Here is a 53,254-nt window from a genome sequence, read left to right as displayed (position 1 = left end):
ACTCTTCAAAATCAAATGCTACAAGATTCCTCCACGGTTTTTTTTCACCATCATCAATCACATCTTTGGGTGGAATGGGTTTTGGATGATATTTCGGTTTTGGGGCATCAGGCATTTTGATGATTGTTTTTTCTGTGCAGGTTGATTGTTCAAGCGTTGGTGGGATCGCTTTTTCCTCATAGCCCTTTTTGATTTTCGATTTGATCAGTTTGTTGGCTTCTTTTTCCGCATCGTAAGGCGAAGAAAACGTTTTAACTTGTGTTTGTCCTTTTGTCCCTATCTTACCAAATACGATTGTTAGTGATTCGTCTTGTTGGGTGATATACCAAAATTTATTCGACAAGGTATCTTTAAACTCTAAATAATGCTTCATTTCCCATATTCCTTAATTATAATTTTTGTTTAGTTCTTATAGATATATAAATAGTCATTAATACAACTTTTTGAGTGTATAAAATTTTGATTATAAAAACGACCATTATTTTCGAGGTCTCCTGGAAACACTTAGAAGAAATGAGATGAGTTTTTGGATTAATTACACATCATGTCTCTTTCTAGTATTTTAGGGGTGTGTAAGCCTTTCTGAATAGTGATTATAAAAATGATAGTTGAATTAATTTTATCTATTAATTTTCAATATATGAACATTCGAAACTGGTTTTTTTGATGGAAGTTTCTATAATAACTTTTCGGATGAGTAAAGTTATAAAAAATTACTTTGCACTTTCTACAAGCAATATTGCACCAAAATTTAAATAATGATATTTATTACCGCTTTTCATGGATACAATTAAACTGTTTTGTAGGCTTTCATTGAGTGTTTGGAATGTTTTTTAGCTAATAAATGCTGTTAATTCCTTCAATGTGGTTAATAATTTATATCAATACTCATTGTTAACCATTTTCATAGTTATTGGCGATAACTATGGTATGGTAATTGCAATTATTTGTTAACAAGCAAAGCAACTATAGAAGGAACAGGCATATGGAAAATCAAAATAGCCATAGTGCAGCCGCTTTTGTAAAAAATCGTCGGGCTTCTTTAATCAGTGCTATTTTTTTAATGGCAACCTCGGCTATAGGCCCTGGTTTTATCACGCAAACCGCCACTTTTACCGTAACATTAGGTAGTGCTTTTGGATTCGGAATTTTGGCATCAATTATTATTGATTTTGTTGTGCAACAAAATATTTGGCGAGTCGTATCGTTAACTAAAATGTACTCTTCAGATATTGCTAACGCGACAATTCCCGGTAGTGGTTACCTATTGGCTGTGTTGGTGATATTTGGTGGCTTGGTTTTTAATATTGGTAACATCGCTGGAGCAGGTCTTGGCTTAAATGCACTGGTTGGTCTTGATCCTAAATGGGGTGGGGCAATAAGTGCTTTATTGGCTGTTTATATCTTTTCATCAAGTAAGGCCAGTCATTTTATTGATCGATTAATGATAGGTTTAGGATTATTAATGATTGGCTTAACATTATTTGTGCTCTTTGCAGCGCATCCGCCAATCGGGCAAGCTTTAACGCAAACAGTCTTTCCTAGTAATATTGATTTTGCATCGATTACAACCATTGTAGGTGGTACTGTCGGGGGTTATATTTCTTATGCCGGCGCACATCGTTTGTTGGATAAAAATATGGGTGGTGTGCATAATATTAAGCCAGTATCGACGGCGGCAACCCGAGGTATAATTGTTGTTGGCATTATGCGTTACATTTTGTTTTTAGCAATTTTAGGCGTTGTGGCAAGTGGGGTGACAATCGATATTTCAAGTTACGCTGCCAATCCTGCATCGCAGGCTTTTCAAGCTGCTTTAGGTGAGCTTGGTTTGCGTATTTTTGGTTTAATACTATGGGCTGCGGCATTAACCAGTATTATTGGAGCAGCTTATACTTCAATGACATTTATCACACCGTTTAAACGTAACATTACGAAAAAACAACGTCAAATGGCTACCATTGTATTTATTATCAGCTCTTTGGCTGTTTATTTAATAATGGGCACTGCACCTGTTGCACTATTGGTTTTTGCCGGTGGTTTTAATGGTTTAGTCTTACCACTAGGCTTAACAATATTTATTTATATTGGTTGGAAACGATCCGATCTTATGTCTGGCTATCATTATCCTAGATGGTTATTATGGTCTGGTTTAATTGTTTGTATTATGACTTGGTATATGGGCGCAATGTCAGTTGTAACTATCTTTAATTATTTAAAATAAAGGATCAGCATGCCAGTTAATAAATTGATAGATTTAAATAGTGATCTTGGTGAGAGTTTTGGTCAATGGAAAATGGGTAATGATGAAGCGATACTCAAAATTGTCAGTAGTGCCAATGTAGCATGTGGTTTTCATGCAGGATCCCCGGAAGGAATTTTGAAGACGCTTAAAGCTGCTAAAGCCAATAATGTTAAGATCGGTGCACATGTCGCTTATCCTGATTTAGTCGGGTTTGGTCGGCGTAATATGGATATCGCATCAGACGAATTAACCGCTGATGTGATTTATCAAATTGGTGCGCTTAAAGGATTAGCAACTTCAATTGGTGCCAGCGTTGACTATGTAAAACCCCATGGGGCATTGTATAATACTATGGCGCATGATAAGCGTCAGGCAATGGCTGTCATTGATGCTATTTGTTCACTTGATGCTAATCTTGTTCTGGTGGCTCTGGCTGGATCTCCACTTATTAATTGGGCAAAGGAAAAAGGTTTAAATGTTGTAGCAGAAGCGTTTGCTGATCGTGCATATCATGCTAATGGAACTTTAGTTTCTCGCCATGAAGAAAATGCAGTATTGCATAACCCTCAATTAGTAGCCGAACGTATGTTACAATTGGTGAATGAAGGCAGTCTGATGTCAATTGAGGGAAAATTTGTTTCGATTGATGCCAGTTCGATTTGTGTTCATGGCGATAGTCCTGCTGCGTTAGCGATAGCGCAAAGTGTTCGTGATAAATTTCAACAAAATGGTATAACTGTTTCTTCGTTTGTTTAGATTATTTATGGTTAGATTCCTTAAGGTATCTCAACTGCGACCTTATATATTTTGGCTTTTAATTATTGATGGATTTTCAGTTTTAGGCACTAGGAGTGTATGATGCGTTTTTTACCGGTTAATTTAGATGCACTAATGGTAGAACTAAATAGCCTTGAACAAACAATGGCGTTAACTGATCTATTGCATAATATGTTCAAACAATGGCATATCGAAGAAATTGTGCCAGCAGCGAGAACGATATTGATTCGTTTCAATCCTGTTCTTACAAATGCCTCTACAATTGCCAAACATGTTGCAAAACTTGATATTTCAGCGGGAGTCATGCCTTCAGGTGAGTTAATTACTATACCTGTACAGTATCAAGGCGAGGATTTAGCGGACGTTGCTAATTATTTAGGTATCACGATTAGTGACGTTATTGAGCGACACACTGAGCATGAATATCAAGTCGCTTTTTGTGGCTTTGCGCCTGGTTTTGCTTATATGGTATCAAAAGGTGCTAATCTTAATGTGCCACGTCGCCAATCGCCACGTATCCGCATTCCAGCTGGTTCGGTAGCCTTAGCGGGAGAATTTAGCAGTATTTATCCAAAGACTAGTCCTGGTGGGTGGCAATTAATTGGAATTACTCATGTTGCGGTATGGGATCTACATCGAAAAGAACCTGCATTACTAAAGCCCGGTAGTCGAGTTAATTTTATTGATGCCAGTAAATCTGGGAAAATATACTCATTACCGATATCTAAAAAAGTCGAAGAAACCGATCATCTACAACACGATATTAAAATTCTACAGACTGGCTTACAAACATTATGGCAAGATGATGGTCGAATTGGTCAAGCAGCATTAGGCATTTCCGAGTCCGGAGCTATGGATAAAAGTGCGCTACATTGCGTGAATCGAGTAGTCGGTAATTCAATCAACACTCCGGCTTTAGAAATCACTCAAGGTGGATTTAAGGCACAGATAAACAGCGCCATGCTAGTTGCTGTAACTGGTGCTACATGTGACATTACTATTACTACCGCTAAGCAAGAAAAATATCACACAAGAATGTATGAGCCGATTCAATTAGAAAAAGGGGATATTATTGAGCTAGGAAATTGTCAATGTGGGGTCCGTAGTTATTTTGCTGTACGTGGTGGATTTGAAATAGCCCCTGTTCTAACCAGTTGTTCATATGACACGTTGGCACAAGTGGGACCTTCACCACTGAAAAATAATCAATATTTAGCACTTAGACACAAAAAACGATTAAATGCTGTATCATTAACTCAATTACCTTTAGTTAATTATCCTAGTTCAGATGATGTGGTTGAATTAGATATTGTATTAGGCCCTCGTACTGACTGGTTTACTCAACAGGCGATAACAAAGCTTTGTTCACAGCTATGGCATGTTACGCCGGCATCTAATCGTATTGGGCTACGATTATTAGGTGAAGAGCCATTGAGTCGTAAAATCCAGCAAGAATTACCAAGCGAAGGGACTTGTATTGGCGCAATTCAGATTCCAGCTAATGGCCAGCCAGTTCTATTTTTGAATGATCATCCATTGACAGGAGGTTATCCCGTCATTGGTGCAGTTTGTAATTATCATTTAGACTTAGCAGGTCAAATTCCTGTTAATGCTAAAATAAAATTTAATCCTATTGGAATGTTTAAAGAATTTATTGGGAGTTGTTCTGATCATGTCTGATTACAAAAAAATCACACATAAAGTGTTAATTGCTAATCGTGGTGAAATCGCGACTCGTATTATTCGTGCGTGTCGAGATTTGGGCTTTAAGTCGATTGCTATTTATGCTGATAATGATATAGATTCATTACATGTCCAAATGGCAGATGAAGCTTATGGTTTATCCGGGACTTTACCCAGTGAAAGTTATTTAAACATTGACAAAATAATTACTATCGCTAAAAAATCCGGTGCAACTATGGTGCATCCCGGATATGGTTTTTTATCCGAACGAGCCGAATTTGCCAAAGCGGTACAAGCAGCTGGATTAATATGGATTGGGCCAAATCCTGAAACAATTGAAATGCTCGGTGATAAAGTTCAGGCAAGGCAAATAGCCCTATCTGTTGGTGCTCCGTTAGTTTCTGGCACCAAGCAACCAGTTAAAGATGTAAAAGAAGTATTAGCGTTTGCTCAAGAGTTTGGATTACCTATTGCGATCAAAGCTGCTTTTGGCGGTGGTGGTCGCGGGTTAAAAGTTGCATGGCAAATTGAAGAAGTTGAAGAGCTTTATCACTCAGCGGTACGTGAAGCGACAGCTGCATTTGGCCGAGGAGAGTGTTTTTTAGAACAATTTCTATATCACCCTCGACATATCGAAGCTCAGATACTTGCTGATACATTGGGTAATGTTGTTGTCGTTGGTACACGAGATTGTTCATTGCAAAGACGTAATCAAAAACTTATTGAAGAGTCTCCTGCACCTTTTATTACTGAACAACTTGAGCAACAAATTATTAAAGCTTCGAAAGACATTTGTGTCAAAGCTAATTATGTCGGAGCGGGTACTGTCGAATTTTTATTAAGCCAGTCAGGTAAATTATCATTTTTAGAAGTAAATACGCGCTTACAAGTTGAACACCCTGTAACTGAAGAAACGACAGGTGTTGATCTCGTTGTTGAGCAACTACGCATCGCACAAGGTTTACCGCTGAGTATAAATCAAACACCGAAGCCCCGGTCACACGCAATTGAATTCCGAATAAATGCTGAAGATGCGGGTAACGGTTTTTTACCTACTTCAGGTATGATAAGCCTATTTGAACCGCCATCTGGTCCTGGAGTACGTTTAGATAGTGGTGTTAAAACAGGTTCAACGATTCCTGCTACTTTCGACTCTTTAATGGCTAAACTTATTATTACTGGGAATGATCGTAAGCAAGCAATTGCGCGAGCACGTCGAGCTTTGACTGAGTTTAACATAGAGGGAGTGGCTTCAGTGTTGCCTTTTCATCAGGCGGTCATTGAACATCCAGATTTTTGCCAACAATTTAATGTACACACTCGTTGGATTGAAACTGAGTTTAATAATGAAATTCAACCGGCTAAAAGACAAATCCCGCAAAATGAAGAAAGTATAACGCATACCTTTATAGAAATTGATGGCAAACGCTGTAAACTGGGGTTACCATCAAAATTGCTAACAGGCTTATCATTTCAAACTAATGCAACTATTGCCAGTTCTGAGCATTTAGATGTAAAGTATAACAATATTATTGTGGTATCACCTGTTTCAGGAAACTTATTTAAATGGGTCGTTGAGGATGGGCAAATTGTTAATGAAGGCGAAGTTATTGCTATAATGGAAGCAATGAAAATGGAAGTAACCGTTATTGCTCATCGTTCAGGAACTTTAAAACAAGCAATCAAAGAAGGTGAGTATATTAACGCTGACTGTAAGATTGCTCAGATTGATTAATTTTTATTAATAGTTTGTTTAGCGACGACAATAATAATTATAATAATTTCTTGTTTTAATTATCGGCATGAGAGTTCATTTCATGCCAATTTTTCTCCCTTTTATTCTTAATAAAAAGTCACTAATTGTCTGTTTTAACCTTGGTATAGTGAAACATACAGGTTAGCTTATTTCAGCTCAACGATAAGTTAAATTAATCTTTATTTAATATTCTAGTTTAATTAAATATAGGATCTTTCACGTTTATTAAAACGAAATTTACACAATCATATGTAAATTTTTATAATTCTATTGCGGTTTTTATCGGTATATGGTACAAATATTAACCGATAGTTCATCTTTTAAAATGTTTAGTTCCCCCGTTATTTGCTGGACTGTCATTAGCTTTTCTTTTTTCCATCTTTAATGTTTATAAATGATTTTGAGCTTTGTTTATCAATAAAGTAATGATTGTTTTATCTATATACGTGTTATCCAAGTGACTTAAAAAATAAATCCAGTATTTATTTTGAAATTAAAGGGATCACATTATTCAAAAAATTCAATTAATTCAGTTTTTCATGTTTTTAAATTAAAAATTGGATCATAACCAATATAAGATTCAGTGAGAGGGAATATGAATAAAATAAATAAGTTAATTTGGAGCGCACGTTGTCAATGTGCTGTTGACAATTCAGGGAAGGCAAAATCTAAAAGCAAAGCTTTTTTACTTAATTTCATTACTACAACAAGCATTACATTAGCGATGACCAACCCAAGTTTTGCTCAATGTATAACTAATGATCCAAATAATCAGGCATGTACAGGTGATGTAAATAATACCAACGGCAATGGATATGAAAATACAGTCCCTTCTAATGTCACAAATTTTACTTTTATTCAATCTAATGGCTCTATTACAGGTAGTCAAAATGGAGTCGAGATTATTCACCAAGGCAATGGTATTTTGACTATCAATACGCTGGGGAAAATATTTGGTAACGGAGGGGATGGGATTAATGCCCAAAATAGTAGTAATTCACAAGATATCAAAATAACTCAATTAGTTAATGGTGAATCGAGAGGAAGTAAATCCGGTATAGCGGCAACTAATAACGGTAGAGGTTCAACAATCATTAATACTTCAGGTACAGTTGTGGGTAATCAAGATAATGGTATATCTGTACTCAATGGCAATCAAGCATCTGATGTGACGGTTAATCAGTCAAATGGTAATATTGAAGGTCATAATCGTGGGATAAGTGTTGAAAATCACAGCCAAGGCATATCCGAAATTATTGTTTCGGGTAAAGTAAATGGTTTAAGTAATGAAGGTATATTTGTAAAAAATAACACAGGCAGTAAAAATATTACAATCAATCAATATGACGATAGTAATGTAAGTGGTCAAAGTTATGGTTTAGCAACGTATAATAATGGTAATCAACAAACCGATATCACTATTGCCGGTAATGTTGAAGGACGTAATATGGATGCTATTTATTCAGAGTCGGCTAGTACAGCCTCAGATGTTTTTCTAACACAAATGGTTGATTCTGTAATTAAAGGTCATAATAACGGTATAAATATTATGAATAATGGCCTGGGAGCTAGCGATATAACAATTTCTGGTTCGGTAACAGGCGAGCAAATAGATGGTATTGTAGCGAAAAATCAGGCTAATACTACAACGGCTATGTCTTTAAAACAATTGAGTGGTAGTATTTTCGGTCATGTAAACGGACTTAATTTATTGAATAATGGTAATGGCGATATTGGCATTTTAACGAAAAATAGTATCCAAGGCGAGCAGCAAGACGGTATTATTGCTCAAAATGCGGCAAATTCCGGTAATATAAGATTAAATCAAACATCAGGCTCGATCAAAGGTCATAATAATGGCATAAATATCCTTAATAATGGAACAAAATCAACTTTTATCTCAACTTCAGGAACTGTTGAGGGAGAGCAAAACGACGGAATTAAAGTTATCAACAGTAGTCAAACCTTGAATGGTGTATCTATTATTCAGTCGAATGGTAAAATTCATGGTAACCTAAATGGTATAAATCTAGTCAATAATGGTCAAGGTAGTATCACTTCACTTGAGATTTCTAAGGAAGTTATTGGCGCTTCAAACGATGGTATCGTGGCAGTAAACGCTGACAAAACAGGGGATTTAAATTTTATTCAACCTTCCGGTAATATTACTGGTAGATTAAGAGGTGTTAACCTTCATAATAGTGGGACAGGTAATACTAATATTAACTTATTTGGTAATATCACTGGTCAAGTAAATGAAGGTTTAATAGTCCAAAATGGCATTGAAGCTAATAAATTAATCTTTATACAAGCGTCTGGTATTGTCACCGGTATGTTAAATGGTGTTTCACTTATAAATGGAGGCACTGGCTCAACCCAGATATCAACATCGGGTGTCATTGAAAGTATTCAGCAACATGGTATGTCTGTTGTAAATGCAGCCAACAGTCTTAATCTATCTTATGAGCAACAGTCTGGTACGATTTCTGGTTATTATAATGGACTAAATTTTACTAACAAGGGCATTTCTACTACTTCTCTGTCTCTGGCCGGTAATATTATAGGTAAAAATGCTGATGCGATTGTTGTGGAGAATGATATAACTACGGGTCAATTACATCTGGAGACCTTAAGTAATAGTTATATAAAAGGTCATAGCAAAGGTATTAATCTGATTAATAAAGGATCGGCTCAAACCGTAGTTGCCATTGCGAATAGAGTTGAAGGCGAGCAAGATGATGCAATTTATGTTTCAAATCAGAATAATACAACTGACTTGCTAGTTTCTCAAACAGGAACTGAGTTAATCAAAGGAAAAAAAAATGGTATAGAACTTGAAAACTCAGGATTAGGTCAAACTAAATTTATTGCACATAGCGGAGTCGTCATCGGTCAAGATGAGTCAGGTATCGTTATAACTCACAGTAACTTGAGTCATGATATCGAGGTTGATCAAAAAGCTGGTGTAATTTATGGTAAAAACAATGGCATTAAGATTAATAACAATGGGTTAGGTTCAACAAATATTAATATTAATGGTAATGTATATGCAAATGGGACAGATGCTGCCAATAATCTCGATGCGGGTATCTATACAACAGGTAAATCGGATACAACAACCAATATTAACCTTAACAATGGCGCTAATGTTTATTCAGTTCTTGGGACAGCGATAAAAAATGAAGTTACCAATTCTATAATTAATCTTAATAATGGTTCTAGAGTTAGCGGTAAAATTTTGCTAGGAACGGGTAATGATACGCTTAATATCAATGAAGGCTCAGATATCTCAGAATTAACCAAGATTGATGGTGGGCATCAATATATTCGAGCTGGTTCATCAAATGAAATAGATATACTTAACTTTAGCACTCATCTGACAGGATCTTCTGATTCAGCAGGTAGCCGTGGCGATATAGCGATTCTTGATTGGGAAAATATTAATGTTGGTACAAACGGCAGATTATCATTAACTGGTAATTTAAATACTGATAAACTTACACTAAGTTCGAACTCTATTTTAGATTTTGTCCCAACGTTACATCAAGCTACAGTAAGTGGCGATGTTTATAATAGTGGTACTATCGCGCTGAATAATAACTATACTGGCGATAATCTTACTATAACAGGTAATTATATTGGTAATAATGGACAGCTTTTGCTTGATACAGTGGTACAAGATAGTAATAGCTTAACCGATAAGCTAATAATTGGTGGAAATGCTTCAGGAAACACATTAGTTAAAATAACCAATATTGGTGGATTAGGTGCAGATACAGGCACAACTAATGGTATTGAAATTGTCAATGTAAATGGAGTGAGTTCGAACGATGCTTTTAATTTAGATGGGACACATTTAGATGTCGGCGCTTATGAATACTATTTACATAAAGGTGATATTAATCAAGAAAATAACAATTGGTATTTACGTTCTTACAAACCAACCAATCCAACCAATCCAACCAATCCAACTAATCCAGTAAATCCAGTAAATCCAGTAAATCCAGTTAACCCGGTAAATCCAGTTGACCCGGTGAATCCAGTTAACCCAGTAAACCCAGATAAACCAAACCCACCAGTAAATCCAGATAAACCAGAACCACCGGTTAATCCGGATAAACCAGAACCACCGATTAACCCGGTTTCACCGAGCAAGGTTGCTTATCGTAAGGAAGTGCCAATGTTTGCAGCTGTTGCTGCACAATTACGCCAAGCTGATTTGATTATGCAAGCGAACATGCATCAACGTATAGGTAATACCTTATTAGGGGATTCTCGTATTAGTTGGGGGCGAATTATCACTGAGAGAACTGATATAAAACAAAACGGCATAGCAAATTCGCATAGTAAAGGCAATTACGCCGGTTTACAAGTTGGTAGTGATATTTGGAAAGATGAAAATAGTTATTGGCGAGCTGGGGGATATTTCGGATTTTTACATGGTAGTTTAGATATAAATGGTTTTGCTAGTACTATTAACGGTCATGCAGGCAAGAATAAATTAAATTCCTATTTCTTAGGTGCGTATGGTAACTACATGGATGATGACGGAACATATTTAGATTTGGTCTTACAAGGCGGTCGTCATAAAGTTGACATCAAACCAAATAGCAACAAGAACAGCTCTGAAAAAGGTTACGGTATAAGTGTTTCTGCTGAAGCAGGTAAACCATTTGATTTGAATTATTATGATTGGCGAATTGAACCTCAATTACAAATTATTCATCAATGGCTAGATATTAATAATAGTCATATCAGTGGTAACACTACCGTTAAACAAAGTCATAACAATTCTTGGCTTTTTCGAGTGGGTGCGCGACTTGAAAATCATTTTCAGACAGAATCTGGAACGTTGCGTCCTTATGCTCGTATAAATTTATACTATTCACCCGATGGGGCTGATCGTGTAACGTTTGAAAGTCCAAGTGTTGCTACTAAGTTTAATAGTGGTGCCGGTTACACCAGTACAGAACTTGCTATAGGTGGAAGTTATGAGTTTAATCGTGATGTCAGTGCCTATACGGAAATTGGTCATATTTGGTCTAATAGTGGTGATGCAAATGTGAAAGCGCCAATTAATGGTTCAATAGGTATTAGAGCTAACTGGTAACATAACTAGCAAGCTAAGTTTTTAATCTAACTGACCGATACTTTATATAATTAAGGTATCGGTTTTTTTATTGATCCATATTTAAGGTAATTAATCTTAATAATTAACCAAAGTTATATATAAAAAAAGATTATGATAAATTTTTTTTCTACAAGTTTATATCTTATTTGTGTTAAGGTTTGAGCTTCATGTTAGAAAAATAGGGAAATACCATGACTCACTCAACCAATCCTTTGATACGTTTTTACTTTAAAGTAGGGTTGATTCCTCAAATCTTATTGGGCCTGATTTTAGGTATAACACTGGCTTTTTTTTCCAAAGATACTGCCTTAAACATGTCGTTACTCGGTGGGCTTTTCATTAATGCGTTACAATCAGTTGCGCCAATATTGGTATTGACTTTAGTTATCGCTTCAATATCAAACCATCAACATGGCAAAAAAGCGAATATGGGGATACTTTTATCACTCTATTTAGCCGGAATGATATTTGCTGCGCTATTAGCTACTTTAGCAAGCTTTTTATTTCCGTCTCAAATCACATTAGGTAATGACATTGAGCAAATTAAATTAAAGCCTCCTAGTGGCATCAAAGATGTTTTAATAACTTTGTTAGATAAAATGATAGATAATCCGGTTAATGCGCTTGCTAATGCAAATTATATTGGTTTAATCATTTGGGGCGTCGGTATTGGATTTGCATTAAGACATGCAAGTGAATCAACAAAAATCATGATGAATGATCTCTCATATGCCATTTCATTTATTGTCAGAATTATTATTCGTTTTGCACCTTTAGGTGTGTTTGGATTAATCTCTTCCACATTGGCAAAAGATGGTTTTGGTGAGTTATATAAATATGCGCATTTATTAATTGTGCTTTTATCATGTATGTTTATTGTTGCGTTGGTGATTAATCCACTTTTAGCATTCTTAGTCATGCGTAAAAACCCTTACCCATTGGTCTTTACATCATTAAAAGAAAGTGCAATACCTGCATTTTTTACCCGTAGCTCTGCGGCAAATATTCCGGTTAATATTGAAATTTGTAAACGTTTAAAAGTGGATGAAGATACCTATTCAGTAGCCGTGCCTTTGGGAGCTGCAATCAATATGTCAGGCGCTGCAATAACCATTACAGTTTTGACTTTAGCAACTGTTAATTCAATGCCTTACATTCATGTTGATACTTATTCAGCGGTATTGCTGTGTATTGTTGCTGCAATTTGTGCTTGTGGCGCATCTGGTGTAGCGGGTGGGTCATTATTGTTGATTCCGGTCGCTTGTAGTATGTTCGGTATACCAAACGATATATCTCTCAAAGTTATCACTATCGGTTTTGCAATTGGTGTTATTCAAGACTCGGTTGAAACCGCACTGAATTCTTCAAGCGATGTAGTTTTTATTGGTGCAGTATCAGAAGCATCAAAAAATAAAAAAGTCGCCGAAAAATAGTATCACAATTAATAAGATTGAATGATTTTGAAATGCATTTTTAGTATCATTCAATCTTTAATTTAAGAGTTTATCAACATTATCATTGTAATAACTTTACTCAAAATTCTTCTTCAATTTATGGTAATAAATAAACTCATTGCTTTTGCGAAAGTGACTATTTATTATTGAGCGCAAGATTATTATTGATAGTGGATCTTATTTGTCATGTCATTTCAATCAACCACAAAAAAAGAAAATGGAACAAAAGCGGCATTGATTCGAAGCGGTGTCGAGATGATGACAACTTACGGTTATGTTTCATCAAATATTGAAAGTATCTTAAAACAAGTCGGTGTTCCCAAAGGATCTTTCTATTATTACTTCAAAAGTAAAGAAGAATTTGGACGGACGATAATAGCCAGTTATGATAGCTTTTTTGTTCATAAATTAGATAAACATTTAACAAATATGTCAATTAACTCCCCATTAGCAAGAATTCATGCCTTTTATGAAGATGCTAAAAAGGGAATGGAAAAATATGATTTTAATCGAGGCTGTTTGATTGGTGAACTGATTCAAGAAGAATCATTACTTCCCGGTGGTTATGCTTTGCTGTTGGAGCAAATCTTACAAAGCTGGCAAACTAAGATTGAAAATTGTTTATTACTTGCCCAGCAATCAGGAGAAATTAATACTCATACTGATTGTAAAGCACTGGCCGCTTTTTTTTGGATTGGTTGGGAAGGGGCAGTAACGCGTAGTAAATTGGTCAAAAACTCAACACCACTCGATCTTTTTATAGAGCTTTTTCTAAATAAAATAATTTCTTAATACATCTTTTGAATGTTATGTTTATTTCTATCGCTATGTGAAATAAATTGTTTTTGCTGTATTGTCTTTTACTAGACGATCGGTCTATAATTCCTAGACCGATCGTCTATGAGGAAAATCATCAGGTTAGTTCAATATTTAACTTGATGAATTAAGCAAATGAACCAACTTTACATTTAGATATGTAATAAGGAGTAAGCATGTCATTTAAAGCTATTTTGTTAGATAAAAATGATACTACCGGTTTTTCGGCCTCTATAAAAACAATTGATAAACAACTGCTTGTTACTCAACAAGGCGATACCTTGATTAAGGTGCTATATTCAAGTATTAACTATAAAGATGCTTTGGCGTTAACCAATAAAAGTCCTGTTGTTAGGCAATGGCCTATGGTGCCGGGTATTGATGGTGTCGGTACAGTTATTGAATCTAGCAATGATCGTTATCATGCTGGTGATGCTGTTATTTTAAATGGTTGGGGATGTGGTGAAACCCATTGGGGGTGTCTGGCGCAATATGCTTACTTAAAATCAGATTGGTTAATTCCATTACCCCAAAATATCACACCCTATCAATCGATGATTATTGGCACCGCCGGATATACTGCTGCATTATGTGTAAAACGTATTGTTGATTTTGGGATAAAACCGCAAAGCGGAACGGTACTTGTGACAGGGGCGAGTGGCGGAGTTGGCTCAGTTGCGGTAGCTTTATTAAGCAAATTGGGTTATCAAGTTACTGCATCAACAGGTAAATTAACTGACAAAGAATATTTACACAAACTTGGTGCCAGCAATATTATTGATAGTAAACAGTTGAAAGAGGCGGGTAAACCTCTACAAAAAGAACAGTGGTCAGCTGTTGTCGATGTGGTTGGTTCTCATACCTTAGCTAATGTATGTGCCCAAACTCAATATGGTGGTATTGTAGCCTGTTGTGGGCTAGCACAAGGAATGGATTTCCCGGCAACTGTCGCACCTTTTATTTTGCGCGGGATAACATTGGCAGGTATCGACAGCGTAATGGCAAGTTATGATAATCGTATTGCCGCATGGAACTTATTAGCTCAGTATTTAGATGATAAAATTTTGGCTCATATAGGCAATACTATTCGTTTAGACGAGTGTGTTGATACTGCGCAGAACATGATAGCAGGACAAACCAAAGGTCGTTTTGTAGTAGATGTGAACAAATAAAATAACTTTATATTGAACTTCATACAGATTTTTGCTGTGTTATTGACCGCAATTTATTTTTTATTTAGATTTGTTGGCATTCAATGATTAGCAAAATCGTCACCCATGCAAAACAGGGTAGCTAAATTATTTACTGTCAAGTATTTAGCTACTTTGCATGTGTTGGACATTTTCAACTATTCAATTGGATAGTTTTGTTAATTACACTAATGGTTAGCTATTTGGATCTTATTTTTAGCCAAAATATCGCAATGGTGAGCTAGTTGATAAATGAAAAAGATAGGGTGATTAATCAAAGCAAATTAAAACTTGTATTCTTCCCAAAAAGAGACTAAATTTTAAACGTATTTTGATTTTGTAGCAGCTTTAACTTTTACCGTTTTTAAATTTTCATTCATGTATGACTAATTTATAGAGGAAATGTTATATGCCTTATCAAACACGAGATGATTTACCCGAATCTGTACGCCATGTTTTACCCGAACATGCTCAAGATATTTTTAAAGAAGCTTTTAACAATGCCATAAAAGAGTACCAAGATCCCAAGAAAAGACGAGATAAAAGTTCGCCAGAGCAAATCGCATTTAGAGTGGCGTGGTCAGCTGTAGAAAAGGTTTACCGCAAAAATGAAAATGGTCAATGGGAACGCAAGTAAAAACTCAATACTATAAATGCTATCAAGTCCACAACTAAGTTATTATAGATATGGGTTTATTAACAATATGAATAGTCAATAAAAACTAGCTATTAAGCTGGTTTTTTATATGGAGAATTATTATGTTTATATTCACCCTCACTTATATTAAACCCATTAATGAAGTTGAAAAATTTTTACAGCAGCATATCGATTACCTTGAAGAGAATTATCGATTGGGACATTTTATTGCTTCAGGCCGAAAAGTGCCACGTACTGGTGGTGTGATACTTTGTCGTGCTGAGAATAAAGAACAAGCGTTAACTATAATGCAAAAAGATCCGTTTTATATTCAGCAAATTGCCCAGTACGATATTATCGAATTTGTACCGTCCAAATATGCCACTGGTTTTGAACAATTTATTTAGTTAATAATTACGGTAAGCGCAATTTAATTTTTTTAAGCATCACGCTTTTACATCTATTTTCTTTGCTTATATTTTCCTGATCAATACGGAAAAAGTTGGTTAGTAATTCAAATTTTTTCCTTTTATACTGAATTTAATCTCTCATTTAATACAGGTATTTGATCATGAATAATAAAGGTTTACCAAAGGATTTTTTATGGGGTGGTGCGGTTGCTGCACATCAATTAGAAGGCGCATGGCAAGCCGGAGGAAAAGGTATCAGCGTTGCTGATGTCATGACTGTTGGTTCCCCAAAAAGTTATCGAAAAATTACCGAAGGGATAATAGAAGGTGAGTATTATCCCAATCATGAAGCTATCGATTTTTATCATCATTATAAAGAAGATATTAAGCTATTTGCTGAAATGGGTTTTAAATGTTTTAGAACTTCGATTGCATGGACTCGAATTTTTCCTAAAGGTGATGAACTGGCACCCAATGAAGAAGGCCTAAAATTTTATGATGATTTATTTGATGAATGTTTAAAATACAATATTGAACCAGTTGTTACCCTCTCACATTTTGAATTACCTTACTATTTAGTTACGGAGTATGGTGGTTTTCGTAATCGTAAATTAATTGATTTCTTTGTGCGCTTTGCAGAGGTCTGCTTTGATCGTTACAAAAATAAAGTCAAATATTGGATGACGTTTAATGAAATCAATAATCAAGCCAATTTTGATGAAGACTTTGCCCCGTTTACTAACTCTGGTATCTACTATAAAGCTGGCGATGATCGTGAACAAATAATGTATCAAGCAGCACATTATGAATTGGTCGCTAGTGCAAAAGCTGTCCAAATTGGTCATGCTATCAATCCTGATTTTCAAATTGGTTGTATGATTGCCGTTGTTCCAATCTATCCGGAAACCTGTAAACCAGGTGATATCTTAATGGCTCAAAAAGTCATGGAACGTAAGTATTTCTTTACTGATGTTCATGTTCATGGTCAATATCCTAATCATATTATCAAATACTGGCAACGCAAAGGCTTTAAATTAGACGTGACAAGCCAAGATCTCGAAGTATTAGAAAACGGTACAGTCGATTACATTGGTTTTAGTTATTACATGTCTAATGCGATTAGAAAAAAATCAGATAACTATGAATATAACGAAAAAACCGATTTAATTGGTAATCAATACGTTAAAAAATCTGATTGGGGTTGGCAGATCGATCCGGAAGGTTTGCGCTACACATTAAACTGGCTAACTGATATGTATCACTTGCCACTTTTCATCGTGGAAAATGGTTTTGGTGCTTATGATAAAGTCGAAGCCGACGGTAGTGTCCATGATACGTATCGAATTGAATATTTACGTGAACACATTAAACAAATGAAATTAGCGGTGGAAGAAGACGGCGTGGATCTAATGGGCTATACCCCATGGGGATGCATCGATTTAGTATCAGCCGGAACGGGCGAAATGGAAAAACGTTACGGATTTATCTATGTTGATAAAGATAATAAAGGTAATGGAACGTTAAAACGTAGCCGTAAAGATTCATTTGCATGGTACAAGAAAGTCATTGAATCAAACGGCGAAATCTTATAATGGATCACTCTTTTAGGAGAAACTATGAAAAAAGCGTTAATTATTTGTGCCGCAGGCATGTCTTCCTCATTAATGGCTAAAAAAGTAACAGAATATTTTGCCAGTCAAGGCAAAGAAATCGTATTGGACGCAGTATCTGCCACGGAAGGTGGAAATATGATTAAAGACAGTGATTTTTCGCTCTTTTTAATTAGCCCCCAAACGATGATGATGCTCGATAAATTTAAAAAAATGGGAGATGAAGCAGGTAAGCCGGTGGTAAGCATTCCTTTCCAAGCTTATATACCAATTCAATCAGGTATTGAGCAACTGGCTAAATTAACAGAGGAAAATCTTAAATAATTCTTTGTCACTATCCTATCAGTTTAATGATAGGATTTGGGCACTGTCTTGATGATGTTTAATAGCAGTGCCTGATTATCTTACTGGATGTGAGAACTTATCTTAACGATAAGAGTAATTGCAATATTATTGATAATATCGTTTTAGTGACTATAGGTATGGATGATAATGATCAAAAATAAACAACGTGATCTTATAAGTTTATTAGTTAGTTCTAAAAACCTTTTTAAGAGCAGTGCTACATTGGCAAGTGAATTATCATTATCCGATCGAACTGTACGTACTTATCTCAATGATCTTAAATCACTCATTGAAAAAAATGGTGGATTGATAATCAGTAAGCAAGGTTATGGTTACCAGCTGCAAATTAAAGATAGAACTGCATTTAATCAATTTTTAATTGAACACCATTTGTTAGATCGCAGTGAGGAACAATCAAATTACCGTGAATTGAGTCAAAGAAGACACTATATTCTTAATCTGCTTTTATTAGAATGCCAAAAAATTGATATCGAGACTTTATCCGAACAATTATTTATTAGTTCATCGCAGTTAAATAAAGATATCCAAGAAATTAAAAATCAACTCCAATCTTTTGAGCTTACCATAAAAAAGAGTAAATCTTTGCTTTCTGTTGAAGGCGACGAAAAAGCAAAAAGACACTTTATTATGAGCTATTTTTTTCATGAAGAGTCGATTAACTTTTTGCAACGCTTAACGTATTTCAATAAGTTTGGTGATGCAATTTGCTTTGATACCTTAACCATTATCATCTTAGATGAATGTCGTGAAGCGAATATCAAATTATCTGATGTTATGATGCAAAACATCGTACTTCATCTGTCACTGAGTATTAAACGTTTACAATCAGGACTTTCAATACAAAATCTTGATCTGCCAGATAAAGCTAAAGAGAGCTTAGAATATCAAGTTGCTAAAAAAATTATTGATAGGGTTGAAACGGTTATCGGTTTTCAATTTCCAAAAGAAGAGCAGATGTATTTGACTTTACATTTAATGAGTAAGTCAAATTTAATTCAGCAAGATTTAGATTCAGAACTCTATTTATCGCTTAGCAATTTACTTATTAAGATTCAACAAGAGACCGGTTATCTGTTTTATAAAGATGAACAGTTAAAAAAAGGGCTAATTCAACATTTAAAGCCAATGTTAGTCCGATTAGAGCAGAAAATTAAGTTAGAAAATCCATTGCTAAATGAAATTAAAGCCAGTTCGCCGGAGCTTTTTGAACTGGTAAAACACTACCTTAGCCAATTGAGTAATTTAGCTCGCTATACCATTCATGATGATGAATGGGGGTATTTAACACTGCACTTTTTAGCTTCCATTGAAAAACTCAAAAATGAACAAAAAGCAAAAGTATTGATTATTTGCGCTACCGGTTTAGGCAGTGCGCAATTACTCAAAAATCGGATTGAGAACGAGTTTGATGAACGTATTAAAATTGTTGCTACCCGCGGTTACTATGAAATAGAGCCAGAAATGCTTGATGAAATTGATTTTATTATTTCATCGGTAGATCTCTCATCAAAAGTTTTTAAAGTTCCGGTATTTCACGTTTCAGTCTTTTTAACCGAACAAGATGTACAACAAATTCGCCGCTATCTTGCATCACGCAGAGTGCAAATATCGGCACGTAAAGATCTAATTGCAACATCTAATCCAACCAGCACACCGGAACATTTAGTACATATAGAACAAATTGTCGATGATTTATTGGCAGATTACTTTATATGTTGTCATCAAGCTAAAAATAAAGAGCAGATACTTAATCGATTACTTGATCGGTTGGCGGTAAATGAAGCATGTGGCTACAGGCAAGAAATGATAAAGCAAATTGAAAATCGTATGACATTAGGTGATATATTTTTTAGTCCAACTATTGTCGTTCCGCATCCGGCAATTGCTGTAGGCCGGTTATCTAAAATTGGCATCGCCGTCTTACCAAATGGTCTAAGTTGGGATGAACATCATCCTAATATTCATTTCATATTTATGATTTCGCCTTCAATTTATCAAAATACCAATCTAGCTATGATGACTAAAGCCATCGTTAACTTGATTGATGATCAACAAATGCAAGAAAAATTATTAAAGACACAAAATTTTGACCAATTTAAACAACTTTTTATTCAACTCATTGAAAAAGGGGCATAGTTATGAACGAGGAAATGAGCACCGAGGAAATTCAACTTATCGCATTTAATATTATTTTGCACAGTGGTAATGCCAAAACAAAGATCCATGAAGCGTTTAAGGCGATGAGAAAAGCTGATTTCACAACCGCAAACCAATTACTTGAGCAAGCTAATGAGGAAATTTTGGAGGCACATAAATCGCAGACAGGATTGCTGCAAAATTATGCCAATGGCATGCAGATCAATATGGAAATTATTATGGTTCATGCTCAAGATCATTTAATGACAACAATGACAATGCGAGAAATCGCTATTGAGATGGCTAATCTATACCAGCAAAACCACGAGCTTGCTGAAAAACTAGCGAGGTGAACGCAATGACGTCGAAACAATTGAAAATGCAACAAAAAGTTAGTTTAACCAACCTTTACTATAATCGGTTTTTAGCTATTCGTTATAGTACTGCCTTTTTCTTATTTCTTAATCTGTATTGGTCTGTTTTTCTACTTGGTTCATTCTCAATTGCAGGTATTTTGCCGGTGGCGTTGTTTTTGCTGGGTGCTTTAACAGCTTTTGAACAAGTTAAGCTGTACCGTAATCATGATAATCGTCTTCCCTATGCAAACGTCTTTTTCTCTGCGGTTTTTATTGCCAGTGTTTTTTTGATGATTGTGGTTAATACCTCATTATTTCATTTCTTTTTTCCATTTTTCAAAAATACTCAGCAGGTTTTAAACACAATTATGTTAGTTCTATCGGCTTTCTTATTAATTAGCTTTTTGATTATCAGAAAGATTAAAAAAATTCAGCGTAATGAGGATCGACTTTATCAGAAAATTCAGGCTTACCAACAGGTTATTAATTAAATGAGGATAACAAAATGAATACAGGATTTGTAATATTGCAGAAATTTTTAATGGCGCCAATGGCAAAAATTTCGCAATTTAAAATTGTAAGAGCTGTCATGGCGGCAGGTATGGCTTCAGTTCCTTTTTCAATCGTCGGATCAATGTTTCTCGTATTCAATACATTACCATTAACATTTACCGGGTTAGAAGGCTTTTTTGAAAATACCTTTTTTAGAGTTAGTGACCTGTACATGATTGCGAATACTGCGACAATTGGTATTTTGGCGCTGTATTTTAATTTTGTTGTCGGTTATGAACTGACCAAAATTGAAGCTGAAGAGACTGGGCTAAAAGTCAATGCGCTTAATGGCGCTATGCTATCTGTTTTTGCTTTTTTTATGACAATACCCGAATTAGTCATGCAAAATGGCATTATTTCGCTACTCACAGATGAACCTAATTTAGTTTACAATGGTCTTCGCTTACAACCTTTTGTTTTTCGTTTAGGCACTTCTGGCATATTTATTGCGATTGTCATGGCGATTTTAGCGACTCATCTCTACTTTTTATGTGTTCGACGCAATTGGGTGGTTAAAATGCCTGAAACTGTGCCACTAGGCGTTTCGCGATCGTTTACCGCACTAATACCAACTTTTGTTATCGCTTTTACGGTAATCATTCTCAATGGTATTTTAATCTTTTTAGGTACGGATATTTTTAATATTGTTGGTGTTCCATTTACTTTTGTTACTAATTTAACCAAAAGCTGGTTGGGTGTAATGGTAATACTGTTTTTGATTCACGCTTTATGGGTTGTTGGGATCCATGGTGCAAGTATTATTGGTGCGTTTATTACCCCAATTATGTTAACCAATATGGATGAAAACGTATTAGGGGCACATATTCCGTTTGCCGGTGAGTTTAATAATTCACTGGTTATTTTAGGGGGATCGGGATCAACATTATTAATGACGTTCTTTATTGCCTTTTTTGCCAAATCCAGTCAACTAAAAATACTCGGCCGTGCTTCAGCTGTACCGGCAATCTTTAACATCAATGAGCCTATCATTTTTGGTATGCCAATTGTTTATAATCCTTATTTAGCAATCCCTTTCTTTTTAGCGCCTATGGCATGTGGTACTTTAGGTTATTTTGCCATTAATTCGGGGCTGATTAACCCAATTATCGCATTAGTTCCTTGGCCATCACCAATGGGACTTGGTGCCTTCATCGGAACTGGTGGGGATATTAAAGCGGCTTTTGTTGCAATTCTTTCGGCTATTTTAGCGCTATTAATTTATTTACCTTTTGTTAAGTTATATGACAACAAACTTTATAAAGATGAACAGGGTAAACCGATAGTAGAAGAACAAACCGCTTAACAATATCATTTACAATAGGAGTGTAGATCTTTGATTTAAAAGATTTACACTCTTTTTTATAATCATTGAATTTGCATCAAATATAGCAATTTTCATCTGATTGTTTATTATTTATCCACCCCCGCATTTCTATGCTATATTGATATTTCCTTCACGCTTTACATAATTTTTTTGCTCAAGTATTTAATTAATTTTCATATCGTGAAGGCGACGAGCAATTTAAGGAGGTGTAACATGTTTTATCTTAAATCATTAAAACATTGTTGGTTTTTATTGTTTTTAATCATAAGCCAGCATGTTAGTGCGACTTTACAAAAACCACCGTTATTTGAAGCTGGCGCAGTTGCCTCTCCCGATTATTACGGCGCTATAGCGGCTCAAGAGATGTTAGCTAAAGGTGGAAATGCGGTGGATGCAGCTGTTGCGACTGCATTTGCACTCGCCGTCACCTATCCTGAAGCTGGTAATATTGGTGGTGGAGGATTTATGACACTGTGGATGGACGGCAAACCTTATTTTATTGATTACCGGGAAGTAGCACCTGGCAAAGCGACTAAGGATATGTATCTTGATGCAGATAAAAATGTGATCCCTAATTTAAGCTTATATTCTCATCAAGCTTCCGGTGTTCCCGGCACTGTTGCCGGGATGTGGGCTGTACACCAACGTTTTGGTAAATTGGATTGGAAAGCGGTTATGGCACCGGCGATACGTTTTGCTCAAGAGGGTTTCACGGTAGACAAACAATTGGTCAAGCGCTATCAAGAAGCCGAAGCTTTGGCGCCTGCTAATGGTTATTTCAAACAGTACTTTGGAACGATGCGAACTGGTGAAACTTTTAAGCAGCCTGAACTAGCGAAAGTATTAGCTCGTATTGCAGATAAAGGAAGCGACGGTTTTTATAAAGGTGAAACAGCTCAATTAATTGCCAAACAGATGACAAAAAATGCCGGCTTAATTACCGAAGATGATTTAGCCAATTATCAAGCTAAATGGCGAACTCCGTTAATTGCAAATTGGCAAAATATGCAAATCATTACCGCACCACCGCCGAGCTCTGGAGGCGTGGGTTTAATTCAATTGCTGTTAATGAAGCAAGATTTAGCAAATGAATTTAAAGGTATAACGGTTAATTCTGCTCCATATATACATCTACTTGCTGAGATTGAAAAACGTGTATTTGCTGATCGGGCAGAATATATGGGCGATCCTGACTTTGTGACAGTGCCGGTTGAACGCTTAATGGATGCCAATTATCTCTCGCAACGAGCGAAACAAATTAATGCCAAAGCGATTACAGCAACAGACCAAGTTAGACCAGGGTTAGATAATGAGAATGAAAAGCTACAAACTACTCATTTTTCAATTGTTGATAAATGGGGAAATGCTGTTTCAAACACTTATACGCTAAATGGCTGGTTTGGATCGGCTGTGGTCATAGAAGGTACAGGGATTGTAATGAATAACGAAATGGATGATTTTAGTAGTAAGCAAGGCGTTGCGAATCAGTTTGGTGTTGTTGGAAAGGATGCGAATGCAATCGAGCCGAATAAGCGTCCATTATCATCGATGTCACCAAGCATTTTTACTCAAAATAATCAGGTTGTAATGGTCATTGGTACGCCCGGTGGTTCAAGAATATTTACTTCAATATTTCAAGTGGTTACTAATGTTTTTGATAATCACATGCCATTAAAAGAGGCTGTAGATGCACCACGTTATCATCATCAATTGCTGCCAAGCAATGTCATTTTTATCGAACCTTTTCAAAGTAAAGTTCCTCAGCCAATAAAGAGTAAACTTGAACAAATGGGATATCAATTTGAACAACAAGATTTTAATGGTGATATTCAAGTAATAAAAATTACTGATAATAAACCTCAAGCTGTGTCAGATGTACGGGGTAGAGGTAAAGCAATGATAGTAAAATAGATAATTAACTTATATCGCATTTTACACGCTAAATCCTATCTGATTGAAAAGGTTAAATGATAAGTATAAAAAAACCCGCCATATTGACGGGTTTTTAAAATTATTAATTGATAATTATTCTGGGATAATATCAACAATAAGTTTAGCAAAAGCTTCGCTGTGTACTTGGAAGAACACTTCGTGCTCACCAGTGGTACGCAATACACCATTTGGTAGGCGAACTTCGCTTTTTGATACTTGAACGCCACGAGCTTTAACTGCATCAGCGATATCACGAGTACCAATTGAACCAAATAATCTGCCTTCGTCACCTGCTTTAGAAGCAATAGTCACTTTAGCTAGAGCATTGATTTCAGCTACACGTTGTTCAGCTGCTTTTAATGTTTCAGCAAGTTTTGCTTCTAATTCAGCACGACGAGCTTCAAAGAATTCGATATTCTTTTTAGTTGCCGGTACTGCTTTACCTTGTGGAATTAAGAAGTTACGTGCGTAACCCGCTTTAACATTAACTTGATCACCTAAGCTGCCTAAATTAGCAACTTTATCGAGTAGAATAATTTGCATTATATGTTCCCTCTGTTGCTAATTACTGATGGTTGTCAGTGTATGGTAATAATGCCAAGTAACGAGCGCGTTTGATAGCGCGAGCTAATTGACGTTGATATTTTGCGCTAGTACCAGTGATACGGCTTGGTACAATTTTACCACTTTCTGTGATATAGCTTTTTAATAAAGAAACATCTTTATAATCAATTTCTTTAACGCCTTCTGCTGTAAAACGGCAGAATTTGCGACGACGGAAATAACGTGCCATTTGGCTATTCTCCTAATAGTTTAATTTGGTCAGCATGTAAAACAAGTTGGCTTGTTTTATTACGTTTAGTATGAGTGCTTATAAAACCACTAACTAAAACTTTGCTGCCTTTTTTTATGTAACTTAACTCTTGTTGTCCACTGGCAATGACGGGCATTATGCACCATGCTTGCCTTGTGAGTTCTGCTTCAATTTGCTCAGAAACGTGTTCTAAATAAAATTGGCAATGTGAAATCCCACTTGGACTCATTTTTCTTATCGGGGTTTTGGTAACAACGCCCGATAACACCAAACGATTATTCTTCCGAATCATCGTCCATGTTTACTTCACTAAAATCATCTTCAGCGTTACGACGCTCATCTTTAGCTTTTAACATTGGTGAAGTTTCAGTTACAGCATGTTTAGTACGCATAATTAAACTGCGAATGACTGCATCATTAAAACGGAAGTTATCTTCAAGTTCATTAACAGCTTCTTGAGTTGCTTCAACATTCATTAACACATAGTGTGCTTTGTGCAGTTTTTCGATAGGATAGGCTAATTGACGACGACCCCAATCTTCTAAACGATGGATTTTTCCACCATCAGTGGTTAATGTACCAGTATAACGTTCAATCATACCCGGTACTTGTTCACTTTGATCTGGGTGAACCATAAATACAATTTCGTAATGACGCATTATCGCTCCCTACGGATTAATCAGCTTTCTGTCGGGGCAACCGCAACCCATTGAAAGCAAGGAACATGAAAATTAGGCGGTTGAAATCGACGGGGCATTATATATCAACTTATTCTGATTGACAAATGAATATGAAAAGTTTAATTAGATAACGTAAATAATCGATTTTTATACTGAAACGTATACATTTTCTGAAACTTCTTGTCAAAAAATCATTCGCTAAATGTAAAATGTAACGATATCTATACATTATTGTTGTTAAAATATGGTATGCTTGCTCAATAATAATTGTCAGTTTGTAAATATTAGCCTTATAAAAAAGAAAGGAGAACTTTAATGACACAGGAAACTATATTTAGTAAGATCATTCGACGAGAAATCCCTGCTGATATCGTTTTTCAAGATGATAAAGTAACGGCATTTCGTGATATCTCTCCTCAAGCTCCCACACATATATTAATTATTCCTAATAAACTTATTCCAACCATTAACCATATAAAAGAAGAAGATGAAGCAACCCTAGGGCATATGATGCTTGTCGCTGCTAAAATTGCCAAACAAGAAGGCATTGACGAAACGGGCTATCGTTTAATCATGAATTGTAATAAAGATGCGGGGCAAGAAGTTTTCCATATTCATATGCATTTGTTAGGCGGAAAAAATTTAGGTCGATTAATAGGTTAATAATATGAATAAAATCAAACAGGTTTTCATTATTGGTCCAATAATTCTTTTATTAGCAGGTTGCCACCTTTTGGGGCAAAAAGATAACGTCAGAGTTAGCCCGCCAATTATTAATGGAACGCCAGATGGTACTGGTGTGGTTGATACACCACCGAAGATTATTAAAGAGACAAACTGGAATCAGATTTTATCTCCGTTTGTGGATAAGATATTACACTCATCAGAAGCCGGAGGCGCTAATAACTTGATCTTAATTAGTGATATCCAAAATCGTAGTGGTGATTATCTTGCTACTAATCAAATCGATAATGCTTTATATCAATTGATGAGCAAACAAAATACTTATACCGTTGTAGATAAAAAGGCTGTTAATCAAGCTAAACAAACATTGGGCATTTCAGCCGATGATAAACTTGTTTCACGTAGTAAAATGATTGGTTTGGCTAAATCATTAAGTGCTGGTTATGTCCTATTTACCACCATTTATAAATTACCGACTGATACCGATAATGCCAATGTTGCTATGGAACTTCTTTCAACCCAAAGTGGCGAGATTTTAACTCGTGCCACATCAAAAGATTTTCCTTCTCAGCCAAAAACTCAACCTGAAACGGATACAACAATTTCTGCCCCAACTACGTCCGATGCAACTACAACCGACGCAACTACAACCGACGCAACTACAACCAATACAACTACAGGGGTAAATCAATAATGGGACCGCTGTTGATAGATGTTGAAGGCACATCGTTAACCCAAGAGGAAAAAGAACTTTTGCAAAATCCGTTGCTTGCTGGAGTGATTTTATTTAGTCGCAATTATCAAGAACCTAATCAGTTAAAAGAATTGATAAAACAGATTCGTGATAATTCTTCGCAACGCCTTTTAATTTCTGTCGATCATGAAGGTGGTCGTGTTCAGCGTTTTAAACAGGGATTTACGCTGATTCCTCCGGCACAATCTTTTGCCGCTTTAAATGATTTACCACAAGCCAAATCACTGGCATTTGATGCGGGTTGGGTGCTTGCAATGGAGCTAATCGCTTTTGATATCGATCTTAGCTTTGCGCCTGTGCTAGATCTCGGGCACGAGTGTTTAGCCATTGGGACTCGCTCATTTCATCAAGATGCTGATATTGCCTATCAAGTTGCTTCTGCCATGATTGATGGTATGCATGCAGCGGGCATGAAAACAACCGGTAAGCATTTTCCCGGACATGGGCATGTAATTGCTGACTCACATAAAGAAACACCAATAGATAATCGTGATAAATCGCTTATTGAGCAAGATATGCAAATTTTTGCCAAACTTATTGCCGATGACAAACTCGACGCTATTATGCCAGCTCATGTTATCTACAGCGCCTTTGATAATAAACCTGCAAGTGGGTCATCTTACTGGCTTAAAACGGTATTACGACAGCAACTGCAGTTTAAAGGGATTATCTTTTCCGATGATTTATCAATGGAAGGCGCCTCTATTATGGGGAATCATGCTGAGCGAGCAAAGGCAGCATTAGAGGCCGGCTGTGATCTGCTGTTAGCTTGTAATAACCGGCAAGGTACTTTAGCTATATTACATCAGCTAGCTGAATTAAATAAAAAGCACAATTTGCAGTCAGAAAAAGCTAAACGCTTACTGACCGATACCAAAGTAACTTACGGTGAATTAATCCATAATCGTGATTGGCAACTTCGTCACAATAATTTAATGAAACTAAACGAAAAGTGGGCAGATCATGCAAGCGGCAATCATTGAAATTAATAATAACCAACTTTTAGTTGCCTATAATAGTGCAGCAAAAGCTTTATTTACGCACAATACGTTAGTATTGAATCAACCATTTAATTATAAAAAAGTATTCAATTTAGATGAATCGTCAAATTTAGATATCCAAGATGACACGATAATTGTTTTAAATTCTCAATACTTTCTGTTACAAAAAGTCGATGAACAATCTAAAACGATCTTTATTTTACAATCTATTGAATATTTGAAAAAAAGGTTATCTAAAATACAAGTTGTTGGGCGGCATGCATTTGATATTTTCGCAACAGAAAGTTTGGTAATGAAAAAACTCATTGCACAAGCTAAAGCTTTTTCAATGCAACGTGAACCACTTTTAATATCGGGCGAAACAGGGACGGGCAAAGATTTACTTGCTCATGCTTGTCATCAATATAGTCCACGAGGAGATCAAACCTTCTTAGCGCTAAATTGTGCAGCCATGCCCGATGATGTCGTTGAAAGTGAATTATATGGACACGCAGCCGGTGCTTATCCGGGGGTAACTGAAAGTAAAAAAGGCTTTTTTGAGCAGGCGAATGGTGGATCGGTATTACTTGATGGCATTGATGAAATGTCATTTCAAATGCAAACAAAATTATTACGATTCATCAATGACGGTTATTTTCGCCGAGTTGGGAATGATAACGAAGTTTATGTCGATGTAAGAATTATTTGTGCCACTAAAGTGGATTTGGCCGGTTTAGTTGAACAGGGCAAATTTAGAAAAGATCTTTATTATCGGCTTAATGTCTTATCGCTGAATCTACCTTCATTACAAGAACGCAAAGATGATATCGCACCTTTAACGAAAATCTTTGTCGATGAATTTGCCAACAAACAAGGGATCACCCCACCAACGATCGATGACAATGTGATAGAGTTTTTAACTCGTTACTCTTGGCCGGGCAATGTACGTCAGCTTAAAAATGTTCTTTATTCAGCGTTAGCTCAACTTACTTCATCTGTTTTAACAACAAAAGATATAGTGTTACCAATTCCAACCACTTCACAATTATCTTGGATCAATAATATTGAAAATAAAACACTTGATGAAATGACTAAGCAGTTTGAAAAAGAGATTTTATTAAGGCTGTATGATAAGTACCCTAGCTCAAGAAAACTGGCCAAAAGGTTAGGGGTATCACATACAGCGATTGCCAATAAGTTAAGAGATTATGGAATAGGGCGATAATTTTGTCTGACAGCAAAAAAATTTTGATAACAGGTGGTGCAGGATTCATTGGTTCAGCGGTTATTCGATATATCATCGAACAGACAGCGCATCAAGTTATTAATCTTGATAAACTGACTTATGCGGCCAATTTGCAAGCATTGCAATCAGTATCCACCAACAACAGATATTTTTTTGAAAAAGTGGATATTTGTCATCGACACGCACTCGACCATATTTTTGAGCAGTATCAACCAAATGCAATCATACATTTGGCGGCTGAAAGTCATGTAGATCGCTCAATTAATCATCCGGCTAAATTTATTGAAACCAATGTTATTGGAACCTTCACACTGCTAGAATCGTCTTACCATTATTGGAAAAACTTAGCTAAAGACTTGAAAAAGAATTTTCGTTTTATTCATGTTTCAACCGATGAAGTATATGGCGAACTGCAACAAAACGAGAGTAAATTTAATGAATCAACCCCTTATGCACCAAATAGCCCGTATTCAGCATCAAAGGCATCAAGCGATCATCTAGTCAGATCTTGGTATAAAACCTATGGTCTGCCAACAATTATCACGCACAGTACAAATAATTACGGCCCATTCCAACATCCTGAAAAGTTAATTCCATCAGTCATTTCAAATGCACTTGCCGGTAGACCGATACTTATCTATGGTGAAGGCTTGCAAATGCGTGATTGGATTTATGTGGAAGATAATGCTAAAGCTTTATATTCCGTTTTAATCAATGGTAAAATAGGCGAAACATACAATATTGGTGCTAATAACGAATCAACCAATATAGCATTAGCTGAAAAACTTTGTAAAATACTTGATGAACTCGCTCCCCAATATAAAAATTCAATAATAAAATATCGGGATTTAATTCAATTTGTATCTGACAGACCTGGCCATGATTATCGTTATGCTATCGATTCATCTAAAATAACGAAAGAATTAGGTTGGCAACCTCAAGAGGACTTCGAAAGTGGGTTGAGGAAGACGGTTATAGCATATTTAAATAGCAAACAAATAATAGGATGAATTTTAGATTACCTAATGTTTCAATTTCAATATGTGTGTATAATGTTAAAATTTATTCACGACACTGTTAAAAGTGAAGCTCTATTTTCTTAATAATAATGTGAGATAGGTTTGAAAAAATTTATCGTTTTTAAGTGAATTTGTAAGAGTATGATGAAAATAGTTTCAGCTCAAATTCTTACTTCATGCCTTTTTAAATAAATTGCCGTTTTTTAGAAACATTATTCTGTTAATTATAATTTATAGAAATTAGTTTAAGCATTACTTTATGTATTATTGTTTTTAAGTAATGTATTTTCATAAGATGACAGAGTAATTTTAAAAAGATATACTTACCAAAATCATATAAATTATTTACATTAAATATACAAATATATATTGCTTATTGTCATAAACAGAATATGTATGCATATCATTTTTATACATTTAAAAGGTTTTAAATACTTATGCTAGATAAAGTAAAAAAATTAATTGACACTCATGAAATAATTTCGTTTGATATTTTTGACACTCTATTATTAAGAATATATGCAAAACCTACAGATTTATTTTTGCATATGGAAAAGCTTTATAATATTCCTGGTTTTTTTAAAGCTCGAATAGCGGCTGAAACTAATGCTAGAGCCCACACTTCAGCAGAAGAAATAACATTAGATGAGATATATCAACAATTACCAGATTATTTCCGAACCTTTAAATGTAAAGAAATAGAGCATGAAATAGCGGCTTTAAAAGTCAATAAAGATATTTATCAAGTTTACAAATATGCCTTGAAGAAAAAAAAGAAAATAATTATCACTTCAGACATGTACTTGCCAAAAGATATATTAATAAATGTTTTACATAAAAATGGTTATAACAAATATGATCGTTTTTATTTATCTTCTGAAACTTTAGTTACAAAACACAATGGCACACTTTATACACTTATTTTAAATGATTTAAATATAACTGCTCCTAATACACTATTACATATTGGGGACAATTATTATTCAGATTATGAAAGAGCGATAGAGAAAGGAATTGATGCTTATCATTACAAAAAAGCAATAGATCAGTTATTTGAAAGCAATATACGTACTAAAATGTACTATGATCAAAATCCTAATGATGTTGGTGCTTCAATATTGCTTGGATTACTTGCTTATAATCATCTAAAATTTGATAAAAATTATTGGAAAAACTTTGGTTATAATTACGCCGGACCGACCGTATTTTCATATGTTTATTGGTTAAAAAAGTCATTCGAAAAAGATAATATAAATAATGCACTTTTCGTTGCTAGAGATGGATATTCATTAAAAAAAGTGTTTGATCTAATGAATGATGATGAAGTTAAATCGAGTTATATTTATGCACCGAGGGTATTGAGTACTCTGTTTTATCTAGATTTTAATCAAAATAAGTATATTGATCCCAATGAAAAATTTTCAGCAGTCAAAAATATATTATCTCACTATAAAGAACGAAATGATATTTTGAAAGAAAAAACACCTAATATCACTTCAACTGAAGAAGGTGTCGCTTTTATTGAGCAACATATTGATATATACAAGAAACTTGCTGAAGAGGAAACTAAATCTTATAAAGATTATATAGAAAATTTATCTTTAAAAGAAAATCTCGCTATTATCGATACCTGTTCAATTAATTTATCATCGCAAAGATTGATTGAAAAAATAATAGGGAAGCAACTTTATGGATACTACTTTTTGTTACAAGCTAATGAAAATACAAATATTAATCTAGATGATTATATATTAAGAGCTTATCGAGAAGATAAATTTTCGTGGATAAAAGATTGGGATGTCATGGAATTTTTTATGACATCACCTGAACCGCCAATCAAAGATTTTAGAAATGGAAACCCAATCTATAAAAAGCCAGATAATAATGACAAAATTCGTAGTGAAATTTATCCTGTTCTGTCTGAAGGTATAGTAGAATTTGCGAAGGATTTATTGTCTTCATTTCCAAATTGTAATCCATTCATTACGTGGAAAAATATTTTCGATTGGGTAAATATTTTTTGCTCTGTTTCCACTCCAAAAGATAAAAAGATGCTTGCTAATGTCAATCATGCTTTTGATTTTAATCATGAAAAATATGTTCCAATCTGTAAAGAATGGTATAATTTTGAATATGAGAATAAAATTCAGATCAAAAATAAATTCAAAATAGGTAATTTAGTCGTTTTAAAAAAATTATCTAAGAAGAATGTATCATCATATTTTTTCTTTAATCTGCCAATCTTAACAATTAATAAGGAAAATAAGCGTATCAATTATCATTTGTTCAAATATATTCCGGTTTATAAAAGGAAAGAAAAGAAGAACAAAATGAAATATTATGCTTTCAACCTACCTATTTTAACAATTACTAAGAAATATTATCGATAAAAATATCAATTTTTAGGAAAACATTAACGATGAAAAGTAGTTATATAAATTTTGTTTTAACTGGTGATAATAACTATGTAGCTCCATTAGGTGTTTGTATGACTTCTATTCTGCTTAACCTAGCCGAGAATAGACGAGCACGTTTTTTTGTATTTGTTCAAGGTTTTACTAAAGATGATAAGAAGCGGCTTGAAGATGTAAAAAAAGTGAGGCCGTGCGAAATCATTTTTGTCGAGATGGAAGATTATATTCATCTTTTTGACTGTATCGATACTAGTAAATTTGTTTTGCAATATGTAAATCTTGTTGTTTATTATAGATTGTTAATGCTAGATATATTACCAGATGATGTTGATAAATGTTTTTATATTGATGGTGATATGATTATTGATTCTGATCTTTCTTATTTATATGATAAGTTTGATGAAGAAAACGTTATGGGTGCTGTTGTTGAAATACTTGCTATGCAATATAGAGATAGTATTTTAAAACATTTTATGGAATGGAAAGATCTAAAAAATTTTCAGAATAATCCATTAAAATATCCTTATTTCAATGCTGGTTTCTTTTTATTAAATGTTAAAAAAGCAAAAGAATTAGAATTATTCAAAAAAGCTTTTGAATTTTTAGATAATCACCCAAATCCTCCGTACGCAGATCAAGATACACTTAATTATATTGTTGGTCAGACTCATCCACACTTATTAGAACATTTTCCTCCTTCATATAATGTGTTTTGTGATATGCATCACGACATTGATTTATACTATGATGCTTTTTACGATAAGAAAGATATCCAAGAAGCCTTCAATCATCCTAGGATCTATCACTATGGTGGAGCTAACAAGCCTTGGATAAATCGAAAAGTTAGATTTTTTTATTCAATATGGTGGCGATATTGTCATTTATCTCCATGGTCAGATTTGCCAGAGCCTGAACCGGAAGAAATCTATCATGAGGAATTAATAAATACAACGCCAAATACAAATAATTCTGATGAGCATAAAAACCTTAATAATCCAAATAACTCATGTTCAACTTTTAAATTATTTAATTTTATTCCGCTGTTTAAGAAAAAGATTAAATATAATGAGAAAAAATATTACTTTTTAGGTATACGCTTGTATTCTAAGAAACAAGTAAATTCTTATTTCAAATGCTACCGAATTTTAGGACTGAAATTTAAAAAAATCAATTTGCAGAAAATGTTTGAATTCAAAATTGAAGATGTGAAAAACGTCATGAATTGGCATTTTCAAGACTCAAAAAATAGAGCTGATTGGTTATATGATAAATTGATGCATCATGTTGATTGTCAATTACAAGGATTGCGAGATGATATTCATTTAGCGATTAATAATTCTGATAATCCAACAAATACAATGAATGACGAATATAACCAATTATTAAATTCTAAATTTGAAAATATTAAAAATGAAATCAATGATATAAATGAAAAATTTATTGACATTAAAAATGAGTTCGATTTGATATCAAAAAATAGTTTAGAAAATTTTGCTTCATTGAATAAAAACCTTGAAACTGAAGTTAATAAACTTGTAGCTGATAATTTAGATACAAAACAAAGTCTAACTGTTCGAATGCAGGGTTTAGATAAAAAAATAAGTATTAATAATTCTGTGTTTATCACTCATCAAAAAACTTTCTTACCATATAAAAATATGTTTAATGGTAAAGAAATTGCAATACTTGCTACAGGTCCATCTTTGAATCATTATGTACCTATCCCTAATGTGATCCACATTGGAGTAAATAGAGCGTACAAATTTGATAAAGTAGATTTTGATTTTTTATTTATCCAGGATATTTCCGGATTAAAAGATGAAATTGCAAACATAAATCAGTATGACCAAGGTAAATGTCAGAAATTTTATGGCGATGTATTAACAATGGAAACTTGTGCAATACCTGAAAGCTATTTAATTAAATATGGAGCAAAGCGTTATTATACGGGTGGAATGCATACACCATTTGTGAGGGATATTTCTTCTTGCTTGTTACCGGATTTCGGCTCAGTGGTTTTTGCTGCTCTAGCATTTGCCTTATATACCAATCCTAAGAAAATTTATTTAGTTGGATGTGATTGTAGTGAAGATGGTTACTTTGATGATAATAAAAAATCAATATCACCTTCTTTAAAAGGTGATTTGCCAAATATTTTACAAGGTTGGCAAAATTTCAAAACCTTTGCTAATCATGTTTATCCAGATACTGAAATAGTTTCTGTTAACCCTGTAGGTTTGAAAGGATTATTTCAGGAAATTGAGGTAAAATAATGTTTAATCTAATTAGCTCAGATAAATTTTGATAAATTTATGGATGTGTTTCCAATACTTACTGTGATTATACCTGTATATAATACAGCTAATTATTTAAAAAGATGTTTAGATAGCGTCATTAATCAAACAATAAATGATATTGAAATAATATGTATTAATGACGGATCTACCGATGATTCTTTATCTATTTTAGAAAAATATCAAGAAATAGATCATAGAATCAAAATCATTTCGAAACAAAATGAAGGTTTATCTGTAGCTAGAAATGTTGGTATATCAAATGCTTCAGGAAAATTTATTACATTTGTTGATTCTGACGATTATATCGAAATAAATACTTATGAATTAGCTCTCCAACACTTCAACTCAGATGATATAGATGCAGTTTATTTTTCAACTAATTTAGTATTTGAATCTCAATGTACTGATGCGAATCAGGAAAAATATTATATCCATAAATATCATGGGATTATTAGTTTAACTCCCGAGATTTTAAAAAATATGGATGTGTGTGCATGGAATAAAATTTACAAGCAAGAGCTTATAAAAGAATATAAAATCAGCTTTCCTAATGGTTTGTTATACGAAGACAATCCTTTTTTTTGGTCATACATGTTAGTTTCTCATAAAGTGTATTTTATGAATGAAAAGCTATATAACTACACGATACGAGATAATTCAATTATGGGATTAACCTCAAAAAGAAAAATTGAAAAATTAGGAAAATGTAATAATGGATTAGACAAATTATTATGTTTTGAATATCTTTTAAAATTCATTTTCAAATGGAATTTATTTTCAAAAATTGAACCAATATTATGTGATTTATTTGAAAAAAATCTTTGGGATGGCCTTTATTATGCAAAAAAGAATGGCAGAAAAAAAGTATTATCTAAAGCAACGGATTTAGTAAATAAATTTCAATTACTTGATTTTTATCCTACAAATCCTTTTATTATTTCATTGTATAAAAAAAATTATTCCCGCATTGAAAATGTCAATTCTCTTTTTCTAAATCTTTGGCAAAGAATGATTGGGGTTTGGAAAACAGATAAATGCTACATAATTTGTTTTTTAGGAATAAAAATAAAAGTCAAAACTAAGCCTAACAAAATCAAAAATAACTAATGTTAGCTTTATAATCGCATACTTTATCTAATTATATAATTAGGAAAAATTTAATTCCAAATAATAACGTGATAAATATAAAGAAATCTAAAATGAAAGTAAAAACAAGAATTGAAGCGCTAGATGGACTTAGATTTCTAGCTTGCATGATGGTTATTTTTTATCATTATTTCTTTGCTAGCCCATTATCCGGTTTTATTCCTGAAAGTTATGCTATTAATGCCTTATATTTCGGGGATTTTGGGGTAGATATTTTTTTTCTAATTAGTGGATTTGTCATTTCATTATCATCAGAAGGAAAAAGTTCATTTGGTTTTATAAAATCCAGAATAAATAGAATTGTCCCTACTTTTGTCATTTTTGGTTTGATAATTTATGTCTTTTCTATTTCTGTTCCTATGATTGATCCTTTGGAAAGAATAGTATCACTGCTTTATAGTCTTACATTTTTTCCACAAGCTTTTGGCCATGCTTTTTTCAGTAGTATTTATTGGACGATACAAATTGAAGTTACTTTTTATATTTTAGTTTTTATTATGATGCAATTGGATTTATGGAAAAGATACAAAAATCAAATATGCTTCATTTGGATTATCATTTCTTTTATTAATCAGTTTGTTTTAAATTCAACTATAATTAATTATTTTCTGCTTACACAATATGCAGGTCATTTTGTTGCTGGTATTGTTATCTTTAACATGAGAAAAAATAAATGTGAGCCATCAGATATCATATTGATTCTTTTCAGCACGATATTAATTTATAATCGAATGGTATATTTTAATAATACTGATGCTATTAATTTATTCCACTATCAAGTATCACATGTCGCTTTATTACTTTCTGCTGTTTGTGTAGTCTCGTTAGTTTGGTATGCTTCTAACTTAAATGGCGTAGGCAAATATTATAATATGATCAAGTTTTTAGGTGCAATGACTTATCCTTTATATTTAATTCATTCTGATATCGGTTTTTGGTCTCATGCGATATTTGAGCGTTTATTATGGGATAAATATCCGTTCACCCGCGAAATTATTGGTTATGGTATGACAATTTTTATTGCTCTATTTGTATCTTTCCTTATATCTGCTATTTATATTAAATATCTTGATAAACCGATTAATAAAATCTTTAATAAAATTTGGCATTAGATAATCACTAACTCATTTATTAATAGTTCTAACTTCTAATTTTAACTTGTTAATTATAATATAATGCTATATAAAAATTTATATTTACACTCTATAGCTTTTTTTGTTGTTAAATATAAATAATGCGAAGATATAAACTTTATTTAATATTCTTTATCTAATTATAAATACGAAATTTTTAATAAAACTAACTTCAATAGTTACATTTATAGTATAATAAGTACAATTGTTATTACGTCATAGTGTTCGCAATGTCTCAAAAATATAACTCTTACACGACTCTTAAAAAGCTTTGGCCATTCATTAAACCTTATAGAAAAGCATTGTTTGTAGCTATTTTCGGGTTGCTACTAAATGCTGCAACCGATGCTACTTTAATATCATTAACTAAACCATTATTAGACAACGGGCTAATGGGAAAAAATTATGCACTATTGATAACTATTGCTTTTGGTATTATTGGCTTGATCGGATTAAGAGGAATTTCTAATTACGCTTCTACTTATTGCCTTTCGTGGTTATCAGGTAAAGTAATAACAAATTTTAGACAGATGATATTTGATCATTTAGTAAAAAGCCCGGTTGGTTTTCATGATCAACAATCTGTTGGCGGGCTTGTTTCTGTTATCACATATAATACACAAATGTTATCAAAGGCTTCTTCAGATGCATTAATAATACTTATCCGTGAGATAGCTTATGCAGTTGGATTATGTATCGTTATGCTTTATGGTAGTTGGAAGTTAGCATCAGTACTTATTATTCTTGTGCCTTTAATTATTTTTATTGCTCAATTCATTGCTAAACGATTCAGAAAAACTATTGCATCTATGCAACAAGGTATGGGGCAAATCTCGATTGCAAGTGATGAAATGTTGAAAGGACACAAAGAAATTTTAATATTTAATGCAAAAAAATACGAAAAAAATAATTTTTATAAACTTAATGACGGTTTTCGTAGAGGAATGTTAAAAATTGAAGTTATATCCAGATTATCGACACCTCTTATACAATTGATTGCCACATTAGGGTTAGGTTTTGTATTATATTTAGTTGCTAATCAAAGCTTAGATATTACACCGGGATCTTTTACTGTTGTTTTCTCTGCTATGGTGGCTGTTATGCGCCCATTACGAGAATTAACCAGTTTACATGTGGAGTTACAAAAAGGTTCGATGGCATGCGAGTCATTATTTGGGCTTTTGAATTCTCCATTAGAAGATGATAAGGGAACTATTGTAGCTAATAATATAAAAGGCAATATTGAATTTAAACATGTAACTTTTACATATCCGACTCGAAATACTCCTGCACTAAATGATATTTCTCTAAATATACAAGCTGGGCAAACAATTGCTTTAGTTGGGCGTTCAGGTGCAGGTAAATCTACTATCGCAAACCTAATTCCACGATTTTATGATGTATCACAAGGTGAAATTCTTTTAGATTCAATTGATATTAAAGAATATACGTTAAAGTCGCTGCGTCATCAAATTGGTTATGTCTCCCAACGGGTACATTTATTTAATGGGACTATTGCAGAAAATATTAGCTATGGTGAAAAAGATAAATATAGTCGTGAAGATATTATTCAAGCAGCTAAATTAGCCAATGCAATGGAGTTTATCGATAAATTAGAATCAGGTATTGATACAGAAGTTGGTGATAATGGGATTCTTTTATCAGGTGGGCAAAGACAAAGAATAGCTATTGCTCGAGTACTTTTACGAAATAATCCTATATTAATTCTTGATGAAGCAACTTCAGCTTTAGATAATGAATCCGAGAAGTTAGTTCAAGATGCGATTGAAATCCTTCAAAAAAATCGTACGTCAATTATAATCGCCCATCGTTTATCAACAATTGAAAAGGCAGATAGAATTCTAGTGATTGATGATGGAAAAGTTGTTGAAGATGGCAATCATATATCATTGATCGATTTAGATGGAATTTATGCACAAATGCATAAAATGCAATTTAACTCATAATTTGAAAAAATGAATAATGAAACAGAATACAAATCAAAATAATCATGACAAGTATAGCGATATTGATAAAGACTCATCAACTTGGAAAACTTTTTTAAAACTTTTTCCTTATATCTTAAGATATAAATTTGTTTTATTTTTATCAGTTATTTTATTAATTGTTAGTGCATTCGCTGATACTTCATTAATTGCTTTATTACGTCCGTTACTTGATAAAGGTTTCACCATGAATGATAAAGATTTTTTATTTATGGCACCTATTTATATCTTGGGTTTGGTATTTTTACGAGGCGTTGCAAATTATGGTTATTCTGTTTTTCTCGCTTTTGTTTCTGGAAAAATTGTAATGAAAATCCGCCAAAAGTTATTTAACCATTTCGTTGATGCTCCAGTCAGTTATTATGATAAAAATTCAACAGGACGATTATTATCCCGAATTATTTATGATACAGATCAGGTGGCTGCTTCATCGTCAGATGCATTAATTACAATTATTCGTGAATCAGCTTTTATTTGCGGCCTATTTTATACTATGTTTTATAACAGTTGGCAGTTATCCTTGTCTTTGATCATTATTACGCCTGTCGTAATTGGATTAATTACTTTTATATCTGTGAAATTTAGGAAGCTAGCAAAAAATATGCAAAACTCAATGGGCAATGTAACTATGTCTGTTGAGCAAATGTTAAAAGGGCACCGAGAAATCATAGTCTTTGGCGCTCAAGAAGAAGAATCAAAAAACTTTAATAAAGTGAATAACAAATTCCGTAGGGATGGAATGAAATTAACTTCCATATCTGCTTTATCTACTCCTATTGTTCAATTAGTTATTTCTTTTGCAATTGCTTTTGTTCTTGTAACAGCAAGTAATCCTGATTTAAATATTACTCCTGGTGAGTTTACTGTAGTGTTTTCTTCTCTAGTTGCACTAATGCAACCAATTAAAAATCTAACTAGTGTTAATGCCGGCTTCCAAAAAGGAATGGCAGCTTGTCAGACATTATTTGCTATTTTAGAACAGCCTATAGAAGATGATAAAGGTACAATTGATATTGAAAGAGTTAAAGGTGAAATCATTTTTAATAATGTCTCATTTGGTTATGAAACTAGACAAGACTTAGCTCTACGTAACATTAATTTTAATATAAAAGCGGGCGACACTGTTGCGTTGGTTGGTCGTTCCGGATCAGGTAAAACAACTATAGCTAGCTTATTAACCCGATTCTATGATATTACTGAAGGGGAAATTTTAATTGATGGCTATAATATCCAAGATTTAACATTATATTGTTTACGAAATCAAATAGGACTAGTATCCCAAAATGTTCACTTATTTAATGATACGATAACCAATAATATTGCTTATGGCAAAATTGGTGAATATACTCAAGAAGAAATTGAAGAAGCAGCAAAGAAAGCCTACGCATATGATTTTATTATGGAATTTAAAGATGGATTTAATACTAAAGTCGGGGAAGGCGGTATATTATTGTCAGGCGGTCAAAGACAGAGAATTTCAATAGCTAGAGCACTTTTAAGAAATAGTCCTATATTGATTTTAGATGAAGCTACATCAGCATTGGATACAGAATCAGAGCAGGTTATACAAAAAGCTTTAGATGCCTTACAAATTGGGAGAACCGCAATAGTTATTGCGCATAGACTATCTACAATTGAAAATGCTGATATTATTTTAGTCATTGATAATGGCCAAATTGTAGAGCAAGGTAACCATAATGAACTCATTAATAAAAATGGGGTCTACAAAAATCTATACAATTTGAAAAATAGGTCTGAATTAATAAATTAATATTGGCTTAATGTTGAATAATAAAAATTTTCATTATCAATATTAGTATATGGGTGTTTTTTAGTTACGGCATATTTTAATAATATTAATTTCGTATTTATTGAACACTTATTTTTTTTGGAAAATTTGATTGCATAGCAAATGTTTTGAATTATTTTTCTTTTATTATTTCTATGCATTCTAATAGTAATTTTTAATAAACCTAAATCTTTTTTTATACTCTCTCTTTCTTGAAGAGAATAATTGTAACTCGATTTAAGTAATAATTCTAAATAAGTAACATTCATCCGAAAAAAGTAGTTATTTTTAGCATTAGATGATATAGGAAGGTTTTTAATCGTATCAAAACAATCAACCAATACATCCCTTAAAATACAAGTATTTTTATAATCTACATGTTGATTAGATGATAGCGAACAAAGGCGACTTCTATGCAAATAGGCTAATTTGCTCATAAAATAACATGAAATATGAGCGTTTTTAAGAATCGCTAAAGAAACTTTGTGATCTTCGTGTATTCTCCCGGTGAACTTTTCTTTAAATAAATAACGTTTAAAAATATATTGCCAGGTCACCCCTGAGTAATTTTCTTTTTCTAGCAAAAAATCTAATAACTCTATACCACTATCAAAATATTTTTTAGGGGTTTCAATTAGTGACAGATCAGTAAGCAAAGGCAAAGATTTCTCATCTTTGAAAGATGTATAGTTAAAGTAAAATAATTCTAATTCAGGATTATTTTTTAGTGATGTTTTAAATTCATTAAATAAGTTCGTATTAACTATATCATCTGAATCAACAAACATTACATAATCTTTAGAAGCTGCTTCAATACCTGTGTTTCGAGCAGCACTTACACCTAAATTAGGTTGAGAAATTATTTTTATTTGCTTATGCTTAGCAGCATATCTAACTAGTATTTCTTCAGTTTTGTCTGTTGAACCATCATCTACGCAAATGATTTCTTCTGGTAAACAAGTCTGATTAACTAAAGAATCTAAACAATTAGCAATATATGACTCAACATTGTAACAGGGTATAATAACTGTTAAATTAGTGTTCTTCACAATCATTGCTAAATTATCCCTTTTATTTTTTATTATAGAATTTGTATATCAAATATATGATATAGTAATAAAAAGCTGATGTATACTTACCTAGTTTCATCAAATACTTCGCATAATTTCTTACAGAAGAACTATTACCACTTAAAGGCAATTCTACATCTTTCCATGGCGATTGCTGTAAATAGTGCTGGAAAATTTCCGACTGGTAAACTTTATACCAAGGCTTGTTTTGTGAGATATAATGTAATACCACCGTATAAGGTTTTATATTTTTTTCTTGATGCGCGTCAATAGAAATCTTTATTTTAGTATTGAACTTAATAGGTAATAATAAAGTTTTCTTTTCCAACAAAATATTTAAGACATCTTGATCAGCAAATTTATAAACATTACCGTCATTAATCAAATTTAGCGCTTTTTCGGTAATACCCGCTTCACACCAATTTTTAGTATTAATTAATAATACACCCGCATTAAAATATTTGCTTGAATCTAAACTATACATTTTGCTGATTGCTTCTTGCATATCTTTGCTATCGCTTATTACGCCGGCTATATAATCATCAATATTATAATTAGCAAGGGGTACTAATGATTTCAAGCAAATCGTATCGCTATCAAGGTAAATGACTTTATCTGTTACTGGATTTAACAATTCCGGTATGATAAAACGAATACATGTTGAAGCATTCGAAATATGAAGAATTAAAGTTTTAGGATTTATGACAAAATTATTATTCATCCTATAAGTTGTAATTGTAATTCGATCTCCGGCTAGCTGTTTAAATTTTTCAATATTTGATTCGCTTACTTGATCAATAAATAAATGAAAGTGCAAATTAACATCTAAAGTATTATTAATTACTGAAGTGATCGTTATGCCAGCTGGCATAGCATAATTATCATCGAATCCTAACGCAATGTGTAAAGTTGAAAAATTTGGGTTTGAGGCTTTAGCAATAGTCTCAGTTGATGCAATGAAGCTTTGTATATTATACATATCAATAAATTATTAATAGTTATTTATCGTTATTATATCCTAAAATCAATAGCTAAAAAATAAGATTAGGAGCAAGAAAGATTTAATAAAACAGATCTTTTTCTTTAAAAAACCTATCTAAAAATGAGCCATTAACTTTATCTTTATAACGATAGGTTAATTTATGTATAGAAGATTTATTTTTGATTTCTTCTAATTTTTCTAAGCAAAAGTCTTCATTAAAAGATAATTGCATTAGGTGAGTCGGTTCTTCAATTAAGTTAATTGAGGCATTCCATTCATCTGCTAAACATTTGTGCTCATCAATGAGGCATCTAAAAATAAAATATATTAGAAAGTAATCAATAATTTTATCTTCATTTTTCCAATAATCAAAAAGGGCGTTTCTCACACTACACATTAAGTTATTATTAGGTTGAGAATGCATAAACCAACTAGCAAATGCCAGATATGTGTGGCAATCAAACCAAGCACTGTCTTTAGTAATGCGAAAAGCAAAAAAATTGGATTGAAGAATTTGGGATGGTATCTTATGAGTTAATAAAACTGTCGCATCAATCCAAGTACCGCCATATTTTGCCAATAAGCAAACTCGAATAATATCTGATAAATGTACTGGCGTGATAATGCCTTTTTTATATTTTTCAATGATATATTCTGGCAACTCAATATAATCAAGATAATTTTCTTCTGTTAGCCGAATAATTTTACGGTCGCCAGCATACTTTTCCACGCTTTCGAAACATAATTTAACAATATTTGGTGCACTAGCTTCACCTTGAAACCAAATTTGCCAAATCGGTAATTGCTCCGGAGGGGTAAAGGCTGCTTCGCAATTGACTTGAGCAGTATGACTACAATATTTAACAATATGATCATAAAATTCTTTCTGTTTACGATAAGGCAGATTAAAAACTTCGTTTTTTAGGTAATTTTTAACTTTTTTTCTAACCGGAGATAGAAAAATAGGAAAAGTTATGATTTTTATTATTTCTTTTGTAACTTTGTATGATAGCATGGTTTCAAATGTTCACTTTATATTCTAAAATATTAGCACAATGTAAAAATCCTTTCTATAAATTATCAATTTATTTTAAACGATTATTTATAAGTGGTAAGAACTTTATTCAGATAGAAAAATTAATTGAGAATGATGTATGTTTGATTGGAAGAAATTTGTAAATAAAATGGAGACTTTTTCAGAAAGTAATGAACCAAATTCAAATATGTTGCACATAGCATTAGCCTTTGATGATAATTATGCAATGCCTGCTGGGGTAACAATAACTTCTGTGATAAAAAACAATAGCTCTTCATGTTTTTGTTTTCATCTTTTAGTCGATAATGTTTCATTAGAAAATATAGCTAAGTTTAAAGAGTTAGTTAATCAACAAGTCACTATTAAAATCTATTATTTAAATGATAATTTTGAAATTAATCCCAATACATTAGTACTTGGTTATTTATCAGCTGTATCCTGTGTTCGTTTTATTTTACCAGCTTTATTGTATTCACAAACTAAGAAATTTCTCTATATCGATAGTGATATTCTTTGTTTGAAGCCTATTTCAGAATTATATAATACTGATATTTCAAATTATGTTGCTGCGGTGATATCCGATGATAAGCCGATGCAAAACAAAATAAAGCAATTATATGATATTGATTCTGAAAGATACTTTAATTCAGGTGTTTTATTGATAAATTCTGAAAAATGGATGCAAGATGATCTTACTAATAAATGTATTGAGAAGGTCAACGACGGAAATATTTATCACTTTGCCGATCAGGACGTTTTAAATATTTTGCTAGAGAATAAAACATTATTATTACCTATCAAATATAATACTAAAATTCATATTACTTTCCCTTGTAATGAAGAAAAAGCGATAGCACCTTACACCGTGTTATTACACTATGTTACTGGATACAAGCCATGGTATCAGACATTTAACTCTCAGTTATTTCAAAGCTATCATGCTCTATCGCCTTGGAACAATACTCCTCGACCGCTTGCATTAAAGAAATCATGGTTACGCAATTATGCAAAACACTGTTTCAAAGAAAAACAATTTAGCTTATCGATTAAATTCTATTATTTATATTTGTTAAGAAAACTAGTTTAATTTTTTTTCACTATTTTTAACTTAATATAAGTAAGAAAATACTTTAGGCTTGTAAAAAATTGCCCTTTTTTAAAAAAGGACTTAGCATAAATACGATAATCATTAACCCGCATTTTATGCTTATAACTTTTAAGAGGAGTATTTGCCCAAGGGGTGAAGTGTTTATAAAAATTATACAAATTTTGTGCAAGTCCGGTGTGTTCTTGATACCACATCTTCCTTGCGCCAGTGAAATGAATTATGCATGGTAATGACGCTTTATCGTAAAAAAATGTCTCTTTTTGCTTATCATTCATCCAGGTAAATAAATAATTCCATTTTGGATCTATCCATAAAACTTGATTTTCTAATACGATATTTAAAGCATCTTGATCAGGATAGACTAGATTTTTGTTTTCAGAAGAAAGTAGTATCTGATTAACTTTGTTTTCAGTATCAAACTCAATCCACTTATGAACATTAATATATAAAAGGCCCGAGTTAAAATAATTGGTTGAATTAAGTTGAAGTCTTTCCTGATTTTTCAACATATTTTGTTTATCCAATGAATCGGGCGTTACAGCACATATCACTGAATCTATATTGATATCTAAAATTGAAGAAATATCAGCAAAACATAAAGTATCCGCATCAAGATAAATGAATTTATCAACAATACCATTTAATAGTCTGGGAACTGATAGTCGTATATACATCGACCGATTGATATGTTTGACTTTGTTATTTTGAGTATCAGAATATTTTGTCAACTCCTCTACAGGAATTGAATATAGCGTAATTGAAGAGCTAAGTTGTTGTAACTTCTGTTGTTCTTCTTGCGAAACATCATACAAAAAAACATGAAAATGAATATTATTATTGAGATTATTATGTACTATAGAGCTTATCGACACGCCTACATGTTCAAGATAATTTGAATCAGTACAATATGCGATATTAATAATATTATTCATTTCAGACACTCTTAAATAACCTATTATGATATTTAGTCATTACCCAATTAATATGTCAATATAAAATTGATTATTACTTCATTGTTTAATTTAACGTATGTTACAATGTTATTTCAAATTTTCTAAAATCATCCTTAAATATTAGTAAAAAATGAAAGAAAATCTTTTTATCAAAAAAATTAATACATTATTTGAAAATGCTCAAGCATCTTTAGAAACCACACATATTGCATTTTGTTTTGATGACAATTATGCAATGCCAGCAGGAATAGCGATGTCTTCGGTTATTTCAAATAATTTGGATAAGAATCTGGTATTCCATTTGTTTGCTAATAATGTAACTAATGAAAAAATATCAAGATTTAATCAACTAAACAGCGATAATGTTAGCATAATTTGTTATGAAATTGGGGATGATTTTTCGATTAATCCTGATACATTAGTATTGCATGTATCAGCCTCAACCTGCTTACGATTTGTCGTTCCTCAGATATTAAATAAAGTAACTTCGCGAGTTTTATATTTAGATTGCGATGTACTTTGTACAAATAATCTCAATGAATTAATTCACACTGACTTAAGTGATAAATATGCAGCAGTAGTACCTGATGTTGATAAAACACAGGAAAAGCAATGCCCAGCTTGTGATATCCCTTACGGTGAATATTTTAATGCCGGAATGATCTATATTAATACTGATATGTGGGTAGATAATAATCTTACCGATAAAGCGTTTGCTATGATAAATAGCGGTAAAGTATATAAGTTTGCTGATCAAGATGTATTAAATATTTTGATGCAAGGTAAAACAGCATTTTTACCTAAACGTTTTAATATTCTTACCTCATTAACGGTAGGCGGAAAAGAAGATAGTGTGATTGGCAATGATGCGGTGATAATTCATTATGTCACTGGCAATAAACCTTGGTACCAATTATATTTAACACCACTTTATCAACGATATTTGTCATCCTCACCGTGGGCAAACGATAAATTGTTAGTAGCGAATGAAAATGCACCTTCTACAACCAGACGATATGCAAAATTACTTGCCAGTCAACACAAATATTTTGCCGCTATTAAATATTATCTCCTTTATCTAAAACATAAAGCTTGTAAAAAACATTAAGGGTTAGATTGTGATTAATGTTGATGCATTTATTAATAAAAAAAATGAATTATTGTCTTGTGTTTTTTCAGATGCTAAACACGTATTGCATATTCTTTTATGTTTTGATGATAACTACGCTTTATCTGCTGGAGTCGATATTATTTCGGTTATTGAAAATAATCAAAAACAGCCAATTCATTTTCATCTTTTTACCCATAATCTAAATGATGAAAATAGAAAGAAACTCTCTCTTATCAAAGCTAATGATGTTGCTATAACTGAATATGTGATTAATGATCAGTTTAAAATTGATAAAAAAAATACCGAACAATTTCCTATTGCCGCTTGCGTCAGATTGATAGCGCCAATGATCTTAAAAGATATTGCTACCAAATTATTGTATATTGATAGTGATACGCTTTGTATTAAAAAATTGGATTTAATTGAACAAATTAATTTAGATTCTATTATTGTAGCAGCTGTTGCTGATATGCCCTATATGCAACAATCGCAATGCGCTAAATATGATGTTATATTTGGCACGTATTTCAATTCAGGTGTTATGTTAATTAATGTGCCGCTTTGGTGTCAGCAAGATATCACATCGAAGACATTAAAACTTTTAAATAGTGGTGAAAAATACCAATTTCCTGATCAAGATGTGTTAAATATTGCCATTGGTGAAAAAAGATTTATCTTGCCGCAAAAGTATAATAATTTGCTTGCATTATCGGTTAATGGTAATGAAGATGCCAATGTGCCACAAGATACGGTTCTTATCCATTACATCACCAAAAATAAGCCATGGCATCAGCCATATCGCTCCAGATTGTTTGACAACTATTTAGAACAATCCCCATGGCGAAATGATTGTTTACCACTTTATTGTGCAAAGAAAACCTCATCAATACGGGCTTACTCTCGATTGATGTTTAAACAAAAAAAATATTTGTCCGGGATAGGTCACTATTTGATCTATTTAAAAACCAAATTGCTGAAATAAAATGCGATTCTCTCTCTGAGAAAAATTAATTGAAATATTAATCAATATTGGCTTATCCAAACGTTTATGATTTAACGATTATTCATCTTTCAGTAATATTTAATCAATTGATTATTAGGCATAAAAATATGATTTAGTCGATGTGTAAACTAATCCTGTATATCTTTTTCTTTCGGTTATTGGTATAGTATGCCACTTATTTAAGTGGTTAATTGTTCAATTCTATAAAATAAATTCATATCAGCATAAATGAACTTACTCAACTTTCATTGCGTTTTAATATTCCTAAATAGATTTTCTTATTTTGATTAATGTGTTGAATTTATCTTTTTATCAGGTGCATGTTAAGTGATTGATGATTTTGCAGAAAATGGTTTACTGGCTAAAGCGATAGACGGCTTTGTGGCAAGAGAGCCACAACGCAACATGGCGAGTAAAGTTTCCGAATCGATAGAAAAACAACATGCTCTTGTGGTTGAAGCAGGTACCGGAACGGGTAAAACTTTCGCTTATCTTGTACCTGCCTTGCGCAGTGAAAAGAAAGTGATACTTTCAACAGGATCTAAAAACTTACAAGAACAACTATTTAGTAAAGATCTACCGATTATCAAAAAGGCATTAAATTACACGGGTAAAATATCGTTACTGAAAGGGAGATCGAACTATCTTTGTTTAGAACGTTTGTATCATCAATATGCCGCCGCCGGTGATCTCAATAAAGATTTACGTGTTGATTTGGCTAGGGTCAAAAACTGGTCGATTAAAACCAAAGATGGCGATATTAGTAAATGCACCACGGTTACTGAAGATAATCCGATTTGGCCTATTTTAACCAGCACTAATGATAGTTGTCTTGGAAGTGATTGTGAACATTATAACGATTGCTATGTCGTCAAAGCCAGAAAGCGAGCATTAAATGCGGATGTTGTTGTTGTCAATCATCATCTATTTTTAGCGGATGTGGTAGTAAAAGACACCGGATTTGGCGAACTCATACCTAAAGCTGATGTGATGATTTTTGATGAAGCGCATCAACTTCCAGATTTAGCTTGTCATTATTTCGGCGAACAATTAACAAGTAGACAACTTTTTGATTTAGCCAAAGAAATTACCCTTTGTTATCGCACCGAAGTCAAAGACATGGCTCAACTACAACAGTGTGCCGATAAACTTCAAAAATGCACTCAAGATTTACGGTTGGTCATTAATCAGCAAGCACCCAAAGGTAATTTACGTACTTTATTTAATCAACCTGCTGTAAAACAAGAATTATCTTATCTTTTTGATGCGCTAAACTTTTGTCACGAAGTGATGTTATTAGCTATTGGTCGTTCTTCAACGCTCGATAACTGTTTTGATAGAGTAAGCCAATATACTTTGCTGTTAAAACGACTTCAAGAGATCAACACCACCGGCTATAGTTATTGGTATGAAAGTAGTCTTAACTACTTTCTCTTTGCATTAACACCATTATCGGTTGCTGATAAGTTCACCGAATTATTAGCGGAACGAAAAGGCAGTTGGATATTTACCTCTGCTACTTTGTCAGTCAATAATCAATTAGATTATTTTACTAAACGTTTAGGCTTAACCAATGCTGACTCATTAATACTAGAAAGCCCTTTTGATTATGCTCATCAAACCATAATGTGTGTGCCTCGCTATATTCCTTCACCTAATGAACAAGGTAATGCGGAAAAACTGGTCAATATTCTATTGCCGGTGATTGAAGCAAATAATGGGCGATGTTTCTTTTTATGTACCTCTTATGCAATGATGAATGCATTGGCTAAGCAGTTTAGAGAGCTGACCCAATTACCCGTACTGGTTCAAGGTGAAACCAGCAAAGTAAAATTATTAGATCAGTTTGTTGCCAGCGGTAATGCACTGTTAATCGCTACCAGTAGCTTTTGGGAGGGGATAGATGTTAGAGGCGATACCCTATCATGTGTTATCATAGATAAGTTACCATTTACATCTCCGGACGATCCACTTATTAAAGCGCGTATGGAGGATTGTCAAATGCAAGGTGGCGATGCGTTTAATGATGTACAACTACCAGAAGCGGTGATCACCTTAAAACAAGGTGTCGGGCGCTTGATACGTCACCATAATGATCGTGGTGCAATTATTATTTGTGATAATCGTCTGGTCATGCGACCATACGGTGCAACATTTATTAATAGTTTACCGCCTTCACCCAGAACACGAGATATAAATAAAGTAATTAATTTCTTATTATCAAAGAACTAACAAAAGACAAAAATTTTTGGGAAAAAAATGAGTACTATATTAGCAATTGATACTTCAACTGAAGCTTGTTCGGTCGCTTTACTTTATCGTAATGAAATCACTTCAGATTTTATGATCTCAGCCAGAGACCATACTAAGCAAATACTCCCTATGGTAGATAAAATATTGCACCAATCTGACTGCTCACTCTCTCAAGTTGATGCTATTGCTTTTGGCCAAGGCCCCGGAAGTTTTACCGGTGTTCGAATTGGCATTGGGGTCGCCCAAGGTTTAGCATTGGGGCTTGATAAACCAATGATAGGCGTATCAACGTTAATGACTTTAGCTCAAGGGGCATATCGTAACAAACAAGCAACCGATGTAATTGCAGCAATCGATGCCAGAATGAACGAAGTCTACTTAGGACAATACCATTATATCGATGATCAATGGCAAGCGGTTATCACTCCTTGCGTTGTTGCACCTGAAAAAGTCGGTGACAAAATACAAACGATAACCAGCTCAACTTATTGTGCAGGTACCGGCTGGCAAACTTATCCGGATATGATAACGAACATTAAACAAAGTGATGTTTTACTGCCCGAAGCTCAAGATTTGATTGTCATTGCTGAACAAAAATGGCAAAACAATGAGTGGGTAAATGTACAGGATGCTGAACCCACCTATTTACGAAACGAAGTAACATGGAAAAAGTTACCGGGGCGATAAAAAAAGCCACAATTAAGTGGCTTTTAAATAGAATTTGATGATGAAAGATTACTCTTTGAAAAGACCTAAATGCTCTTTAGCATAAGCTTCAAAGTCAGTGCATCCACCAATTGGTTTTTCATCAATAAAGATTTGTGGCACAGTTTCAACTGGCTTACCCACACTTTTAGAAAGATCTTCTTTAGTAATGCCTTCTGCATTAATGTCGACATAACGATAAGAAAAATCATCACGTTCTTGCGATAATTTTTCGGCTAACTCTTTCGCTCGTACGCAATACGGACAGCCTTGACGACCAAAAATTACAGTATACATTTGTCACCTCTTTCATTGATATTAATGATATGTTCACTATACTTTAGTTTTGAAGAAAAAAAAGTTGTTAAACATATTTGTTTAAATAGATTATATCTATTGATAATCAAATTGGAAAGTTAAAAAGGCCTTAAGGTGGATCATCAAAATTAGATTGCTTATTTTTTCATATATTTCATCGCACTTTTGAAACAGCCAGCAACATTATTTTTATAATATGATTATATTATTAGAGAATAAAGACTGTTTTTTAGTCAGCCTGTTATAACTAAACTTTTCTTGAAATAGCAAAAATAAATATTATTTATTATGCTTATTGACAAGCGAAAGCTATAATCGGTTGTAATTAACTAATTGGATATAAATATGTTAAAAAAAATATTATTAATCGTTTTGTTATTACCCATGAGTGTCTATGCTGCTAAAAAAGAGTGTGCTGCTAAACCCAGTTATGACATCTCTATCAGCAAAGAGAGTGTGCATATTTACAATAAAAAGGATGATTTGATTATTTTGCCAAACGGTAATGTAATATTAAATCAAAAATCGATAACGCCAAATCGTGCCTTACAAAAAAAATTAATCCAATTTCAAAAGGATTTTCGGATTCAGCTACCTAAGCTTGAACAACAATCTTTAGACCTTTTACTTGAGATAAAAACAAGTTTTGATCAAGCTATAATAAATCAATTAAGTGATGATAGTGAGCTGAAAAGTGAATTAAATAAATTGTATAAACGCTTGGTCAAGTTGCTTCATACTGCCATTATCACTGAACAAGGTAATACTCAATTTCACTTTGAAAATTTTAATAATCTAAAAAAAGAAGGACAAGATATTGGCGAACGTATTTTTTATAATGTGGTCGGTGGCAGTATTTTGCATTTTAATTTTTTCAAAAATATGGGTGCAATTAAAGAGATTTCCAAAAACGAATGGAAGGCGCAAAAGCCTAAACTTAAAGCTTTTGAAGCCAATATTTGTTCAGTTATAACCAATTTTGACCAAAATTATAAACAAATATTGACTGAACTTAACCAATCAACCATAACTGAATAGACATTAATAAAAACTTTTGCGAGAATAATATTTTCAGTAAACATAGAAATGAAGACTTATGAGTGCACAAATAATTGATGGAAAAGCGTTATCGCAACAAATCCGCAATGACATAGCGAGTAAAGTTAAAGCACGTGTTGAAAAAGGATTAACTCCTCCGGGGCTAGCGGTTATACAGGTAGGCTCCGACCCTGCATCTAAAATTTATGTCAGCAATAAGCAAAAAGCTTGTGATGATGTTGGTTTTGCTTCATTTGCTTATGATTTTCCAAGCTCTACAACAGCTGATTTATTAGCGCTAATTGATGAACTTAATCAACGTCCTGAGGTACATGGTATT

45 protein-coding genes (1 of these 45 only partly in view) are annotated in these 53,254 nt (G+C 33.3%); 35 read left to right on the top strand and 10 right to left on the bottom strand.

Annotation, left to right across the window (positions count from 1 at the left end):
• Positions 1-373 (bottom strand): WGR domain-containing protein (locus tag J3U42_RS05845; RefSeq protein WP_267335930.1); only part of this gene is annotated, 373 nt, incomplete at its 3' end.
• Between the two features lie 612 nt (positions 374-985).
• Between J3U42_RS05845 and J3U42_RS05840 the strand changes: the two genes are divergently transcribed.
• The 17 genes from J3U42_RS05840 to ggt all read left to right on the top strand — a co-directional run bounded on the left by J3U42_RS05840 (position 986) and on the right by ggt (position 24,354).
• Positions 986-2,224 (top strand): NRAMP family divalent metal transporter, encoded by a 1,239-nt coding sequence (locus J3U42_RS05840; RefSeq protein ID WP_220219196.1) that lies wholly within the window; start codon positions 986-988, stop codon positions 2,222-2,224.
• 9 nt (positions 2,225-2,233) lie between these two features.
• Positions 2,234-3,001 carry a LamB/YcsF family protein gene (locus tag J3U42_RS05835; RefSeq protein ID WP_267335929.1) on the top strand — a complete coding sequence of 256 codons (768 nt, stop codon included), beginning with the start codon at positions 2,234-2,236 and terminating at the stop codon, positions 2,999-3,001.
• A 102-nt stretch (positions 3,002-3,103) separates the two neighbouring features.
• The gene (locus J3U42_RS05830; protein WP_416380445.1) at positions 3,104-4,702 is read left to right on the top strand and encodes a 5-oxoprolinase/urea amidolyase family protein; all 1,599 of its coding nucleotides are present in this window, start codon (positions 3,104-3,106) and stop codon (positions 4,700-4,702) included.
• Entirely contained in the window at positions 4,695-6,440 is a 1,746-nt protein-coding gene (locus tag J3U42_RS05825; protein WP_267328698.1) for an acetyl/propionyl/methylcrotonyl-CoA carboxylase subunit alpha, read from the top strand. The genes J3U42_RS05830 and J3U42_RS05825 overlap by 8 nt, the downstream gene beginning before the upstream one ends.
• Positions 6,441-7,056: 616 nt before the next feature.
• Positions 7,057-11,571, top strand: a complete 4,515-nt coding sequence (locus tag J3U42_RS05820) for an autotransporter outer membrane beta-barrel domain-containing protein (protein WP_267335927.1) — start codon at positions 7,057-7,059, stop codon at positions 11,569-11,571.
• A 212-nt stretch (positions 11,572-11,783) separates the two neighbouring features.
• Entirely contained in the window at positions 11,784-13,025 is a 1,242-nt protein-coding gene (gene sstT / locus J3U42_RS05815) for a serine/threonine transporter SstT (protein ID WP_267328700.1), read from the top strand.
• A 207-nt stretch (positions 13,026-13,232) separates the two neighbouring features.
• Complete coding sequence (locus J3U42_RS05810; protein WP_267335926.1) at positions 13,233-13,838, top strand: TetR/AcrR family transcriptional regulator; 606 nt, start codon at positions 13,233-13,235, stop codon at positions 13,836-13,838.
• A gap of 200 nt (positions 13,839-14,038) precedes the next feature.
• The gene (locus J3U42_RS05805; protein ID WP_267335925.1) at positions 14,039-15,034 is read left to right on the top strand and encodes an MDR family oxidoreductase; all 996 of its coding nucleotides are present in this window, start codon (positions 14,039-14,041) and stop codon (positions 15,032-15,034) included.
• Between the two features lie 427 nt (positions 15,035-15,461).
• Positions 15,462-15,689, top strand: coding sequence for a ChaB family protein (locus J3U42_RS05800; RefSeq protein WP_065563083.1), 228 nt, complete (start codon positions 15,462-15,464; stop codon positions 15,687-15,689).
• A gap of 122 nt (positions 15,690-15,811) precedes the next feature.
• Positions 15,812-16,096 (top strand): YciI family protein, encoded by a 285-nt coding sequence (locus J3U42_RS05795; RefSeq protein ID WP_267335924.1) that lies wholly within the window; start codon positions 15,812-15,814, stop codon positions 16,094-16,096.
• Positions 16,097-16,260: 164 nt separating this feature from the next.
• Entirely contained in the window at positions 16,261-17,691 is a 1,431-nt protein-coding gene (locus J3U42_RS05790) for a 6-phospho-beta-glucosidase (RefSeq protein ID WP_220219205.1), read from the top strand.
• A 24-nt stretch (positions 17,692-17,715) separates the two neighbouring features.
• Positions 17,716-18,033 carry a PTS cellobiose transporter subunit IIB gene (locus J3U42_RS05785; protein ID WP_220219206.1) on the top strand — a complete coding sequence of 106 codons (318 nt, stop codon included), beginning with the start codon at positions 17,716-17,718 and terminating at the stop codon, positions 18,031-18,033.
• 162 nt (positions 18,034-18,195) lie between these two features.
• Positions 18,196-20,211 carry a BglG family transcription antiterminator gene (locus J3U42_RS05780; protein ID WP_324169857.1) on the top strand — a complete coding sequence of 672 codons (2,016 nt, stop codon included), beginning with the start codon at positions 18,196-18,198 and terminating at the stop codon, positions 20,209-20,211.
• Between the two features lie 2 nt (positions 20,212-20,213).
• Positions 20,214-20,564 (top strand): PTS cellobiose transporter subunit IIA, encoded by a 351-nt coding sequence (locus J3U42_RS05775; RefSeq protein WP_267328705.1) that lies wholly within the window; start codon positions 20,214-20,216, stop codon positions 20,562-20,564.
• A gap of 5 nt (positions 20,565-20,569) precedes the next feature.
• A complete protein-coding gene (locus J3U42_RS05770) occupies positions 20,570-21,058 on the top strand; it encodes a hypothetical protein (protein WP_267335922.1) in 489 nt (162 codons plus the stop codon).
• Between the two features lie 14 nt (positions 21,059-21,072).
• Positions 21,073-22,422: a PTS cellobiose transporter subunit IIC gene (gene celB / locus J3U42_RS05765; RefSeq protein WP_267328706.1), complete on the top strand. Its 1,350-nt coding sequence runs from the start codon at positions 21,073-21,075 to the stop codon at positions 22,420-22,422.
• 234 nt (positions 22,423-22,656) lie between these two features.
• On the top strand, positions 22,657-24,354 hold the full coding sequence (ggt, locus tag J3U42_RS05760) for a gamma-glutamyltransferase (protein WP_267335921.1): 1,698 nt from the start codon (positions 22,657-22,659) through the stop codon (positions 24,352-24,354).
• Between the two features lie 114 nt (positions 24,355-24,468).
• Here the strand turns inward: ggt and rplI are convergent, their stop codons facing one another.
• The 4 genes from rplI to rpsF are packed head-to-tail and all read right to left on the bottom strand — an operon-like array spanning position 24,469 to position 25,848.
• The gene (gene rplI, locus J3U42_RS05755) at positions 24,469-24,918 is read right to left on the bottom strand and encodes a 50S ribosomal protein L9 (protein WP_220219211.1); all 450 of its coding nucleotides are present in this window, start codon (positions 24,916-24,918) and stop codon (positions 24,469-24,471) included.
• 22 nt (positions 24,919-24,940) lie between these two features.
• On the bottom strand, positions 24,941-25,168 hold the full coding sequence (rpsR, locus tag J3U42_RS05750; protein WP_025314965.1) for a 30S ribosomal protein S18: 228 nt from the start codon (positions 25,166-25,168) through the stop codon (positions 24,941-24,943).
• Between the two features lie 4 nt (positions 25,169-25,172).
• Complete coding sequence (gene priB / locus J3U42_RS05745; protein ID WP_366518690.1) at positions 25,173-25,478, bottom strand: primosomal replication protein N; 306 nt, start codon at positions 25,476-25,478, stop codon at positions 25,173-25,175.
• Positions 25,465-25,848 (bottom strand): 30S ribosomal protein S6, encoded by a 384-nt coding sequence (gene rpsF, locus J3U42_RS05740; protein ID WP_220219213.1) that lies wholly within the window; start codon positions 25,846-25,848, stop codon positions 25,465-25,467. Before rpsF ends, priB begins: the two co-directional genes overlap by 14 nt.
• 336 nt (positions 25,849-26,184) lie before the next feature.
• Here rpsF and J3U42_RS05735 point away from each other — a divergent pair, with 336 nt between their 5' ends.
• The 11 genes from J3U42_RS05735 to msbA (J3U42_RS05685) all read left to right on the top strand — a co-directional run bounded on the left by J3U42_RS05735 (position 26,185) and on the right by msbA (J3U42_RS05685) (position 41,319).
• Positions 26,185-26,532 (top strand): HIT domain-containing protein, encoded by a 348-nt coding sequence (locus J3U42_RS05735; protein WP_220219214.1) that lies wholly within the window; start codon positions 26,185-26,187, stop codon positions 26,530-26,532.
• Between the two features lie 4 nt (positions 26,533-26,536).
• Positions 26,537-27,247, top strand: a complete 711-nt coding sequence (locus J3U42_RS05730; protein ID WP_267335920.1) for a hypothetical protein — start codon at positions 26,537-26,539, stop codon at positions 27,245-27,247.
• Complete coding sequence (gene nagZ, locus J3U42_RS05725; protein WP_267335919.1) at positions 27,247-28,290, top strand: beta-N-acetylhexosaminidase; 1,044 nt, start codon at positions 27,247-27,249, stop codon at positions 28,288-28,290. The genes J3U42_RS05730 and nagZ overlap by 1 nt, the downstream gene beginning before the upstream one ends.
• A complete protein-coding gene (locus J3U42_RS05720; RefSeq protein ID WP_267335918.1) occupies positions 28,271-29,512 on the top strand; it encodes a sigma 54-interacting transcriptional regulator in 1,242 nt (413 codons plus the stop codon). Before nagZ ends, J3U42_RS05720 begins: the two co-directional genes overlap by 20 nt.
• A 2-nt stretch (positions 29,513-29,514) precedes the next feature.
• A complete protein-coding gene (gene rfbB / locus J3U42_RS05715; protein WP_267335917.1) occupies positions 29,515-30,543 on the top strand; it encodes a dTDP-glucose 4,6-dehydratase in 1,029 nt (342 codons plus the stop codon).
• 446 nt (positions 30,544-30,989) lie between these two features.
• Positions 30,990-32,942 carry an HAD family hydrolase gene (locus tag J3U42_RS05710; protein ID WP_267335916.1) on the top strand — a complete coding sequence of 651 codons (1,953 nt, stop codon included), beginning with the start codon at positions 30,990-30,992 and terminating at the stop codon, positions 32,940-32,942.
• A 29-nt stretch (positions 32,943-32,971) separates the two neighbouring features.
• Positions 32,972-35,239 (top strand): glycosyltransferase family 8 protein, encoded by a 2,268-nt coding sequence (locus J3U42_RS05705; RefSeq protein ID WP_267335915.1) that lies wholly within the window; start codon positions 32,972-32,974, stop codon positions 35,237-35,239.
• Positions 35,240-35,278: 39 nt separating this feature from the next.
• Complete coding sequence (locus J3U42_RS05700) at positions 35,279-36,370, top strand: glycosyltransferase (RefSeq protein ID WP_267328715.1); 1,092 nt, start codon at positions 35,279-35,281, stop codon at positions 36,368-36,370.
• A gap of 92 nt (positions 36,371-36,462) precedes the next feature.
• Positions 36,463-37,521 (top strand): acyltransferase family protein, encoded by a 1,059-nt coding sequence (locus tag J3U42_RS05695; RefSeq protein WP_267335914.1) that lies wholly within the window; start codon positions 36,463-36,465, stop codon positions 37,519-37,521.
• Between the two features lie 251 nt (positions 37,522-37,772).
• Positions 37,773-39,509, top strand: a complete 1,737-nt coding sequence (msbA, locus tag J3U42_RS05690) for a lipid A export permease/ATP-binding protein MsbA (protein WP_267335913.1) — start codon at positions 37,773-37,775, stop codon at positions 39,507-39,509.
• A gap of 16 nt (positions 39,510-39,525) precedes the next feature.
• Positions 39,526-41,319, top strand: a complete 1,794-nt coding sequence (msbA, locus tag J3U42_RS05685) for a lipid A export permease/ATP-binding protein MsbA (RefSeq protein ID WP_220219224.1) — start codon at positions 39,526-39,528, stop codon at positions 41,317-41,319.
• Here msbA (J3U42_RS05685) and J3U42_RS05680 read toward each other — a convergent pair.
• From J3U42_RS05680 to J3U42_RS05670, 3 genes are all read right to left on the bottom strand, one after another.
• A complete protein-coding gene (locus J3U42_RS05680; RefSeq protein ID WP_267335912.1) occupies positions 41,316-42,392 on the bottom strand; it encodes a glycosyltransferase family 2 protein in 1,077 nt (358 codons plus the stop codon). The two genes, msbA (J3U42_RS05685) and J3U42_RS05680, sit on opposite strands and share 4 nt — an antisense overlap.
• 16 nt (positions 42,393-42,408) lie before the next feature.
• On the bottom strand, positions 42,409-43,386 hold the full coding sequence (locus tag J3U42_RS05675) for a glycosyltransferase family 8 protein (RefSeq protein ID WP_267335911.1): 978 nt from the start codon (positions 43,384-43,386) through the stop codon (positions 42,409-42,411).
• Positions 43,387-43,468: 82 nt separating this feature from the next.
• Positions 43,469-44,404, bottom strand: coding sequence for a capsular polysaccharide synthesis protein (locus tag J3U42_RS05670; RefSeq protein WP_220219227.1), 936 nt, complete (start codon positions 44,402-44,404; stop codon positions 43,469-43,471).
• A gap of 139 nt (positions 44,405-44,543) precedes the next feature.
• On the opposite strand from J3U42_RS05670, the gene J3U42_RS05665 reads away from it, so the two are divergent.
• Positions 44,544-45,512: a glycosyltransferase family 8 protein gene (locus J3U42_RS05665; RefSeq protein ID WP_267335910.1), complete on the top strand. Its 969-nt coding sequence runs from the start codon at positions 44,544-44,546 to the stop codon at positions 45,510-45,512.
• Here J3U42_RS05665 and J3U42_RS05660 read toward each other — a convergent pair.
• Positions 45,509-46,465, bottom strand: a complete 957-nt coding sequence (locus tag J3U42_RS05660; RefSeq protein WP_220219229.1) for a glycosyltransferase family 8 protein — start codon at positions 46,463-46,465, stop codon at positions 45,509-45,511. The genes J3U42_RS05665 and J3U42_RS05660 overlap by 4 nt on opposite strands.
• A 151-nt stretch (positions 46,466-46,616) precedes the next feature.
• On the opposite strand from J3U42_RS05660, the gene J3U42_RS05655 reads away from it, so the two are divergent.
• The 4 genes from J3U42_RS05655 (at position 46,617) to tsaB (ending at position 51,540) form a co-directional block, all read left to right on the top strand.
• The gene (locus tag J3U42_RS05655; RefSeq protein ID WP_267335909.1) at positions 46,617-47,594 is read left to right on the top strand and encodes a glycosyltransferase family 8 protein; all 978 of its coding nucleotides are present in this window, start codon (positions 46,617-46,619) and stop codon (positions 47,592-47,594) included.
• A 10-nt stretch (positions 47,595-47,604) separates the two neighbouring features.
• Positions 47,605-48,579: a glycosyltransferase family 8 protein gene (locus J3U42_RS05650; protein WP_267335908.1), complete on the top strand. Its 975-nt coding sequence runs from the start codon at positions 47,605-47,607 to the stop codon at positions 48,577-48,579.
• 348 nt (positions 48,580-48,927) lie between these two features.
• The gene (locus J3U42_RS05645) at positions 48,928-50,832 is read left to right on the top strand and encodes an ATP-dependent DNA helicase (protein ID WP_220219232.1); all 1,905 of its coding nucleotides are present in this window, start codon (positions 48,928-48,930) and stop codon (positions 50,830-50,832) included.
• A 27-nt stretch (positions 50,833-50,859) separates the two neighbouring features.
• Positions 50,860-51,540 (top strand): tRNA (adenosine(37)-N6)-threonylcarbamoyltransferase complex dimerization subunit type 1 TsaB, encoded by a 681-nt coding sequence (tsaB, locus tag J3U42_RS05640; RefSeq protein WP_267335907.1) that lies wholly within the window; start codon positions 50,860-50,862, stop codon positions 51,538-51,540.
• A 48-nt stretch (positions 51,541-51,588) separates the two neighbouring features.
• Here the strand turns inward: tsaB and J3U42_RS05635 are convergent, their stop codons facing one another.
• Positions 51,589-51,855, bottom strand: a complete 267-nt coding sequence (locus J3U42_RS05635) for a GrxA family glutaredoxin (RefSeq protein ID WP_034912061.1) — start codon at positions 51,853-51,855, stop codon at positions 51,589-51,591.
• Positions 51,856-52,221: 366 nt separating this feature from the next.
• Between J3U42_RS05635 and J3U42_RS05630 the strand changes: the two genes are divergently transcribed.
• Both J3U42_RS05630 and folD read left to right on the top strand, forming a co-directional pair.
• Positions 52,222-52,914 (top strand): hypothetical protein, encoded by a 693-nt coding sequence (locus tag J3U42_RS05630; protein ID WP_267335906.1) that lies wholly within the window; start codon positions 52,222-52,224, stop codon positions 52,912-52,914.
• Between the two features lie 58 nt (positions 52,915-52,972).
• Positions 52,973-53,254, top strand: partial view of a bifunctional methylenetetrahydrofolate dehydrogenase/methenyltetrahydrofolate cyclohydrolase FolD gene (folD, locus tag J3U42_RS05625; protein WP_220219235.1) — the 5' portion only. Its footprint extends 567 nt past the window's final position; the window shows 282 of its 849 coding nt (coding positions 1-282); the start codon lies at positions 52,973-52,975; its stop codon lies off the right edge, out of view.

The organism is Gilliamella sp. B2923 (assembly GCF_026536565.1).
In the GTDB taxonomy this organism is placed as follows: domain Bacteria; phylum Pseudomonadota; class Gammaproteobacteria; order Enterobacterales; family Orbaceae; genus Gilliamella.
The sequence above is the reverse complement of the archived record's forward strand: the minus strand, read 5'-3'. Positions and strand labels throughout refer to the sequence as shown.

What these genes read in the sequence shown, in the direction of transcription:
- J3U42_RS05840 (WP_220219196.1), top strand. Translation starts at nt 986, where the DNA reads ATGGAAAATCAAAATAGCCATAGTGCAGCCGCTTTTGTAAAAAATCGT.
- J3U42_RS05835 (WP_267335929.1), top strand. Translation starts at nt 2,234, where the DNA reads ATGCCAGTTAATAAATTGATAGATTTAAATAGTGATCTTGGTGAGAGT.
- J3U42_RS05830 (WP_416380445.1), top strand. Translation starts at nt 3,104, where the DNA reads ATGCGTTTTTTACCGGTTAATTTAGATGCACTAATGGTAGAACTAAAT.
- J3U42_RS05825 (WP_267328698.1), top strand. Translation starts at nt 4,695, where the DNA reads ATGTCTGATTACAAAAAAATCACACATAAAGTGTTAATTGCTAATCGT.
- J3U42_RS05820 (WP_267335927.1), top strand. Translation starts at nt 7,057, where the DNA reads ATGAATAAAATAAATAAGTTAATTTGGAGCGCACGTTGTCAATGTGCT.
- sstT (WP_267328700.1), top strand. Translation starts at nt 11,784, where the DNA reads ATGACTCACTCAACCAATCCTTTGATACGTTTTTACTTTAAAGTAGGG.
- J3U42_RS05810 (WP_267335926.1), top strand. Translation starts at nt 13,233, where the DNA reads ATGTCATTTCAATCAACCACAAAAAAAGAAAATGGAACAAAAGCGGCA.
- J3U42_RS05805 (WP_267335925.1), top strand. Translation starts at nt 14,039, where the DNA reads ATGTCATTTAAAGCTATTTTGTTAGATAAAAATGATACTACCGGTTTT.
- J3U42_RS05800 (WP_065563083.1), top strand. Translation starts at nt 15,462, where the DNA reads ATGCCTTATCAAACACGAGATGATTTACCCGAATCTGTACGCCATGTT.
- J3U42_RS05795 (WP_267335924.1), top strand. Translation starts at nt 15,812, where the DNA reads ATGTTTATATTCACCCTCACTTATATTAAACCCATTAATGAAGTTGAA.
- J3U42_RS05790 (WP_220219205.1), top strand. Translation starts at nt 16,261, where the DNA reads ATGAATAATAAAGGTTTACCAAAGGATTTTTTATGGGGTGGTGCGGTT.
- J3U42_RS05785 (WP_220219206.1), top strand. Translation starts at nt 17,716, where the DNA reads ATGAAAAAAGCGTTAATTATTTGTGCCGCAGGCATGTCTTCCTCATTA.
- J3U42_RS05780 (WP_324169857.1), top strand. Translation starts at nt 18,196, where the DNA reads ATGATAATGATCAAAAATAAACAACGTGATCTTATAAGTTTATTAGTT.
- J3U42_RS05775 (WP_267328705.1), top strand. Translation starts at nt 20,214, where the DNA reads ATGAACGAGGAAATGAGCACCGAGGAAATTCAACTTATCGCATTTAAT.
- J3U42_RS05770 (WP_267335922.1), top strand. Translation starts at nt 20,570, where the DNA reads ATGACGTCGAAACAATTGAAAATGCAACAAAAAGTTAGTTTAACCAAC.
- celB (WP_267328706.1), top strand. Translation starts at nt 21,073, where the DNA reads ATGAATACAGGATTTGTAATATTGCAGAAATTTTTAATGGCGCCAATG.
- ggt (WP_267335921.1), top strand. Translation starts at nt 22,657, where the DNA reads ATGTTTTATCTTAAATCATTAAAACATTGTTGGTTTTTATTGTTTTTA.
- rplI (WP_220219211.1), bottom strand. Translation starts at nt 24,918, where the DNA reads ATGCAAATTATTCTACTCGATAAAGTTGCTAATTTAGGCAGCTTAGGT.
- rpsR (WP_025314965.1), bottom strand. Translation starts at nt 25,168, where the DNA reads ATGGCACGTTATTTCCGTCGTCGCAAATTCTGCCGTTTTACAGCAGAA.
- rpsF (WP_220219213.1), bottom strand. Translation starts at nt 25,848, where the DNA reads ATGCGTCATTACGAAATTGTATTTATGGTTCACCCAGATCAAAGTGAA.
- J3U42_RS05735 (WP_220219214.1), top strand. Translation starts at nt 26,185, where the DNA reads ATGACACAGGAAACTATATTTAGTAAGATCATTCGACGAGAAATCCCT.
- J3U42_RS05730 (WP_267335920.1), top strand. Translation starts at nt 26,537, where the DNA reads ATGAATAAAATCAAACAGGTTTTCATTATTGGTCCAATAATTCTTTTA.
- nagZ (WP_267335919.1), top strand. Translation starts at nt 27,247, where the DNA reads ATGGGACCGCTGTTGATAGATGTTGAAGGCACATCGTTAACCCAAGAG.
- J3U42_RS05720 (WP_267335918.1), top strand. Translation starts at nt 28,271, where the DNA reads ATGCAAGCGGCAATCATTGAAATTAATAATAACCAACTTTTAGTTGCC.
- J3U42_RS05710 (WP_267335916.1), top strand. Translation starts at nt 30,990, where the DNA reads ATGCTAGATAAAGTAAAAAAATTAATTGACACTCATGAAATAATTTCG.
- J3U42_RS05705 (WP_267335915.1), top strand. Translation starts at nt 32,972, where the DNA reads ATGAAAAGTAGTTATATAAATTTTGTTTTAACTGGTGATAATAACTAT.
- J3U42_RS05700 (WP_267328715.1), top strand. Translation starts at nt 35,279, where the DNA reads ATGGATGTGTTTCCAATACTTACTGTGATTATACCTGTATATAATACA.
- J3U42_RS05695 (WP_267335914.1), top strand. Translation starts at nt 36,463, where the DNA reads ATGAAAGTAAAAACAAGAATTGAAGCGCTAGATGGACTTAGATTTCTA.
- msbA (WP_267335913.1), top strand. Translation starts at nt 37,773, where the DNA reads ATGTCTCAAAAATATAACTCTTACACGACTCTTAAAAAGCTTTGGCCA.
- msbA (WP_220219224.1), top strand. Translation starts at nt 39,526, where the DNA reads ATGAAACAGAATACAAATCAAAATAATCATGACAAGTATAGCGATATT.
- J3U42_RS05680 (WP_267335912.1), bottom strand. Translation starts at nt 42,392, where the DNA reads ATGATTGTGAAGAACACTAATTTAACAGTTATTATACCCTGTTACAAT.
- J3U42_RS05675 (WP_267335911.1), bottom strand. Translation starts at nt 43,386, where the DNA reads ATGTATAATATACAAAGCTTCATTGCATCAACTGAGACTATTGCTAAA.
- J3U42_RS05670 (WP_220219227.1), bottom strand. Translation starts at nt 44,404, where the DNA reads ATGCTATCATACAAAGTTACAAAAGAAATAATAAAAATCATAACTTTT.
- J3U42_RS05665 (WP_267335910.1), top strand. Translation starts at nt 44,544, where the DNA reads ATGTTTGATTGGAAGAAATTTGTAAATAAAATGGAGACTTTTTCAGAA.
- J3U42_RS05660 (WP_220219229.1), bottom strand. Translation starts at nt 46,465, where the DNA reads ATGAATAATATTATTAATATCGCATATTGTACTGATTCAAATTATCTT.
- J3U42_RS05655 (WP_267335909.1), top strand. Translation starts at nt 46,617, where the DNA reads ATGAAAGAAAATCTTTTTATCAAAAAAATTAATACATTATTTGAAAAT.
- tsaB (WP_267335907.1), top strand. Translation starts at nt 50,860, where the DNA reads ATGAGTACTATATTAGCAATTGATACTTCAACTGAAGCTTGTTCGGTC.
- J3U42_RS05635 (WP_034912061.1), bottom strand. Translation starts at nt 51,855, where the DNA reads ATGTATACTGTAATTTTTGGTCGTCAAGGCTGTCCGTATTGCGTACGA.
- J3U42_RS05630 (WP_267335906.1), top strand. Translation starts at nt 52,222, where the DNA reads ATGTTAAAAAAAATATTATTAATCGTTTTGTTATTACCCATGAGTGTC.